The sequence below is a fragment of the Streptomyces albospinus genome (assembly GCF_014648695.1).
In the GTDB taxonomy this organism is placed as follows: Bacteria; Actinomycetota; Actinomycetes; order Streptomycetales; family Streptomycetaceae; genus Streptomyces; species Streptomyces albospinus.
Genome location: NZ_BMRP01000012.1, coordinates 78830 through 135236, shown reverse-complemented (window position 1 = coordinate 135236; position 56407 = coordinate 78830). Strand labels below are relative to the sequence as shown.

At 69.1% G+C, this 56407-nt stretch carries 49 protein-coding genes, 5 pseudogenes and 1 riboswitch (1 of these 55 only partly in view); of the genes and pseudogenes, 40 read left to right on the top strand and 14 right to left on the bottom strand.

Annotated features, from left to right (window positions below; genetic code table 11):
* From IEZ17_RS18505 to IEZ17_RS18495, 3 genes are all read left to right on the top strand, one after another.
* Positions 1–292 carry the 3' portion of a LysR family transcriptional regulator gene (locus IEZ17_RS18505; RefSeq protein ID WP_189301488.1) on the top strand. 623 nt of this gene lie to the left of the window's left edge, so the window shows 292 of its 915 coding nt (coding positions 624–915); the start codon falls outside the window, past its left edge; it ends in the stop codon at positions 290–292.
* 250 nt (positions 293–542) lie between these two features.
* Positions 543–1373: a carbon-nitrogen hydrolase family protein gene (locus IEZ17_RS18500; protein ID WP_189301486.1), complete on the top strand. Its 831-nt coding sequence runs from the start codon at positions 543–545 to the stop codon at positions 1371–1373.
* Between the two features lie 258 nt (positions 1374–1631).
* Positions 1632–3338: a flavin monoamine oxidase family protein gene (locus IEZ17_RS18495; RefSeq protein ID WP_189301484.1), complete on the top strand. Its 1707-nt coding sequence runs from the start codon at positions 1632–1634 to the stop codon at positions 3336–3338.
* 188 nt (positions 3339–3526) lie between these two features.
* Here the strand turns inward: IEZ17_RS18495 and IEZ17_RS18490 are convergent, their stop codons facing one another.
* Positions 3527–4180, bottom strand: a complete 654-nt coding sequence (locus IEZ17_RS18490) for a DUF5995 family protein (RefSeq protein ID WP_189301649.1) — start codon at positions 4178–4180, stop codon at positions 3527–3529.
* Between the two features lie 415 nt (positions 4181–4595).
* Here IEZ17_RS18490 and IEZ17_RS42505 point away from each other — a divergent pair.
* A pseudogene (locus tag IEZ17_RS42505) lies at positions 4596–4871 on the top strand (phospholipase A2); the annotation flags it as partial.
* A 106-nt stretch (positions 4872–4977) separates the two neighbouring features.
* Here IEZ17_RS42505 and IEZ17_RS18480 read toward each other — a convergent pair.
* Complete coding sequence (locus IEZ17_RS18480) at positions 4978–6387, bottom strand: uracil-xanthine permease family protein (RefSeq protein WP_189301647.1); 1410 nt, start codon at positions 6385–6387, stop codon at positions 4978–4980.
* Between the two features lie 143 nt (positions 6388–6530).
* Here IEZ17_RS18480 and IEZ17_RS18475 point away from each other — a divergent pair, with 143 nt between their 5' ends.
* A complete protein-coding gene (locus IEZ17_RS18475; protein ID WP_189301480.1) occupies positions 6531–7016 on the top strand; it encodes an acyl-CoA thioesterase in 486 nt (161 codons plus the stop codon).
* 261 nt (positions 7017–7277) lie between these two features.
* Here the strand turns inward: IEZ17_RS18475 and IEZ17_RS44480 are convergent.
* Together IEZ17_RS44480 and IEZ17_RS18465 are read right to left on the bottom strand one after the other, a co-directional pair.
* A pseudogene (locus IEZ17_RS44480) lies at positions 7278–7673 on the bottom strand (MFS transporter); the annotation flags it as partial.
* Positions 7674–7779: 106 nt separating this feature from the next.
* A complete protein-coding gene (locus tag IEZ17_RS18465; RefSeq protein ID WP_189301478.1) occupies positions 7780–8547 on the bottom strand; it encodes an SDR family oxidoreductase in 768 nt (255 codons plus the stop codon).
* A 178-nt stretch (positions 8548–8725) separates the two neighbouring features.
* Positions 8726–8856: riboswitch (FMN riboswitch) on the top strand.
* A gap of 184 nt (positions 8857–9040) precedes the next feature.
* Between IEZ17_RS18465 and ribD the strand changes: the two genes are divergently transcribed.
* From ribD to IEZ17_RS18415, 10 genes are all read left to right on the top strand, one after another.
* Complete coding sequence (gene ribD / locus IEZ17_RS18460; RefSeq protein ID WP_373299867.1) at positions 9041–10135, top strand: bifunctional diaminohydroxyphosphoribosylaminopyrimidine deaminase/5-amino-6-(5-phosphoribosylamino)uracil reductase RibD; 1095 nt, start codon at positions 9041–9043, stop codon at positions 10133–10135.
* Between the two features lies 1 nt (position 10136).
* Complete coding sequence (locus tag IEZ17_RS18455; protein ID WP_189301474.1) at positions 10137–10772, top strand: riboflavin synthase; 636 nt, start codon at positions 10137–10139, stop codon at positions 10770–10772.
* Positions 10769–11425, top strand: coding sequence for a nicotinamide mononucleotide transporter family protein (locus IEZ17_RS18450; protein WP_189301471.1), 657 nt, complete (start codon positions 10769–10771; stop codon positions 11423–11425). Before IEZ17_RS18455 ends, IEZ17_RS18450 begins: the two co-directional genes overlap by 4 nt.
* Complete coding sequence (locus tag IEZ17_RS18445; protein ID WP_189301470.1) at positions 11422–12708, top strand: bifunctional 3,4-dihydroxy-2-butanone-4-phosphate synthase/GTP cyclohydrolase II; 1287 nt, start codon at positions 11422–11424, stop codon at positions 12706–12708. The genes IEZ17_RS18450 and IEZ17_RS18445 overlap by 4 nt, the downstream gene beginning before the upstream one ends.
* 47 nt (positions 12709–12755) lie before the next feature.
* Complete coding sequence (ribH, locus tag IEZ17_RS18440) at positions 12756–13241, top strand: 6,7-dimethyl-8-ribityllumazine synthase (RefSeq protein WP_189301468.1); 486 nt, start codon at positions 12756–12758, stop codon at positions 13239–13241.
* Between the two features lie 129 nt (positions 13242–13370).
* Positions 13371–13643: a phosphoribosyl-ATP diphosphatase gene (locus IEZ17_RS18435; RefSeq protein WP_046929067.1), complete on the top strand. Its 273-nt coding sequence runs from the start codon at positions 13371–13373 to the stop codon at positions 13641–13643.
* A gap of 53 nt (positions 13644–13696) precedes the next feature.
* Positions 13697–14545, top strand: coding sequence for an ATP phosphoribosyltransferase (gene hisG / locus IEZ17_RS18430; protein ID WP_189301466.1), 849 nt, complete (start codon positions 13697–13699; stop codon positions 14543–14545).
* A 45-nt stretch (positions 14546–14590) separates the two neighbouring features.
* A complete protein-coding gene (locus IEZ17_RS18425; protein ID WP_189301464.1) occupies positions 14591–15061 on the top strand; it encodes a PH domain-containing protein in 471 nt (156 codons plus the stop codon).
* 174 nt (positions 15062–15235) lie between these two features.
* Entirely contained in the window at positions 15236–16594 is a 1359-nt protein-coding gene (locus tag IEZ17_RS18420) for a hemolysin family protein (RefSeq protein WP_189301462.1), read from the top strand.
* Entirely contained in the window at positions 16591–17715 is a 1125-nt protein-coding gene (locus IEZ17_RS18415; RefSeq protein ID WP_189301460.1) for a hemolysin family protein, read from the top strand. The genes IEZ17_RS18420 and IEZ17_RS18415 overlap by 4 nt, the downstream gene beginning before the upstream one ends.
* A gap of 55 nt (positions 17716–17770) precedes the next feature.
* Here the strand turns inward: IEZ17_RS18415 and IEZ17_RS18410 are convergent, their stop codons facing one another.
* Both IEZ17_RS18410 and IEZ17_RS18405 read right to left on the bottom strand, forming a co-directional pair.
* Positions 17771–19672 carry an AAA family ATPase gene (locus tag IEZ17_RS18410; RefSeq protein ID WP_189301458.1) on the bottom strand — a complete coding sequence of 634 codons (1902 nt, stop codon included), beginning with the start codon at positions 19670–19672 and terminating at the stop codon, positions 17771–17773.
* A 498-nt stretch (positions 19673–20170) separates the two neighbouring features.
* Entirely contained in the window at positions 20171–20755 is a 585-nt protein-coding gene (locus tag IEZ17_RS18405; protein WP_189301456.1) for a uridine kinase family protein, read from the bottom strand.
* Between the two features lie 177 nt (positions 20756–20932).
* On the opposite strand from IEZ17_RS18405, the gene IEZ17_RS18400 reads away from it, so the two are divergent.
* A complete protein-coding gene (locus tag IEZ17_RS18400) occupies positions 20933–22327 on the top strand; it encodes a C39 family peptidase (protein ID WP_189301454.1) in 1395 nt (464 codons plus the stop codon).
* Here the strand turns inward: IEZ17_RS18400 and IEZ17_RS18395 are convergent.
* Entirely contained in the window at positions 22275–23435 is a 1161-nt protein-coding gene (locus IEZ17_RS18395; RefSeq protein ID WP_189301453.1) for a tyrosine-type recombinase/integrase, read from the bottom strand. The genes IEZ17_RS18400 and IEZ17_RS18395 overlap by 53 nt on opposite strands.
* A gap of 575 nt (positions 23436–24010) precedes the next feature.
* Between IEZ17_RS18395 and IEZ17_RS18390 the strand changes: the two are divergent.
* From IEZ17_RS18390 to IEZ17_RS18375, 4 genes and pseudogenes are all read left to right on the top strand, one after another.
* Positions 24011–24221 (top strand): annotated as a pseudogene (locus tag IEZ17_RS18390) (IS256 family transposase); the annotation flags it as partial.
* A 59-nt stretch (positions 24222–24280) separates the two neighbouring features.
* Positions 24281–25417 carry an ABC-three component system protein gene (locus IEZ17_RS18385; protein ID WP_229852375.1) on the top strand — a complete coding sequence of 379 codons (1137 nt, stop codon included), beginning with the start codon at positions 24281–24283 and terminating at the stop codon, positions 25415–25417.
* Entirely contained in the window at positions 25414–25866 is a 453-nt protein-coding gene (locus tag IEZ17_RS18380; RefSeq protein ID WP_189301449.1) for an ABC-three component system middle component 2, read from the top strand. Before IEZ17_RS18385 ends, IEZ17_RS18380 begins: the two co-directional genes overlap by 4 nt.
* Entirely contained in the window at positions 25847–27691 is a 1845-nt protein-coding gene (locus IEZ17_RS18375; protein ID WP_229852374.1) for a coiled-coil domain-containing protein, read from the top strand. Before IEZ17_RS18380 ends, IEZ17_RS18375 begins: the two co-directional genes overlap by 20 nt.
* A 362-nt stretch (positions 27692–28053) precedes the next feature.
* Here the strand turns inward: IEZ17_RS18375 and IEZ17_RS44475 are convergent, their stop codons facing one another.
* From IEZ17_RS44475 to IEZ17_RS18350, 5 genes are all read right to left on the bottom strand, one after another.
* Complete coding sequence (locus IEZ17_RS44475; RefSeq protein WP_189301447.1) at positions 28054–28626, bottom strand: 4Fe-4S cluster-binding domain-containing protein; 573 nt, start codon at positions 28624–28626, stop codon at positions 28054–28056.
* 34 nt (positions 28627–28660) lie between these two features.
* Entirely contained in the window at positions 28661–29095 is a 435-nt protein-coding gene (locus tag IEZ17_RS18365) for an NUDIX hydrolase (protein WP_189301445.1), read from the bottom strand.
* Between the two features lie 306 nt (positions 29096–29401).
* Positions 29402–30313, bottom strand: a complete 912-nt coding sequence (locus tag IEZ17_RS18360) for an FAD-dependent oxidoreductase (protein ID WP_189301443.1) — start codon at positions 30311–30313, stop codon at positions 29402–29404.
* Positions 30314–30317: 4 nt separating this feature from the next.
* A complete protein-coding gene (locus tag IEZ17_RS18355) occupies positions 30318–30860 on the bottom strand; it encodes a cysteine hydrolase family protein (protein WP_373299861.1) in 543 nt (180 codons plus the stop codon).
* 44 nt (positions 30861–30904) lie between these two features.
* Positions 30905–32032, bottom strand: coding sequence for a helix-turn-helix domain-containing protein (locus tag IEZ17_RS18350; RefSeq protein WP_189301641.1), 1128 nt, complete (start codon positions 32030–32032; stop codon positions 30905–30907).
* A 226-nt stretch (positions 32033–32258) separates the two neighbouring features.
* On the opposite strand from IEZ17_RS18350, the gene IEZ17_RS18345 reads away from it, so the two are divergent.
* From IEZ17_RS18345 to IEZ17_RS18260, 19 genes and pseudogenes are all read left to right on the top strand, one after another.
* Complete coding sequence (locus IEZ17_RS18345; protein WP_189301440.1) at positions 32259–32729, top strand: NUDIX hydrolase; 471 nt, start codon at positions 32259–32261, stop codon at positions 32727–32729.
* A gap of 6 nt (positions 32730–32735) precedes the next feature.
* Entirely contained in the window at positions 32736–33395 is a 660-nt protein-coding gene (locus tag IEZ17_RS18340) for a hypothetical protein (protein WP_189301438.1), read from the top strand.
* Entirely contained in the window at positions 33392–35191 is a 1800-nt protein-coding gene (locus IEZ17_RS18335; protein ID WP_189301436.1) for a DUF4254 domain-containing protein, read from the top strand. The genes IEZ17_RS18340 and IEZ17_RS18335 overlap by 4 nt, the downstream gene beginning before the upstream one ends.
* Before the next feature lie 56 nt (positions 35192–35247).
* Positions 35248–35826, top strand: a complete 579-nt coding sequence (locus IEZ17_RS18330; RefSeq protein WP_189301435.1) for a phosphoribosyltransferase — start codon at positions 35248–35250, stop codon at positions 35824–35826.
* A complete protein-coding gene (locus IEZ17_RS18325; RefSeq protein ID WP_189301433.1) occupies positions 35823–36971 on the top strand; it encodes a glycosyltransferase family 9 protein in 1149 nt (382 codons plus the stop codon). Before IEZ17_RS18330 ends, IEZ17_RS18325 begins: the two co-directional genes overlap by 4 nt.
* A complete protein-coding gene (locus tag IEZ17_RS18320) occupies positions 36971–38107 on the top strand; it encodes a hypothetical protein (protein WP_189301431.1) in 1137 nt (378 codons plus the stop codon). Before IEZ17_RS18325 ends, IEZ17_RS18320 begins: the two co-directional genes overlap by 1 nt.
* Positions 38092–38853, top strand: coding sequence for an SDR family NAD(P)-dependent oxidoreductase (locus tag IEZ17_RS18315; protein ID WP_189301430.1), 762 nt, complete (start codon positions 38092–38094; stop codon positions 38851–38853). Before IEZ17_RS18320 ends, IEZ17_RS18315 begins: the two co-directional genes overlap by 16 nt.
* Entirely contained in the window at positions 38846–39409 is a 564-nt protein-coding gene (locus IEZ17_RS18310) for a histidine phosphatase family protein (RefSeq protein WP_189301428.1), read from the top strand. Before IEZ17_RS18315 ends, IEZ17_RS18310 begins: the two co-directional genes overlap by 8 nt.
* Positions 39410–40106: 697 nt before the next feature.
* On the top strand, positions 40107–41012 hold the full coding sequence (locus IEZ17_RS18305) for an aminoglycoside phosphotransferase family protein (RefSeq protein WP_194505903.1): 906 nt from the start codon (positions 40107–40109) through the stop codon (positions 41010–41012).
* 293 nt (positions 41013–41305) lie between these two features.
* On the top strand, positions 41306–42316 hold the full coding sequence (locus tag IEZ17_RS18300; protein WP_189301424.1) for a glycosyltransferase: 1011 nt from the start codon (positions 41306–41308) through the stop codon (positions 42314–42316).
* Positions 42300–44099: pseudogene (locus tag IEZ17_RS18295) on the top strand (glycoside hydrolase family 15 protein); the annotation flags it as partial. The gene IEZ17_RS18300 and the pseudogene IEZ17_RS18295, both read left to right, overlap by 17 nt.
* A gap of 52 nt (positions 44100–44151) precedes the next feature.
* Positions 44152–45165 carry a hypothetical protein gene (locus tag IEZ17_RS18290; RefSeq protein WP_189301421.1) on the top strand — a complete coding sequence of 338 codons (1014 nt, stop codon included), beginning with the start codon at positions 44152–44154 and terminating at the stop codon, positions 45163–45165.
* Positions 45166–45343: 178 nt separating this feature from the next.
* Positions 45344–46774, top strand: coding sequence for an amino acid permease (locus tag IEZ17_RS18285; protein ID WP_189301639.1), 1431 nt, complete (start codon positions 45344–45346; stop codon positions 46772–46774).
* Positions 46774–48192, top strand: coding sequence for a glutamine synthetase family protein (locus IEZ17_RS18280; protein WP_189301419.1), 1419 nt, complete (start codon positions 46774–46776; stop codon positions 48190–48192). Before IEZ17_RS18285 ends, IEZ17_RS18280 begins: the two co-directional genes overlap by 1 nt.
* A 947-nt stretch (positions 48193–49139) precedes the next feature.
* Positions 49140–51011 carry an ABC transporter ATP-binding protein gene (locus tag IEZ17_RS18275; protein ID WP_189301418.1) on the top strand — a complete coding sequence of 624 codons (1872 nt, stop codon included), beginning with the start codon at positions 49140–49142 and terminating at the stop codon, positions 51009–51011.
* A 278-nt stretch (positions 51012–51289) separates the two neighbouring features.
* Positions 51290–51489: pseudogene (locus IEZ17_RS42480) on the top strand (site-specific integrase); the annotation flags it as partial.
* A gap of 116 nt (positions 51490–51605) precedes the next feature.
* Entirely contained in the window at positions 51606–52121 is a 516-nt protein-coding gene (locus tag IEZ17_RS42475; RefSeq protein WP_229852371.1) for a hypothetical protein, read from the top strand.
* A gap of 189 nt (positions 52122–52310) precedes the next feature.
* Entirely contained in the window at positions 52311–52685 is a 375-nt protein-coding gene (locus tag IEZ17_RS18265; RefSeq protein WP_189301416.1) for a hypothetical protein, read from the top strand.
* Between the two features lie 94 nt (positions 52686–52779).
* Positions 52780–52977, top strand: coding sequence for a hypothetical protein (locus IEZ17_RS18260; protein ID WP_189301414.1), 198 nt, complete (start codon positions 52780–52782; stop codon positions 52975–52977).
* Positions 52978–53172: 195 nt separating this feature from the next.
* Here the strand turns inward: IEZ17_RS18260 and IEZ17_RS18255 are convergent, their stop codons facing one another.
* Positions 53173–53586: a PPOX class F420-dependent oxidoreductase gene (locus IEZ17_RS18255; RefSeq protein ID WP_189301412.1), complete on the bottom strand. Its 414-nt coding sequence runs from the start codon at positions 53584–53586 to the stop codon at positions 53173–53175.
* Between the two features lie 247 nt (positions 53587–53833).
* Between IEZ17_RS18255 and IEZ17_RS18250 the strand changes: the two genes are divergently transcribed.
* A complete protein-coding gene (locus tag IEZ17_RS18250) occupies positions 53834–54601 on the top strand; it encodes a hypothetical protein (protein WP_189301410.1) in 768 nt (255 codons plus the stop codon).
* Between the two features lie 159 nt (positions 54602–54760).
* Here the strand turns inward: IEZ17_RS18250 and IEZ17_RS18245 are convergent, their stop codons facing one another.
* Positions 54761–56134: a helix-turn-helix transcriptional regulator gene (locus tag IEZ17_RS18245; RefSeq protein ID WP_189301408.1), complete on the bottom strand. Its 1374-nt coding sequence runs from the start codon at positions 56132–56134 to the stop codon at positions 54761–54763.
* Between the last annotated feature and the right edge of the window lie 273 nt (positions 56135–56407).

The following is a 56407-nucleotide window of genomic DNA, read 5'->3' as shown; positions in this document are numbered from 1 at the left end:
CCCGATCGACACCGCGCTGGCCGAACTCGGCCTGCGCCGGCGGGTGATCGCCACCGTCCCGACCTTCGCGGCCTCGCTGCTGACGGTGCGGGACAGCGATGCGGTGGGCCTGTCGTTGGAGCGGATGGCCGCAGCGACGGTCCGCGGGCTGGGTTTGCACACCCTGCCGATCCCGCTCGCGCTGCCGCCGATGTCGATGACGATGGCCTGGCACCCGCGGCAGGACGCCGACGCCGGGCATGTGTGGCTGCGTGGACTGGTCCGGAGCACGGTGGCCGCGGTGGTCGGCTGAGTGGTGCGGCCGGTGCGTCGCGCGTACGCGGACCGCGGACCGCCACCCCGGCGCGGCGAGCCGCCCCCGCTGCCGGGGCTGCCCCGCCCCGGCCCCACCTGCGCGGACGCCCGGCGCAACGAATCGCCGGGCAAGCCCTTGAACGCGCAACGAATCGTTCGTCGGCGCGCAACGGTGGCGCCTTGTCCGGGATCGGCGGCGGCCCGTACCGTCATTGCGTCCCGCCCGAACCGTCCCGCCGAGGGGTCCCATGCCGCCGCTGCACACCGCCCTGCTCCAGAGTTCGGGACGGCCCGGCGACGTTGCGCACAACCTGCGGCTGCTGGACGAAGCGGCCCGTGAGGCAGCCGCGACCGGCGCCGGGCTGCTCGCCTGCCCCGAGCTGTTCCTCACCGGCTATGCCATCGGCGGCGATGTCCACCGCCTCGCCGAGACCGCCGACGGCGCCGGTGCCCGGGCCGTCGCCGGTATCGCCGCCGCCCACGGCATCGCGGTCCTCTACGGCTACCCGGAGCGCGCCCCCGAGAGCGGGGACGACGGCGCGGGCGACGGCAGGGCCGTGGTCTACAACTCGGCGCAGCTGATCGGGCCGGACGGCGCCCGGCTCGCGAACTACCGCAAGACCCATCTCTTCGGCTGCTTCGAGCGCGAATGGTTCACGCCGGGCGACCGGCCCGTCGTCCAGGCCGAGTTGGCCGGAGTCCGGATCGGCCTGCTGATCTGCTACGACGTGGAATTCCCGGAGAACGTCCGGGCGCACGCGCTGGCCGGTACGGACCTGCTGCTGGTGCCGACCGCGCAGATGCACCCCTTCCAGTTCGTCGCCGAGTCCGTCGTCCCGGTGCGCGCCTTCGAGAGCCAGATGTACGTCGCGTATGTCAACCGGGTCGGCGAGGAGGGCGAGTTCGAGTTCGTCGGGCTCAGCTGCCTGGCCGGACCGGACGGTGTCGTACGGACCCGCGCCGGGCGCTCCGAGCAACTGGTGCAGGCCGCCGTCGACCCGGACTTCCTGAAGGCGTCGCGGGAGCACAACCCCTATCTGCACGACCGGCGGCCCGAGCTGTACGGCCACCTGGCGTGACCCCCGCCGACGCGACCGGACCCCGCAGGTGAACCGCCCCCCGGCGTGACCGGAGCGCCACCGTACTCCGACCGCCGACCCGACGTGACCTGCCCTGATGTGACCTGCCCCTGATGTGACCTGATCCGCCCCCGCCGCACGACGGGGCGCGGGCCGGCCCCGGCCTGCCCCGCCGCACCGCCCCCGGCCCTCGTACCCCGCCGAGCCCCGCTCCGGCCTGCCCCGATACACCGCCCCGCCCGCAAGGAGTCCGCCCCGATGACGTCCACGGTGCCCACCGCCGCCCACCACGCGGATGCCCAGCCGCCGATCACCATGTTCGGCCCGGACTTCCCGTACGCCTACGACGACTTCCTGGCGCACCCCGCGGGCCTGGGCCAGGTCCCCGCCACCGAGCACGGCAAGGAGGTCGCGGTCATCGGCGGCGGCCTCTCCGGCATCATCACCGCCTACGAGCTGATGAAGATGGGCCTCAAGCCCGTCGTCTACGAGGCGGACCGGATAGGCGGCCGGCTGCGCACCGTCGGCTTCGAGGGCTGCGACCCGGGCCTGACCGCCGAGATGGGCGCGATGCGCTTCCCGCCGAGCTCCACCGCGCTCCAGCACTACATCGACCTGGTGGGCCTGGAGACCAGGCCGTTCCCCAACCCGCTGGCCCCCGACACCCCGTCGACGGTCGTCGACCTCAAGGGCGAGTCGCACTACGCGCGCACCGTCGCGGACCTGCCCGAGGTCTACACCCAGGTCATGGACGCCTGGAACGCCTGCCTGGAGGAGGGCGCGGACTTCTCCGACATGAACCGGGCGCTGCGCGAGCGCGACGTCCCGCGGATCCGGGAGATCTGGTCCCGGCTCGTCGAGAAGCTCGACAACCAGACCTTCTACGGATTCCTCTGCGACTCCACCGCCTTCCGCTCCTTCCGGCACCGGGAGATCTTCGGCCAGGTCGGGTTCGGCACCGGCGGCTGGGACACCGACTTCCCCAACTCCATCCTGGAGATCCTGCGCGTCGTCTACACCGAGGCCGACGACCACCACCGGGGCATCGTGGGCGGCAGCCAGCAGCTTCCGCTGCGCCTGTGGGAGCGCGAGCCCGAGAAGATCGTGTACTGGGCGCCGGGCACCTCGCTCGCCACGCTGCACGACGGCGCGCCCCGCCCGGCCGTGACCCGGCTCCACCGCACCGCGGGCAACCGCGTCACGGTGACCGACGCCGCCGGCGACATCCGCACCTACGAGGCCGCGGTCTTCACCGCGCAGTCCTGGATGCTGTTGAGCAAGATCGCCTGCGACGACGCGCTGTTCCCGATCGACCACTGGACGGCGATGGAGCGGACCCACTACATGGAGTCCAGCAAGCTCTTCGTGCCCGTGGACCGGCCGTTCTGGCTGGACAAGGCCGTCGACGAGAACGGCGAGCCCACCGACCGGGACGTGATGAGCATGACGCTCACCGACCGGATGACCCGGGGCACCTACCTCCTGGACGACGGGCCGGACCGGCCGGCCGTCATCTGCCTCTCGTACACGTGGTGCGACGACAGCCTCAAGTGGCTGCCGCTGAACGCCAACGAGCGCATGGAGGTCATGCTGAAGTCGCTGTCGGAGATCTATCCGAACGTCGACATCCGCAAGCACATCATCGGCAACCCGGTCACCGTCTCCTGGGAGAACGAGCCCTACTTCATGGGCGCGTTCAAGGCCAACCTCCCCGGCCACTACCGCTACCAGCGGCGTCTGTTCACCCACTTCATGCAGGACCTGCTCCCCGAGGACAAGCGCGGCATCTTCCTGGCCGGCGACGACATCTCCTGGACCGCGGGCTGGGCCGAGGGCGCCGTGCAGACCGCGCTGAACGCGGTGTGGGGCGTGATGCACCACTTCGGCGGCGCCACGGACGCGGCCAACCCTGGCCCGGGCGACGTCTACGACGAGATCGCCCCGATCGAGCTCCCCGAGGACTGACCGGTCCGGTTGCCGGAGGCCGGCCGCGCGGATCCGGGCGTGCAGTCCGGCGGCGCGGTCGGCCCTTTCGCCGCCGCCCCGGCGGCGGACCTGGAGATCGAGCAGCACCTCGCGGGCGCCGCCGTGCTGTCCCCCCGGCGGTGCGGCGGAATGACGCCGCCCAGGGTGTCCCGTGCCCGGTGGCGGGGTCAGTTCAGCGGCGTCAGCAGGCACCGGCCGATCAGGCCGACGCTCGCGTCCAGGCGCTCGGCCAGCTCCTCGGCCATCTCCGGCAGCCGGCGGACGCCCCACAGCATCCGGGCCGCGGCCCAGGCGCCGTCCCGGGCCATCTCCAGGCTCCAGGAGCCGATCAGATGCGTGAGCGGATCGGCGATGTCGAGCACGTCGGGGCCGGGCATCAGGGTCTCCCGGATGCCCTCCTCCAGGCCGGTCAGAACGGTGCCGATCCGGTCGAAGTCGCCTTCCAGGGCGGGCGGTTCGCAGCCGAGCGCCTGGCAGGTGTCCAGGACGGCGAGCGCGAGATCGTGGCCGATGTGCGCATTGATGCCGGCCAGCGCGAACTGCAGCGGGCGGACCCCGGGATGCCGCCGCAGCTGGAAGAGCGGGCGCCAGCAGGCCGGCGGGCGCAGCCCCGTGGCGTCCGCGTCCACGGCGGTGAAGTAGCGGCGGGCGAAGTGGATGTCCAGTTCACCGGTGGCTTCCGGGTCCTCGAAGGCGCCACCCCCCACGCGCTGCGCGACCGCCTCGGTGACGGTCAGATAGACCCGGTTGAACACCGCCACCCCGTCCTCCGGGGGCAGCGATGCGTCCAGGGCGCGCAGCCGCGCCAGGACATCGGCCACGCCTGCCGTTGTCGCGGGGCCGGCGCCGTCGGGGGGCCGTGCGGCGGGGCTCTCCGCGGTGCGCCGCGGGCCCTTTCCGCCGTGCTGCTGAATCGTCGTCATCTGCTCAGCGTGACATCGGGATGCCCCCGAATATGCCGCCGACCGCGGCCTGTTGACCGGATCGGAGTAATAATCAGCGCGCCGTCCTGAGGCCCTTCCCGCGCGTTCCCGGGGCGCGTGACGACGTTTGTCACGTACTTCCGACGGGCCGCCCCGGAAGCCAATGCCCTTTGCGAAACCCATTTCCGTTCGGCGTCCCAGGAATCACCGCGGTGAACGCGGCGCACAATTCCGCAAGTTGACCCATTTCCCCGAGATTGTCCGCCGCGTCGGCCGACCCGCTCCTGGCGGCGACCGCGCCGGTGACGGCCGCTGGCCGGCCGCCCGGAACCGTCGGGCGAAAGGGGCCGCCTATGGATTCGACTGGTCCACCGACTATTGCACCAGGCTCCCCGACAACCCCTTCGGATTTCCTTTCAAGACCTCCTGTGCGCGGCAGGACTTCGGATACCGCAGCGACAAGGAGGCGGGCACCTTCGCCGTCGACGAACCGCGCGTGGACCGTGCGCTGTACGAGGATTTCGAGCGGGTCTGCGCGGTCTGCTCCGGTGCGAGGAAGAGCTCCTGCAACGCGCTGGCGTGGACCTGATGGCGAGGCGGTCGGGAAGTTCGGCGCAAGCGGGCGGTAGGCGGTTCCGGCGGCGCGGAATGCGGGATGTCCCACGTCCGCGCCACCGGATCGCCCGAGGGGTGCGTCAGTGCCGCTCGTCCGGCCGTGCGTCCCGCTCGTCGGCCGGCCGGTCGTACGCCGAGGTGCCCTCGTCCAGCAGGGGGCGCTGCTCCTTGAGGTGGGCGGGGGCCAGGACGCGCAGTACGTGGTAGCCGGAGAGCACCACGATCGTGCCCAGGGCGATGCCGCCCAGCTGGAAGTCGGCGCTGATGCGCAGGTCGACCCCGCCGACGCCGATGATGATGCCCGCGGCGACCGGTACGAGGTTGAGCGGATTGCGGAGGTCCACCTTGTTGTGCACCCAGATCTGGGCGCCGAGCAGGCCGATCATCCCGTACAGGATGACGGTGATACCGCCCAGCACCCCGCCGGGGATCGCGGCCACCACCGCGCCGAACTTGGGGCACAGGCCGAAGAGGAGCGCGAAGCCGGCCGCCGCCCAGTAGGCCGCGGTGGAGTAGACCCGGGTCGCCGCCATCACGCCGATGTTCTCGGAGTAGGTGGTGTTGGGCGGGCCGCCGAGCGCCGTGGAGAGCACCGAGGCGGCGCCGTCCGCGGAGATCGCGGTGCCGAGCTTGTCGTCCAGCGGGTCGCCGGTCATCTCGCCGACCGCCTTGACGTGTCCGGCGTTCTCCGCGACCAGCGCGATCACCACCGGCAGCGCGACAAGGATCGCCGACCACTGGAAGGCGGGCCCGTGGAAGGACGGCAGCCCGATCCAGTCCGCCTTGCCGACCGCCGAGAAGTCGAGCCGCCAGTGGTCGACGACCTTGCCGGCGCCGTTGACGGAATGGATCATTCCGAAGGCCCGGTCGAAGATCCAGGAGATGGCGTAGCCGAAGACCAGCCCGAGGAAGATCGCGATCCGCGACCAGAAGCCGCGCAGGCACACCACCGCGAGCCCGGTGGCCAGCATCGTCAGCAGCGCCACCCACTGGTCCTGCGGCCAGTACGTACTCGCCGTCACCGGCGCCAGGTTGAAGCCGATCAGCATGACGACGGCGCCGGTGACCACCGGCGGCATCGCGGCATGGATGATGCGCGCGCCGAACCGCTGGACCGCCAGGCCGATGAGGAACAGCACCACACCGACCACCAGGACCGCGCCGGTGACCGTCGCGCTGGTGCCGCCCTGCGCCCGGATGACGGCCGCGACGCCCACGAAGGAGAGCGAGCAGCCCAGATAGGAGGGCACCCGGCCGCGGGTGGCCAGCAGGAAGATGACGGTGGCGACACCGGACATCATGATGGCGAGGTTGGGGTCCAGGCCCATCAGCACCGGGGCGACGAAGCTCGCGCCGAACATCGCGACGACATGCTGTGCGCCGAGGCCCGCCGTCCGCGGCCACGACAGCCGCTCGTCCGGTCCGACCACCGCTCCGGGGGCCGGGTTGCGCCCGTCGCCGTGTACGGTCCAGCGCACACCGAGGCCCATGACTGCTCCAGTCTTCATGAGGTGTTCACAGGGGGACGGAAAGCATTCTAAGCAGCCGCTTACGATGGCTCGGGCTCATCACAGCAGCCCCACCGGTGCCACGCGTACCGGTCACCGCACCAGGAAAACCAGGAGCATCAGCAGTGAGCGTCGAACCCCTCCAGGCCGCCGACCCCGTCCCCTACGGGCAACTGGTCCCCGTCACGGTCCACTTCGACGACCTCGACGCGCTCGGCATGCTCCACAACTCCCGCTACCCGCTGCTGGTCGAGCGGGCCTGGGCCGAGTACTGGCACGGCTTCGGCTTCGGGTTCGACGGCGACTGGGCCGCCGCCGGCGACATGTGCAACGTGATCAAGGAGATGCGGGTCTCCTACGAGCGGCCGGTCACCAGCGCCGGCCGCTTCGCCGCGCACCTGTGGGTCGAGCGCCTGGGCCGTACCGGGCTCACCTACGGCTTCCGGATCTGCGACGCCGACGGGACCGGGACCTACGCACACGGCCACCGGGTGCTCGTCCGCGTCGACGCCGGGACGCTGCGCCCCACCCCCTGGTCGGACCGGGCCCGCGCGATCGCCGCGGACCTGCTCAAGCCGGAGACGGCGGGCGCGGCGGCGGACGCCGCCTGACGCGCGGCGGTCAGGACCGCTCCAGATCGCCGGTCACGGCCGCCGCGCCCCCGGACGCGGTACCGGACGGGACCCGCAGCACCCGGGCGCCCACGACCAGGCCGAAGGCCAGCGCCGTGACCAGCATGAAGGAGACGGTCAGCGAGGTCGCCTGGGCGATGCGCCGACGGCACCGGCCCGAACCGCGCCACCACCGTGTCGCCGGCCAGCCGGGCGGCGGCCATCGTGCAGGCGAAGGCGGTGGTGGAGGCGGCGGCCAGGCCCGCGTCGGTGCCTGGCGACGTCCGCCATGCCCGAGCTCGCGCCGTAGGCCAGCAGCGCCAGGCACAGCACGTGGACATCGGGGGAGAGGGCGGGCAGGAGCAGGGACAGAGTCCAGCAGGCGAGCAGTCCGCGGAGCGCGGTGCGGGCGCCGAAGCGGTGGCTGATCCGGCCCGCGAGCGGCATCGCCAACGAGGCGCCGATCGCGGGAAAGGCCAGGGCCAGGCCGAGTTGGCCGGGGGAGATGCCGGTGTGGTCCTGGATCCAGGGGATGCGGGTGGCGAAGTTTCCGGTGGCCGCGCCGTGCACGAGGAACACCGCGGCGACGGACCGGCGTGCGCGGCGCAGAACGGGGTGGGGGCGGGGGATGACGTCGGGAGCGCCGTTGTCAGCCATGGGCGGTAAATTATCGGGAACCCCGCCTGACAACACGGGAATCGGGTCGGCCACCGACTCCCCCAGTTCAAAGGCACTTTGGCGGCAGGACGCGGCTCCCGACCGTTCAGCGGGCCACCCGCTCCGCCAGGAATTCCGCATAGGTCCGCCGCCCGTCCGCGTGGTCCGGTGCGAGGTTCGCGCCCCGCCGCAGCGCCGCCATGCTCGCGCCGGGCAGCGGTAGCGGGAGCAGCAGCCGGTGCCGTCCGCCCGCCGCGAGGGTCAGGCGGGCCAGGTCCCGGAACTCCAGCGCCTCGGGCCCGCCCATGTCCGGCACCCGCCCGGCCGGCGCGCCGAGCGCCAACTCGGCCAGCCGGTCCGCCACTTCGCCCACGTCGACGGGCTGGATGCGGACCCCCGCCGGCACCGGCAGCACCGGTGACTTGGCGAGCGCCTTGACGATCCTGAGCACCAGGTGGTGGAACTGCGTCGTCCGCAGCACCGTCCAGCCGACGCCGGACTCCTCGATCAGCCGCTCCACCGCGAGCTTGGTGCGGTAGTAGCCGAGCGGGATCCGGTCCACGCCGACGATCGAGATGTACACGAGGTGCCGGATGCCCGCCCGCCGCGCCGCCTCGACCAGCCGCTCCGCCGCCTCCTCGTCGCCGCCCGTGGGGGCCGTGGCGCAGTGCACGACGGCGTCCACGCCGGCCACCGCGTCCGCCAGGCCGGTGCCGTCGCGCAGATCGACGGCGTACGACCGCAGCTGCGGGCGCGCGGTGCCCGTATGGGGCCGCCGGCTGAGCGACCGTACGTCGTGGCCGTCGCGGAGCAGCCGGTCGACCAGGGCGTGTCCGAGCGTGCCCGTGCCGCCGGTGACCAGAATTGTCGCCATCGCGGATCAGTCCTTGGGGTGGGAGGCGGGAAATCAGAGGGATACCGGCCTAATGACGGAACATCGGTGGCGGCTGCGACAGGCGACGCGCCGGGGTCTGTGAGGCAGCCCACAGGGCTTCGCTCGCATGGGTCACGATCAGCCGTGGCACACTGAGCGTGTACTGACATAAGAGCAGCAGCGCACTCCGGGGTCGGTGTAATTCCGAACCGGCGGTAACAGTCCGCGACCCGTCCGCAGCCAGCGGCCGGTTGAGCAGGTGAAATTCCTGCACCGACGGTGAAAGTCCGGATGGGAGGCAGTGCGCGGCGGGCGAGCTTCGGTACACCGCCGTCGGCGGCGCGTCCGGCCATGTTCCGGGCGAGCCCTCTTTTCCGGCCTCGGTGTCCCCGTGGCTCTGTTTCCGCTTCTGTCGTCCAGACAGCCCCGGAGTCCGTGCCCTGAGAGGCAGGAGGACCCGGTGGCCACCGCAGCCCCCGTAGAGACTGCGGCGATGCGCCGAGCCATCGAGCTCGCCGCCCGCGGCCTCGGGCGCACCAGCCCCAACCCGGTCGTCGGCTGTGTCGTCCTGGACTCCGAGGGCCGTACGGCGGGCGAGGGCTGGCACGAGCGGGCCGGCGGGCCGCACGCCGAGGTCCACGCGCTGCGTGCCGCGGGCGAACGGGCCCGGGGCGGCACCGCGCTGGTCACCCTGGAGCCCTGCAACCACACCGGGCGTACGGGACCGTGCGCCCGGGCGCTGATCGAGGCCGGTGTCGCCCGGGTCGTCTACGCCGTCGCCGACCCGAACCCGACCGCCACCGGCGGTGCCCTGGCCCTGGCCGAGGCCGGGATCGACGTCGAGGGCGGACTGCTCGCCGACGAGGCCGCGGCCGGCAACGAAGCGTGGCTGACGTCGGTGCTGCGCGGCCGGCCGTTCGTGCTGTGGAAGTACGCCGCCACCCTGGACGGCCGGATCGCCGCCGCCGACGGCACCAGCCGCTGGATCTCCTCGCCCGAGTCGCGGGCCGATGTGCACCGGCTGCGGGCCGCCGCGGACGCGGTGATCGTCGGCTCCGGCACCGCCCGCGCCGACGATCCGCAGCTCGGCGTGCGGATCGCCGGGCTGTCCGACGACGAGATCAGCCAGCCGCTGCGGGTGGTGGTGGACTCCGGCGCAACCGCCGTCAAGGCCGGCGCCCGCGTCCTGGACGGCACCGCGCCCACCCTGATCGCGGTCGCCGAGGACGCCGACGCGGCCCACCTCGAAGGGCTCGCCCCGATCGTGCGGCTGCCGCGCGCCGCCGAGGGGCGCGGCCTGCACATCCCCGCACTGCTCCAGGCCCTGCACGCACGCGATGTGCGCTCCGTACTGCTCGAAGGCGGGCCCACGCTCGCCGGGGCCTTCCTCGCCGCCGGGGCCGTCGACAAGGTCGTCGGCTATCTCGCGCCGGTGCTGCTGGGCGCCGGCCCGGCCGCCGTCGGCGACGCCGGAATCACCACCATCGCCCAGGCGTTGCGCCTCGATGTGACCGACACCGCCCGGCTCGGCCCCGACCTGCGCATCACCGCCACCCCCATTCGCCACTCCCGTCCCGAGGAGAACTGAAGTGTTCACCGGAATCGTCGAAGAACTGGGTGAGGTCGCCGCCATCGAGGACCTCGGTGACGCCGCCCGCTTCCGGCTCCGCGGCCCCGTCGTCACCGAAGGCGCGAAGCACGGTGACTCGATCGCCGTCAACGGCGTCTGCCTGACCGTCGTGGACACCGAAGGCGGGGAGTTCACCGCCGACGTGATGGCCGAGACCCTCAAGCGCTCCAGCCTCGGCGCGCTGACCACCGGCTCGCGGGTCAACCTGGAGCGCCCGATGGCGCTCGGCGGCCGGCTCGGCGGACACCTCGTCCAGGGCCATGTCGACGGCACCGGCACGATCGTCGAGCGCACCCCCGGCGAACACTGGGAGCTGGTGAAGGTCGCGCTGCCCGCCCAACTCGCCCGCTATGTCGTCGAGAAGGGCTCCATCACGGTCGACGGCGTCAGCCTCACCGTCGTCGAGGCCGCCGACGACTACTTCACCATCAGCCTCATCCCCACCACCCTCGCCCTGACCACCCTCGGCATCAAGCAGTCCGGCGACCCCGTCAATCTGGAGGTCGACGTGCTCGCCAAGTACGTGGAGCGGCTGCTCGGCCGGGGCTCCCAGGACACCGACGACCTCGCGGAGATCAAGGAGATGGACCGGTGAGCGTCCTGGACTGGCTGAACGGCCCCGCCTTCACGGCCTTCGGACAGCACGTCATCTGGTCCGACATGATCGGCAACACCATCGGCCTGGCCGCCCTGGCGCTCGGCTGGCGGCGCTCCATATGGACCTGGCCCGCCCAGTTCCTCTCCGGTGTCATCCTCGTCGCCGCCTACGCCTCCGCCCACCTCAGCGGCGGCGTCGGCAAGCAACTGCTGGTCATCGTGGTGGCGCTGTGGGGCTGGCGCCAGTGGCAGCGCGGCCGGCAGCAGGCGCAGGACGGCTCCGTCGCCGTGCGGTTCGCCGGCCGGCGCGAGCGCGGACTGCTGATCGGCGGGACGGCCCTGGGCACCGCGGCCGTCGGCGGCCTGTTCACCCTGATCCCCCAGCTGTCCTGGAACCCCTGGCCGGACGCCTACATCTTCGTCGGCACGCTCGCCGCGATGGTCGCGCAGGCCCGCGGTCTGGTCGAGTTCTGGTTCGCCTGGCTGCTGGTCGACGTCGTCGGCGTCCCGCTCGCCTTCAGCAGCGGGCTCGCCTTCTCCGGCCTTGTCTACGTCGTCTACCTCGCCCTCGTCGTGTGGGGCATGCGCGACTGGTGGCTGCGCTCGCGGAGCGCGGATGCCGGTCCTGTACTGGAAGGAGTTGCGGCATGACCGCATTGCAGAGCTGGTACGACGAGACCGAGGACGCATTGGTGCTGGATCCCGTGGAGCGCGCGATCGCGGACATCGCCGCCGGCCGGCCGGTCGTCGTGGTGGACGACGAGGACCGGGAGAACGAGGGCGACCTGATCGTCGCGGCGGAGATGGCCACCCCGGAGATCGTCGCGTTCATGATGAGCGAATGCCGCGGACTGATCTGCGCCCCGATGGAGGGCGCCGAGCTGGACCGGCTGGAACTCCCGCAGATGGTCGACCAGAACACCGAGTCGATGCGGACCGCGTTCACCGTCTCCGTCGACGCGTCCGCCGCGCACGGCGTCAGCACCGGCATCTCCGCCGCCGACCGCGCCACCACCCTGCGGCTGCTCGCCTCCGGTGCGGCGGTGCCCGGCGACTTCGTACGGCCCGGCCACATCTTCCCGCTGCGGGCCCGGCCCGGCGGCGTACTGGTCCGCAACGGCCACACCGAGGCGGGGGTCGACCTCGCGCGGCTGGCCGGACTGCGCCCGGCCGCCGCCATCGTGGAGATCGCCGGCGAGGACGGCACCATGCTGCGGCTGCCCGAGCTGGTCCCGTTCGCCCGCAAGCACGGGCTGGCGATCATCTCCATCGAGGACCTGATCGCCTACCGCCGGTCGTCCGAACCCACCGTCCGCCGCGAGGCGGAGACCCGACTGCCCACCGCCCACGGCGAGTTCACCGCATACGGCTACCGCTCCGCGGTCGACGGCGTCGAGCACATCGCGCTGGTCGCCGGCAATCTGGGCGACGGCGAGGACGTCCTGGTCCGGGTCCACTCCGAGTGCCTGACCGGCGACATCTTCCACTCGCTCCGCTGCGACTGCGGCCCCCAGCTGGACGCGTCGCTCCAGCGGATCTCCGAGGCCGGCCGCGGTGTGGTCATCTACCTCCGCGGCCACGAAGGACGCGGCATCGGGCTGCTGTCCAAGCTGCGCGCCTACGAGCTCCAGGAGCGCGGCCGGGACACCCTCGACGCCAATCTGGAGCTCGGGCTGCCCGCCGACTCGCGGGACTACGGCGCCGGCGCGCAGATGCTCCGGGACCTCGGCGTGCGCTCGCTGCGCCTGATGACCAACAACCCCGAGAAGACCGCCGCGCTGGTCCGGCACGGCCTCAAGGTCACCGGCCGCGAGCCGATGCCCGTCCAGGCCGGCGAGCACAACCTGCGGTATCTGCGCACCAAGCGCGACCGCATGGGGCACGACCTGCCCTGGCTCGATGCCTCCGGTACGAGCACCTGCGGCAACCAGTAACCCCCCCGTCAGCCAGATTCAGCACCATCACCCGTACGAGGAGAACCGTGAGCGGCAAGGGCGCACCCGAACTGACCGTGAAGAACTGTGGCGACCTGCGGGTGGCCGTGATCGCCGCGCAGTGGCACGAGCAGATCATGGACGGCCTCGTGGACGGCGCGCTGCGCGCCCTCACCGAGCTGGGCATCGACGAGCCGACGCTGCTGCGGGTGCCCGGCGCCTTCGAGCTGCCGGTGGTGGCCAAGGTCCTGGCCGGCCGCGGCTATGACGCGGTGGTCGCCCTCGGCGTGGTCATCAAGGGCGGTACCCCGCACTTCGACTATGTGTGCCAGGGCGTCACCCAGGGCCTGACCCAGGTCGCGGTGGACACCGGCGTACCGGTCGGCTTCGGCGTGCTGACCTGCGACACCGAGCAGCAGGCGCTGGACCGCGCGGGCCTGCCGGGATCCACCGAGGACAAGGGCCACGAAGCGGTCACCGCCGCGGTCGCCACCGCCGCCACCCTGCGCACCGTCTCGGAGCCCTGGCGCTGAGCGCCCGCCCCTCTCCCACCACCACCCTTCATACGAGGCGCTGCGCGCCGCCCGCCCGTCTCCCACCACCACCCTTCATACGAGGCGCTGCGCGCCGCTGTGACTGCACCGCGTAGGGTAGGCAACATCATGTCCAAGAAGACGTTCGAGGAGCTCTTCGCCGAGCTCCAGCAGAAGGCCGCCACCGGCGACCCCGCCACCTCCCGCACCGCCGAGCTGGTGCAGGCCGGTGTCCATACGATCGGCAAGAAGGTCGTCGAGGAGGCCGCCGAGGTGTGGATGGCCGCGGAGTACGAATCCGACGAGGCCGCCGCCGAGGAGATCTCCCAGCTCCTCTACCACCTCCAGGTGATGATGGTCGCCAAGGGCATCTCCCTCGACGACGTCTACGCCCACCTCTGATCCCGCCCCCGTTCCGCCGCCAACTCCCTTTAGCTGCAAAGGAATTCGCTCTCATGCTGCGCATCGCTGTCCCCAACAAGGGTTCACTGTCCGAGCCTGCGTCGGCGATGCTGCATGAGGCCGGCTACCGCCAGCGCAAGGACCGCAGGGAACTGGTCCTGGTCGACGCGGAGAACGAGGTCGAGTTCTTCTTCCTGCGCCCCCGCGACATCGCCGTGTACGTCGGTTCCGGCAGGCTCGACATCGGCATCACCGGCCGCGACCTGCTGCTGGACTCCGGTTCGCCGGCCGAGGAGATCCTCCAGCTCGGCTTCGCCGGCTCGACGTTCCGCTACGCCACCCGCCCCGGCACCGCCAAGGACGTCCGCGAGTTCGGCGGCATGACCATCGCCACGTCCTTCTCGGGCCTGGTGACCCGGCACCTTGCCGACAACGGCGTGGACGCCTCCGTCGTGCACCTCGACGGTGCCGTCGAGACCGCCATCCAGCTCGGCGTCGCCGAGATCATCGCCGATGTCGTCGAGACCGGCACCACCCTGCGCAACGCCGGCCTGGAGATCATCGGCGAGCCGATCCTCACGTCCGAGGCCGTGGTCATCCGCGGCACCGGCGCGCCGGACGACGACCCGAAGGTGCGCCAGTTCCTCCGTCGTATGCAGGGCGTTCTGGTGGCCCGCCGGTACGTGATGATGGATTACGACATCCGGGTCGAGCAGGTCGAGAAGGCCGTCGCGCTCACCCCCGGACTGGAGTCGCCGACCGTCTCCCCGCTGCACCACGAGGGCTGGGTCGCGGTCCGCTCGATGGTCCCGTCCAAGGACGCCCAGCGCATCATGGACGAGCTCTACGACCTCGGCGCCCGCGCGATCCTGACCACCGGCATCCACGCCTGCCGGCTCTGACATACCGCCGCCGGTACCCTCACGCCCCCTGACGGAAGACGACACGTGTCCGCGCCCGCGTCCCCCGCTGCCTCCCTCCCCGGCCTCCCGGTGACCTTCCGGCCGGCCCGCACCCGGGCCGTCCTGTACGCCGTCGGCATCGCCCAGCTCGTCGCCCTCGTGGTGATCGCGCTGCTGCTGCCGAAGCTGAGCGGCGGCGAGCGGATGAGCTTCGTCGCGGTCGGCGCCCTGGTGGCCGCCGTCCTCCTGCTGCTCGCCCGCCCCAAGGTGGTCGCGCGGCAGGAGGGCATCACCGTCGTCAACCTCACCACCACGCGCGAACTGGCCTGGGCCCAGGTGGTGCGCGTCAACCTCCGGGCCGGCGACCCATGGGTCCATCTGGACCTCGCCGACGGCACCAGCCTGCCCGCGATGGGAATCCAGCCCGGTATCGCGAAGGACCAGGCCATCCGCGACGCCCGCGCGCTGCGCGATCTCGCCGAGAGCCATGGTGCCGTCGACCACACGGCCGGGTGAGCCTGCCCTAACGCGGGCCCCGCTGTTTACTCTGTTCTCCGGAGTGCGCCCCGCACCCCGCCCCTCAGTGGGACCACGACAACCCGAGGAGTGACTCCCTCCGGCAATGGACGGATCGTCCTGTAGTACCTGCGCCGCCCCTCCCCATCCCCCGCATACGACGGAGGCGGCGGCATGACCGGCCCCTTGCTCCTGCTCGCGGCGGCACTCGCGCTGATCTTGGCCAACGGCTTCTTCGTGGCCGCGGAGTTCGGCCTCGTCACCGTCGAGAAGGCGGACGCCGAACGGGCCGCGGCCGGCGGCGACCGCCGCGCCGGCACCGTCGTCTCCGCGCTCCGCGAACTCTCCTTCCAGCTCTCCGGCACCCAACTGGGCATCACCATCACCTCGTTGGTGGTCGGTATGCTCGCCGAGCCCGCGCTGGCCCGGCTCCTGTCAGGACCGCTGCTCGCTACCGGCCTGCCCACGGGAGCGGTCCCCGGCATCGCGGTCGTCATCGGCATGCTGCTGGCCTCCGCCGTCCAGATGGTCGTCGGCGAGCTGGTGCCCAAGAACTGGGCGGTCTCCAAGCCGCTCCAGGTGGCCCGCTTCGTCGCCGGCCCGCAGGATGCCTTCTCCCGCTTCTTCCGGCCGGTGATCACCCTGCTGAACACCGTCGCCAACCGCCTGGTCCGCGCCCTGGGAGTGGAGCCCACCGACGAGCTGGCCTCCGCCCGCACCCCCGGCGAACTGGTCTCGCTGGCCCGGCACTCCGCCCGGGCCGGCGCCATCGAGCAGGACACCGCCGATCTGTTCGTGCGCACCCTCTCGCTCGGCGACCTCACCGCGGAGAACGTGATGACCCCCCGCGTACGGGTCAGCGCCCTCCAGGCGACCGCGACCGCCGAGGACGTCGTCAACCTCACCCGCGCCACCGGGCTCTCCCGCTTTCCCGTCTACCGCACCCGGCTGGACGAGATCGTCGGCATGGTCCACCTCAAGGACGCGCTCGCCGTCCCGGCCGAGGACCGGCTGCGCACCCCGGCGCTCCGGATAGCGGTGCCGCCGCTGCTGGTGCCCGAGACGCTCCCGGTGCAGCCGCTGCTGGAACGGCTGCGCAGCGAGCAGCCGATCGCGGTGGTGGTCGACGAGTACGGCGGCACCGCCGGTGTGGTGACCCTGGAGGACATCATCGAGGAACTCGTCGGCGAGGTCCGCGACGAGCACGACCGGGTGGACCTGCCCGAACTGGGCCAGGCCCCGGCCGAGGACGGCCGCCCCACGTGGGACGCCGACGGCGGCTGCCGGGTCGACACCCTGCGGCGGATCGGTCTGGAGGCCCCGGAGGGCCCGTACGAGACGGTGGCGGGGCTGGTCGCGCACATACTGGGCCGGATCCCGGCGCCCGGCGACACCGCGGAGCTCGACGGCTGGCGGCTGCGGGTGCGGCTGGTCTCGCACCACCGCGCCGAGCGGATAAGGCTGGTCCGGACGGCGCCCGCCGCCGAGAAGCCCCGGGAGCCCGTCGCGGCCGGTGCGGAGGTGGCCCGATGACCGTGGCCCAGCTCCTCTTCGCGGTGCTCCTGGTGCTCGCCAACGGCTTCTTCGTCGGGGCCGAGTTCGCCCTGGTGTCGGTACGCCGCAGCCAGATCGAGCCGCTGGCCACCCTGGGCTCCAAGCGGGCCCGCCAGGTGCTCCACGGCCTGGAGAACCTGCCGCAGATGATGGCCGCCGCCCAGTTCGGCATCACCGTCTGCTCCCTGACCCTCGGCGCGGTCGCCGAACCGACCGTCGCCCACCTCCTGGAGCCGGTCTTCGCGGCCGTCCGGCTGCCCCAGGCGCTGATCCATCCGCTCGGCTACGTCATCGCCCTCGCGCTCGTGGTCTTCCTCCACCTGGTCATCGGCGAGATGGTTCCCAAGAACCTGGCCATGGCCGCGCCCGAGAAGACCGCCCTGTGGTTCAGCCCGGGGCTGGTCGCCTTCGCCCGGCTGTGCCGCCCGGTCACCGCCCTGCTCGGCGCGCTGGCCCACGGGGTGCTGCGGCTCTTCCGGGTCGAGCCCAAGGACGAGGTCGAGGCGGTCTTCACCAGCGAGCAGCTGACCCATCTCGTCGAGGACTCCGGGCAGGCCGGCCTGCTGGACCCCGTCGAACAGGAGCGGCTGTCCGACGCGTTGGAGCTCGGCAGCCGTCCCGTCACGGACGTCCTCCTCGACCGGGCCGGGCTGATCACCGTCGACGTGACCGTGACGCCCCGTCAGGTGGAGGAGCTGACCGTGCGGACCGGATTCTCCCGCTTCCCGGTGTGCGCGCCCGGCGGCACGTACATGGGCTATCTGCACGTCAAGGACGTGCTCGACCTGGAGGAGCGGGACCGGGCGGTGCCGCAGCGCATCTGGCACCCGATGACCACCCTCCGCGCCGAACTGCCCCTGGACGACGCGCTGACCGCGATGCGCCGGGCCGCCTCCCATCTGGCGGCGGTGGCCGATCCGGCCGGGCGGGTGCTCGGCCTGGTGGCGCTGGAGGACGTCCTGGAGATGCTGGTCGGCGAGGTGCGCGATCCGGCCCACCGGACCGAGCCGGCGGCCGGCGCGGCACCGCGCCACGAGCGGGTGGGCGAACCGCGCGAGGGCTCGCCGCGGCCGGCGGAGGATCCGGCGCTGGCCGGCTGACCGGCCACCGGGCGTGCGCCGGCCGCCGTTTCGGCCCGGCGCGCGCCCCGCCGCTCTACAGGTCCAGCCCCTTCGGCGGTGCCTGCGGGCCCGGTCCGCGGCCGGACAGCACCTCGCCGTACGCCTGCATCAGGTCCGGCAGCCGGAGGGTGGCGAGGTCGTCGCGGGTCGGGGTGCCCAGCCAGGTGGACAGCCGCAGATCGCGGTAGGCGCAGCTCTTCTCGTAGAGGGTGCGCAGAAAGCGGCCGTTGCCCAGCTCGTCGATCCAGCCCTGCTCGACGACATGGCCGTTGATGCTGCACAGCTCGTCGCGGGCCTCCTCGTCCCAGCGGTCGCCGTTCTCCGCGGCCAGCACCTCGCCGATCCTGGTCAGTTCCAGCGGCCGGTAGCTGGGGAAGTCGACGCGGCTGGTGAACCGGGACGACAGGCCGGGGTTGGCGGCCAGCAGCCGGTCCATGCCCTCGGGGTAGCCGGCGAGGATGACCACCAGCCGGTCGCGGTTGTCCTCGGCGCGCTTGAGCAGTACCTGAAGCGCCTCGTCGCCGTACGCGTCGCCCTTGCTGTAGCCGGAGTTGGACAGGCTGTACGCCTCGTCGACGAAGAGCACGCCGCCCAGCGCCGAGTCGATCAGCTCGTTGGCCTTGACCGCGGTCTGGCCCAGGAACTCGCCGACCAGATCGGCCCGTTGGGCCTCCACGAGATGGTCGCCGCCGAGCAGCCCCAGCGCGTAGAAGACCCGGCCCAGTATCCGGGCCACGGTCGTCTTGCCGGTGCCCGAGGGACCGGAGAAGACGAAGTGCCGCTTCGGGGGCGCCACCGGCAGTCCCTGGCTCGCCCGCAGCCGCGCCATCCGCAACTGCGCCGACAGCGCCCGCACCTGCCGCTTGACCGGCTCCATGCCGACCATCCGCTCCAGCTCGGCCAGCGCCCGCTCCAGCAGGACCGGGTCGGCGGGTCCGGCGGGCAGCCGCTCCGCGCCGCGCCGCCCCGGCACCGCGGACTTGGCCCGGGCCGCGGTCTCGCCCCCGGTCAGCCCGCCGGCCCGCTGGCCCTCCGGCCCGTCCGCCTCGCCGGCCACCAGCAGCTCACGGCCGTCGACCGGATCGAGCGGGGCCAGCGGATCGAGGTCGCCGGCAGCCTCCTGGGCCGGGCCCGAGGCGGAGACCGCCGCGAGATCGGCGCCCTCGTCCAGCCCGTCCGCCTCCGCTATGGCGGCCAGCCGTGCCGCGGTGTCCATGAACGTGGGGTCGACCCGGTGCACCGCTCGGTAGAGGGGGAGCGCGGCGGCGCTGCGGCCGGTGCCCTCATGGGCGCGGGCGAGCCAGTAGCGCAGCTCCTTGCGCTGCGGCTGCTCGCTGCGGCAGCGCATCAGCGCCGCGGACAGCAGCGGTTCGGCCTGCCCGTACATCTCCAGCCGCACCCGCGCCATGCCGCCGAACAGCCCGGCCTCGATGCCCAGCACCGGATCGCCGAGCAGCGGCTCGGTGTGCCGTACGAGCTGGTCCCAGTCCTTGACGAGGTAGGCGCGGCAGGCGTGCAGAAAGCGGACCTGGGGGTCGGTGTCCACCGGCGGGCAGCCGGCCAGCGCCTGGTCCAGCTCGGCGACATGGCGGCCGTCGAGCCAGTGGGAGGCGTGCGCCAGCAGCAGGTCGCGGCCGGTCTCCAGCACCGGTTGGACCCACCAGCCCAGCCAGTACCAGGAGTTGAGGGTGCGTCGGTGGCGGGCGCGCTGTTCACCGAAGCGGTGGCGGTGCTGGTGCATCCGCAGCAGGGCCATGGAGGTGTCGGCGCGCAGCGCGTGCAGTCCGAGCCAGGCGTCGGCCATCGTCGGATCGAGCCGTACCGCGGCCCGGAACTCCTCCTCGGCCTGGGGGTAGGCGCCCACGGTGTAGGCGTCGACCGCGCGCAGCCAGGCGAGTTCGGCCGGGGCGGGCGAACCCTGAGTGCCGACATCCATCCCGTCCCCCCACAAAACGTCCCCCCGTGGTGTACCACCGGACGTGTGCCGGGCCGTGGGCCCAGGACCAGTCCGGCCCTGGCCGAACCGGCTTACGGTGGGCGGGAGTTGCCGTCACCGCGCAGCTCGGTGCGGATCCTGCGGTGGCACAGACTCGCATCGTACCTGCGCTGTCGGTGCAGGTCGTAGAGGGCCGCACGGGGCAGAAGTGGGGGCGCGGAAGGGGGCGCATCGGCGTGAAGGATGCGGTGACCCAGGGTGAGGGAGGCGCCGCGCCGCGACGGCGGCGGGATGTGGTTTTGCACAGGACGAAGCCCCCGATCACGGGGGAACAACCGGGGGCTTCGCGTTTGTGGGCGGTCCGTTGAACCGCACATTGAGAACGTAAGTCCTGTACGCCCCCCAGGTCAAGCCGAGTTGGCGCACTCGGCGGGTCCCGGTCGGCAATGTTCGGCGTGTCAGCCATGGTCGGCTACACAGGGTGAAATCCGGGCCCGGTCATGGCGTCCCGGACGGCCCCACGAGTAGCTCGTATCCCAACTGCCCCTGGTGCACCAGCAGATCGGCGTACGGGCGCGAAGCGTCCGCCGCGAAGTGCGCCCGCTCCGCCGGGATCCAGCCATCCCAGAACGCGGACAGCCCCGGGCCGTCGCGGAGTTGGCCCCTTTCCCATGAATGCTCGCTCGCCAGTTCCATCCACAGCAGGCACGCCAGATACGGCCGCAGCGTCCGCCGGCCGGCGCCCACGCCCTCCACCAGGACCACCGGAGCCGGTGGCAGCTCCCGTTCCTCGGTGAACTCCCGGTGCACCCAGTCGTAGACCCCGTAGTGCGCCGGCTCGCCCCGGGACAGCGGTGTCAGCAGCTGCTCGCGGAACCGGTCGCTCCAGGCGAACAGCTCGTCATGCGTCGCCAGGTCGTCGGTGTGCACCACCGGCGCCCCGCCCAGGGCCTCGGCCAGCCGGCCGGCGAAGGTGGTCTTGCCGGACCCGGCGTGCCCGTCCACCGCGATCAGCCGCACCGGCCCGCAGGACGGCGGGAGGGTGTGCAGCCGGGCGGCGAGCGAGGTCAGCGCGGGGTCCATGCCCTCAGCGTACGTCAGTGGTCCACACCAATATTCGTGCCGCGACGCGCGCCGGACCGGCTTCCGAAGGCCGTGCGGAACGGGAATAGTTGACCCCTGCTGACATGCACGTGCCCGAACGCCGCTCTGTACCGAACGCCGCCCATCGCTCGTACGCATCCGACTGGGGGACCTCACATGACCAGCTCCGCGCCCCGGCGCACCGTCCTGGCCGCCGCGCTCGCCGCCGCGGCGGGCGCCGCCGCCCCCTTGGCGCGGGCCGCCTTCGAGCCCGGCCCGGCGACCCCGACCGCCGCCACCACGCCCGGCACCGCTGCCCCGCACCGACCGAAGAGCCTCGTGGACTATCACTCCTGGACCACCGCAGCCGACTGGACCCAGGGCCGCATCGAGGGCACCATCGTCTGGCCCGGTCCCCGCCCCGGCGTCCGGATCGGCCATGCCGCCGGCACCGCCGACTACCACGATCCGCACACCGGCAAGGCCGCCACCTGGGAATACGCCACCTGGACCGGGCCGGTGCACCGCCTCACGGTCCCCGCGACCGAGGTCGTCGCCTCGTGGAACGCGCACACCCCGGCCGGGACGTGGATCGCCGTGGAACTGCGCGGCGCCTACAGCGACGGCGGCCACACGCCGTGGTACGTGATGGGCCGCTGGACGGCGGGCGACGGCGAGGCCGACATCCGGCGCACCTCCGTCGACGACCAGAAGGACGGCAAGAGCAGCATCTCCACCGACACCTTCGCCATCGACACCCCGTCGAGCGGTCTGCGGCTGGTCTCGTACCAGCTCCGGCTCACCCTCTACCGCAAGCCCGGCACCCCGCTCACCCCTACCGTCTGGCGGCTGGGCGCGATGGGCTCGGACATCCCCGACCGCTTCGACGTACCGGCGTCCAGGCCCGGCACCGTCGGCCGCGAGCTGTCCGTCCCGCGCTACTCGCAGGAGATCCACAAGGGCCAGTACCCCGAGTACGACAACGGGGGAGAGGCATGGTGCAGTCCCACCTCCTCGGAGATGATCATCGAGTACTGGGGCCGCAGGCCCACCCGCGAGCAGCTCGCCTGGGTCGACCCCGCCTACGCCGACCCCCAGGTCTGCCACGCCGCCCGCCACACCTTCGACTACCAGTACAAGGGCTGCGGCAACTGGCCCTTCAACGCCGCCTACGCCGCCACCTACCGCGACATGCAGTCCGTCGTCACCCGCCTGGCCTCCCTCAACGACATCGAGCGGCTGGTCCACGCGGGCATCCCGGTCATCACCTCCCAGTCCTTCCTGAAGACCGAACTCGACGGCGCCGGCTACGGCACCGCCGGCCACCTGATGACCGTCATCGGCTTCACCCAGCACGGCGACGTCATCGCCAACGACCCGGCGTCCCCGGACGACCCGGCCGTCCGCCGCGTCTACAAGCGGCGGCAGTTCGAGAACATCTGGCTGCGGACCAAGCGATACGACGCAAAAGGCCAGGTCAAGAGCGGTAGCGGAGGCGTGTGCTACCTCTACTTCCCGGCTAAGCCAGCACCAACTCAGCACCGGGTACTCGCGGAGCTGGGAATCCGCTGAGCATGTGCACCCCGAAGGTGGCCTCGATGACCTGACGGCAGCGGTCACTGCCGTCGAGGGTGAGGTGGCCGTACTGGTCCACCGTGATCTTGATGGAGCTGTGCCCCATCCAGCGCGACACCTCGTGGATGGGCACGCCGTTGCTCAGGGTCACGGTGGCCCACTTGCGACGGAGGTCGTGCGGGTTGTAGTCGCGAAGGCCGAGGCGTTTGAGGGCGCGGTCCCAGGATTTACGGAACAGGTCGGGGTAGATCATGCCTCCGGCCTGATTCCGAATGGGCAGCTTTTCGGCGAGCGGTTCCAGGGTGGCGGGCGCCGGTATATCGCGCCATTCGCCTTCTTTCCGATGCTTCAAGGGGGCGTAGAGGGCAACGTACTTACCTGAGGAGTTTTTGATCCGCACAACCTGTCGTCGGCAACGCAACATGCCTTCGGAGATGTCCTCTGGAAAGACTCCCAGCGACTCTCCGATACGCAATCCACAGCACGCCATGAGCCACACAGCAGGCTCCAGACGTGGACCGATCTCTTTGGCCAAGGCTGCAATCTCATCGAAGCGGGGAAGCGTCCTCTCATCCACTTGCATGCTGGGGTTGGCAGGCTTCTCGGCCTGCTTGACCGGATTCTCGCGGATCCTCTTGTGGCGAACCGCGTGAGAGAACATGCCCGACAGAGCAATGCGGCGCGAATCTATGGTGTTGGGCATCGCGCCCTGCCGGCGCCAGAGGGCGTACAGCTCCTCCACGTCAGCCGCAGTGACCTGGGAGATGGTTTTCTTCCCCAGCTGCGGGAGGACGTGAAGGCGCATGATGCGCTCGTAGGACTCCTCCGTGCCCGCCGCCATGGGCTTCAGAGCGAGCCAGTCAGCCGCATAGCGTCGCACCGACACCTTGCCAGCAGAAGGATCGACGTAGCTGTTCTCCCGCTTGTCGTTCTCCATCTTGGTAGCGAAATCCACCGCGTCCTTCTTGCGGTCGAATGACTTCTCACGCTGCCGAGCGCTACGCCCCCCGGGCTCCCGGTACCGTACGAGCCATCGCTTGCCGGGCGCACCAACACCTTTGTCCACTACCGTCGCCAAATCCGCGCCAATCCGTCCGAGCGTCACCGACGGGTCCTCCCGTCAGGGTGTGTTGTTGTAGCTCGGAATTCCGGCCGTGCCAAATGCAGACTCTCATTGATGATTTGGCTACGCGGCAACTCAGGAGGGATGATTGAGTTGCCCCGGTGCGCGATCTTCTGCAGTTCCCGCCCTTCCTGATCGGTCAGTCTGCGCACACGCACAGGCTCGGCCGCCCCACCTCCAGCGGTTGGAGCGGCCGTCGCTACTTATCCAACCGCTCCAACCGCCAACCCAGCGAACCTATGCGGTCACAACGGCCGTCTCTGATGGCTCTTGGAAGGTGTCGCGGAGCCAGTTGACGACGGCTGCAACGGCCAGGGTGGGTTGAAGCGGTAGCCACATTTGATCCCCCTACGGATGTCAAGCGTCAGTTGGTGGGGGTGGCACTGGGCTTCTGGGCGGGACGATCGTCTGGTAGATCTCTCGTGCGACGTAGCGTTTGCGGCAGCGGATGGCTTCGCGACGTCTCTTTCCCTCGCTGGTGCGCCGCTCCACGTAGTCACGGGCGCGGGTGTCCCAGCGGAGGCGGGCAGGACGATGGTGTAGAGAGCGGAGTCGGAGTTACCCGGCCGACTGAGCAGTGGAATGCCGCCTTCCATGACCCCCACCTTTCCGACCGTGGCTACGTCGACGTCTGGGCCGGCGGGGTCCACCCCAAGGTGCGGCTCGGCCAGGCGCACTCCTGTCCCGGTCCTGCTCGGCGCCCGCCTGGACGGAACCGAAGAGCTGATCGCGCTGGCCGAGCGCCTGCAAGAGTCCACCGACTCCTATTGATTTGGTGATGGCCTTTTCGTGAACGATCTGCCAGTGGTACCTCTAGTGGGTCCATCGTGGAAGGTGACGACGGCATTCAGGGGGAGACGTTGGATCCGAGGCAGACGCCGCAGGGGGCAGGGAGCCGGGCGGGTGACCCGCCGCTAATTCTCAACTACCCAACGGCGATGCAGTTTCCGGCTATGCCGTCGCCTGAGAAACTAGTCTTCACCTACGATCCTGACGAGTTCGAGAAGTTCGTCGAGGAGTGGGTGCCCGCGCTGGACAGCCTGTATGTACGGGTGGAACGCCAGGGAGGCGCTGGTGACCACGGCATCGACGTGGCTGCATTCCTCACCCGCCAGGGCTTGGAGGGCCCGTGGCACAACTACCAGTGCAAGCGCTACAAGGGAACGTTGGCGTGGAGCATCGCCGCGGGTGAGATTCGGAAGATGTTCGCGGGCGTGGTCACCGGCCAGTTCATCGTGCCGGAGCAGTACACCTTCGTCGCGCCGTCCATCGGACCCAGCCTGCAGCAGGCTCTGCAACGCCCGGACCGTACCCGCAAGGAGTTCGTGGAGTCGCTGCGCGGGACCACGGACAAGGTCATCACAGATCTAGATCCGTCGTTGAGACGCGAGGTCGAGGAGCTGGCGGCGGATACGTCGTTCGAGATCTTTCAGACCGTCAACATGAAGCAGATGCTTGCACAGCACAAGACTACCGACTTCTGGGTGAAGCGATTCCCGCCGGAGTCCCCTCCTCGCCCGCCGGTCATGGAACCGCCCGAGAAGCCGGAGCCGCGCGAGGCCCGCTACGTGCAGCAGCTCCTTGAGGTCTACGCCGAGCGCTGGCCCGGTGATGCCAGCACTGTTACCCAGGTTGCGCAGCATCGCACGGCTGGTCCGCACTTGCGCCACCAGCGTCAAGCGTTCTTCAGCGCCGAGTCTCTGCGCCGCTTCGGGGAGGAGGCCTACCCTGCGGGTCATTTCGAAGCCATCGTCAAGGACGTATACGACGCCGTGGTCGATGTAGCGAGGGATGACCACCCCACGGGGTGGAAACGCCTACAGGCCGTCACCTCGCAGGCGATCAGCGCCGGGCTGACGCAGACAATTTTCGCTCAGCACGTGAGGACTCTGGACCGCACCGGGGTATGTCATCACCTGGCTAACGAGGACGAGCTCACGTGGTGTGAGGGAGAAGGGACATGAAACCGCTGAACAGCCCGCTGGAGATCGGTGTGCGGGCACTGGTGCTGCTCTCGGAGAGCCATCCCGATGCACTGGACCTGGCCCAGCTCGCGCTCTTAGACCATGCCGTGTTGCATAGCGAAGAGTTCGACGGACCGCCCAGCCTGCACCCGGACCTGCCGGCTCGCTCGGGAGAGCTCGGTCTGAAGCGCACAGTCCTCGAACAGGCACTTCTGGTGCTCATCCGCGCCGGCCTGGCCGAACTCGAAGCTGACGGGACCGGCCTGGTCTATCGGGCCACGGAGCGCGGCCCGGCCTTCGTAGACATTCTTGAGGCCCCGTACGTCCTGCGGCTCCGCGAGCGCGCCGAGTGGGCCGTCCACCAATGGGCACCGGACACCGACGTACGCGGCACTACCCGGTCCCTGTTAGCGGCTCATCCTTCTTCCTGTGAGGGCCATCGTGGGTAGTCTCCAGTTGGTCCACCTCACTTACGCCGGCTCTGGCAAGCCATTAGCGCAAATCGTCTTCGGCCCCGAGCTGACTACCATCTACGGCGCCTCCGACACCGGGAAGACCTTCATCGTCAGGTCTGTCGAGTACATGCTCGGCGGCGCCAAGCTGACCATGATTCCGGAGGCCGAGGGGTACACCCAGCTCCTGCTCGGGCTGCTGCTGCCCGACGGCAGCCCGCTGACCCTCGTCCGGCGCCCCGGCACCAACTCCACGCACCTGCACTACGAGGACCTCCGCGACCTGGTTCACCGCCCGCCGGACACCACCGTGACCTCCGTGCATAACGCCCGCAGCAAGAACAGTCTCTCAGTCCACCTGATGCGCGCTATGGGTCTAGGCGAGGTCCGCATCCGCAAGAACGAAGCCGGCGGTACCCGCTCCTTGGCGCTGACCGATCTGGCACACCTGTCTGTGGTTACGGAGGACCGCATGATCGCCATGTCCTCCCCGGTCATACGCACCGGTGCCGCCAGCACCCGCACCGCAGAGACGTCGGTCATGCGATTCCTCCTGACCGGGGAAGGAGACCCTTCCGTCGACACCGGGCCCAACGCGGGACAGCGGCGTGTGAACAGGGGGCAGATCAACCTTTTAGACCAGCTCGTGATCGACTTGTACGCGAAGCTTGAGTCGGACGAATCTGAGCGCGACCTTAGGGACCGGCTGGCACGGGTCAAAACCGCGATCGATGCGCAGAGCACTGCACTGCGCTCGGCCGACGAGGCTCACCGCGAAGCGGTACGCGAGCGCATGACGCACGCACGCCAACTTGCCGGGCTGGACGAGCGGCTGGCCGAGGTCAGCGATCTGCTGGGACGTTTTAGGCTGCTGGAGGACCAGTACCGCTCCGATCTGGAGCGTTTGGTCATGGTCAACGAGGCCGGCAGCATCCTCGGCTACTTCCGCGTCGGAACCTGTGTCTTCTGTGGAGCGGATCCCGAGCATCAGCACCCCGGCCACAGTCAGCAGGAGTCCACTCAGCTCCACATCGCAGTGCAGGCGGAGGCCGCGAAGACGACTGCCCTGCTCACCGACCTCCTGCCGACTATCGCCGACCTTGCCCGCGAACAAGAAGAGACCTCCCGGACCTGGCGGGCCGTCAAGGGCGACCTGGAGGCGCTGGATGAACGCATTGGCGAAGCCGAGGGCCAGATCGCACCGCTCAGGGAAGGCCTTCAAGAACTGTTGGACGCACGATCTGCAATCGAGCGGGGGCTGGAACTGCATTCGCGGATCGCGGAACTTGAGGATAAGCGCTCTCGCCTCGACGGGGAGGGAGCGGTGCCGGCTACCCGGCCTGCGGAGTACATCGCCGCCAGGGTCGTTAACGACTTCGACTCAGTGCTCCAACGCACCCTGAGTAGCTGGGAAGTGCCGGCAGTCGACAACTCCGGGTACGACCAGTTCAACGCGGAAATCCGGGCAGGGGGTCGCCCGCGTGAGGGTCGTGGCAAGGGAGTGCGATCCGTACTGCATTCGGCCTTCACCACCTCTCTGGCTCGCTTCTGCATCGAACGAGACCTCCCCCATCTTGGCTTTGTGGTCCTGGACTCCCCCGTAGTCACCTACCGGCAGCCGGTGAAGAGCACCCCAGAGGACCCCGATCTACCCGACGTGCGCATCACATCCACCGTCGTGGACCGCTTTTACGAGGACATGCTCGCCTTCCCCGGCCAGGCTGTGATCATCGAGAACGGCGATCCGCCCCTCGGTGTCCTCTCCGAGGCCACCACCTACCATTTCACCGCCGCCGAGGGCCGCCCTGGTTTCCTCCCGTGAACGCCGTCGATTCCACGAGGGTCGGTTGGACCTCACGGCGCTCCAGGAGCGAACCCGGCGGTGTCGCCGGGGCGCGGCCGAGGCTTCTCATGCGGTGCCAGCCCACCCAGTGGTGTTTGACCTCTTGGAGGCCGGCGGGCAGGTGCTGTTCGCGGCCTCCGGCTCCGGACTGGCTGCTGGAGCTGGGGATCGGCGCAAGGTCGCTGCCTGCGGGGCAACAGACTGGGAATGGGCTCTCAGCGATGGGTCTCAAACAGGGAAATACGTTGCTGCAACATTCGTGGTCCGCAGTTCGTTGTCAGAGCAACTTTTGCGTGATCGGAATACATCACGGCTACACGCAAAGCTGCACGAGGGATGACCTACGAAGAGCTGTTGGCGCTGCCAGCCGCGTCGACGTCGACACAGCCAACAAGGCGCTGACGATTGGCCGCAGCATGGGATATGCCTTGGCAAAGCGCAGCGAGTACCCGGTCGCGGTCCTCAGGCTTGGGAACGCCTACCGCGTGGTGACAGCGGAGTTGCATCGGGTCCTCGGGATCCAGACGGAGGAGAGCGTCGCATCCTCCGTGTAGCTGGTACCTCGAGGAGCCGCTCGAACATGTCCTCGCCCTCGTCGTGCCACGGGTGGCGAGTGCGCGCAGGACGTCGGCGAGGTGGTCGCGGCCGGCGGCCAGCGGCTCACCGCCGTGAAGCTCCATGGTGAGCGGACGCCCCTGGAAGAGCTCGGAGAGCCGACGAGCTTGGCCGGCATCGATCCGTGCTCCTCCTGGGGCCTCCTTGCGTTTCTCATAGCAGTACAGGCAGTCGACGTCGCAGGTCTCATCGCGTAACTTCAAGATCACTGATACGGCACTGTCGGTATCCTCGGCGTCCAAGCCGCGGTACATCTGGGCGATCGGATCACGCTCGTGCTCTTCGGTGGTGCGGTGCATCGGCTGCCTCCCGGGTGCCGTGACCGGACGGGGATCAGTCGTACAGGCGTCCCAGGAGCGCGCCCTGGCCGGACTGGAGGATGTGGGCGGCCTCCAGCGGAATCCAGAAGCACTCGAAGTGCGTGGGTTCCTGCTCCCCGTCGTGGTCCTCCTGGCTCATCCACCGCTCTGGAGTGGGCTCGGTCAGCTCCAGGTGGAAGACGTGACGGCGCTGGAGTTCGAACCGGTAGGGGCTGATGTCGTACTCGGCCTCGCCGAGCTTCCGCACGATCTTGAAGTCCTTCAGACCAGTCTCTTCGCGGGCCTCCCGCAGCGCCGCCGCATCCGGCGTCTCGCCCTCATGGATGCTGCCGGCCGGGACCTGGATCCCGACCTCCTCGTAGTTGTATTCGGTGTGCCGGAACACCAGCAGCTTCCCGTCGCGCACGACGTAGCACAGCACCTTGTCCTTGGTGACCTTCTCGGGCACGGGAGCACCCCTCATTCATTCATCGGAACCGGGCACCCACCCGGCGGTGCCCTGGGCCAGGGCAGGGCGTGAAAGGGCGTGCACCCCTGGTGGCGCTCGGCCGACGCCGGCCAAGCGACCCTTGAGTCTAGGCCGGGCGATCAGGCGTCACGACGGCGCGAAAAATCGTGTAAATGGTCTGCGGGATCGGTGAGATGGGGCGGCGCCGGTGTGTGCATCCACGGCGGGTCGGCATCGCCCCTTCTCGCCGGCGCCGACAGCGGTGCGGCACCGGATTCGACGCACAATTCGCCCTGACTCCAGCCGTCACGAATTCCGAGTGGCGTAGTAGGCCCGCAAGGCGGCTTCGCTGCCGGAGCCCATGGCAGTCGCGATCCGCTGAAATTGGGACGAGCGCAGGTCGCCAGCGATGATGATGCGGGGATGCTGGTCAGAGGGTGGGCAGTAGCCTGCGGTGTCACGGACGAGATCGCCTGGAGGGGCGATCGGAGCGCTGCCGATACTGAGGAACGCGACGTCGGCCTCGACAGTGCTCCGCTCTCCGTCCCGGCCGAGCGCCTCAGCCGTGATCACAGGCCCTTCTGGCGTGCGTAGGAGCAGGTGATCGATACGCAGGAGGGTCACGCGAGGGTCGTCGCGGATCTCCTCGACCTTGTATTCATCGCTTGCGGGGTACGCCACGAGCAGGCGGGTGTTGGTGTCCGGATAGGCCCGCAAGAACGTCCCGATCGGGCGATCGCCACCGAGGACGAGCAGCGTGCGGCCCTCGGCATGGTGCGGTTCGGCCTGCCACAGAGGCGGCAGGGTGAGGTTCGGCGGTGCGGTTATCCAATCAGCATCGCGGGGCTGGAGTGCTCCCACGCCGGTGGCCAGGACTGCGTGTGGGGCGGTCAGACGGGCACCCGTCTCCAGGGTGACGGCGACGTGGTCGTCGAACGCGCGTAGCTCGGTGGCACGGTGGCCGAGTTCGATGCGGCAGCGGTCGGTGCTGTTCAGGTCCGCTGAGATGGAGTGGGCAAGTTCGGGGCCGTTGGTGTAGCCGCCGAGGACATTGTTCAGAGCCGTGATGCGGTAGAGGTTTCGGCAGAGGCCATCCGGTTCGATGAGCACTGAGCGCATGCCCACGCTCGCGGCCATGTGAGCAGCAGCGCAGCCAGCCGGGCCCCCTCCGATAACGATCAAGTCGGTATCACTGGTACGAGATGGTGTGGAAGCCATGGGGCTATTCCAGCACCACGGCACTACAAGGTGCTGAGAGTTCTCTCATCACGTCGGCGCTGGTGGTCAGCTGTCGTGGTCCGATAAGTCGGCGTGCCACAAGCAAGCCTGCCTCGTGCACTTCCGGTCCGGCGTCGCTTGCGCAGGCGTCGGTGACAATCTTGGGCGCGTAGCCGTGCTCGAAGGCGTCCGCGGCGGACTTCAGGACGCAACTTTCGGTGGCTACGCCGCAGAACAGCAGGTCGGTCCAGCCTGCTTTCCGGACCAGTTCGGTGGCTTCCGGCGTGAACAGCGTGTAGCCGGCCTTGTCGATGGTCGCGTACGCGCCGGCGGCTTGGCCGGCAAGCTCCTGGACGATGTCGGTTTCAGGGGGCCCCTGCAGTCGGCTCCACTGGAAGAACCGTTCGTACGGGCTTCCGGGGTGGTTGAAATAGCGGGTGAAGATGACCGGCCTGCCTGCGTCGGCCCAGCGGGTCACCAGGTCTTGGACGGCGGGGACGACATGGTGGCTGTGGTGGTTCACGAAGCCGTTCTGCAGGTCGATCACGACCAGCGCTGCTCTACTGGGGTCCATACGTGGTCCCTGCCTTCTCAGTTGGCGCTTTCGCGCAGCGCGTCCTGTGCGGCGCGGAGTCGTTCGGTCAGGCCGCTGGTGTTGATGATGGCCTCGCGCATGAGGCAGTGCTGCGCGGTCTCCTGGGCGCGTGCCGTGCTGAGCCGGGAGTAGGCGGCTCGAAGGAAGCGCCAGCCGTAGCTTTCGGGCATGGATGGATCCTGCCCCTCCTCGACCAGTTGCTGAACCTGGTGAGTGAAACACCACAGTGCCTGGACGGTCAGTTCACAGTCGACCAGTTCATCGACGGTGAGGCTGCGTTCCTGTGAAATCGACGCGTAGGAGACTCCGGACCAGCCCGCGTATCCGGTGGAGACTCCGCGTACGCCGAAGGAGACGATATCGGGGTGATCAAAGCCCGTGGCCAGGAGCGCCTTTTCCACCGAGCCTTCCAAGGGCGCGGGGCCGTCTGGCGCCCCACGGTCGACAAGCACCGATGGTGTGGACAGCAGGCGCAGAGCGGTGTCGTACTCGTTGCCGGTCCATGGGCTGGAGGCCAGCCAGTAGAGGGAGAGGACGTACTGCGGGCTCGGCCCGAGGGGGTGATTCGCGTCCAGCAGTTCGCGGATCGTCGCCCTCGCCCACGTGAGATCGGAGGCGTAAGAGCGGTAACGCCACACTGCCAGTTCGGTAAGGGTGGCCGGTTCCCGGGGCTGGACCAGGTGGAACACGGCGACACCGCAGGCGAAGACGTGGAGGGTGCACATCGGTGCTTCCGGGTGCTCCACGCGGGTCGAAGATGACTCCATCCAGCCGGCTGCTGCATCCTGCGTCATGTGGGCGCGTAGCCGCTGTGCGTGGTCGATGCCGATGAAAACAGGTAGGAACTTGTGGGAGTCGACCTGAATCCCTGCAGTGCCTGACGGGCTCTGGGCATGCCCGCCGAGGGCTTCCGCGAACCGTGACTTCTCCTCGTCCGAGGCGCGTGCGAGGACGGTATCGAGAACGGCCTGCGAGGCCGAGCGCGGGAAGTAGAGCTCTCCGCCGGCCTCCCACTTCGAGACGCCGCGGTGACTGACTCCTAGGTATTCGGCGAAGTCACGGATGCTCATGCGCTTGGCTTCACGAAGCAACCGGGCCTCTCGCCCGGACCATCGCTGCACCATGACCACTGCCAGTCCCCCTGTCCGTTGTCCGAGTGTCAGCGCCGAACGCGCAGGCTGGCGAGAGGTGTTCGGCGTTGGTACGGCGTTGGTGCAGCAGTTGTGCATCCCGCTCCCGGTCCAGCGTGCTCCATGCTGGAGCGCCAGGCGGAGAGCAACACCCCTCCCAGGAGTCCACCCGTTCAGGGGGGCCGCTGGCCAAGTAACACTACTCAAAGGAGTAATTGGCATGGCAGAGATCGTCAAGCGGAACGCCCGGGCAATCCTCCTCGACGGTGATGAGCTGGTCCTGATCAAGCGCACCAAGCCGGGCAAGGAACCGTACTGGGTGTCGGTTGGCGGCGGGGTCGAGGAGGAAGACCCGACCATCGAGGACGCCCTGCACCGCGAGGTGTTCGAGGAACTCGGCGGCAAGTTGGACCGCGCCGAACTCGTCCACCTGATTACCGACGACCTTGCGGACGGTGGCATCGGCGTCCAGCACATCTTCGCGGCCCGCCTGGCATCCATGAACCTTTCTGCTCGAACGGGGACGGAGTTCTCCAAGCCGGAACGTGGCGAATACGAGGTCGTCCGGGTGCCGTTCACCGCCGAGGCGGTTCGCGGACTGAAGCTGATGCCGCCGGAGCTGTCCGAGTTCATCTCCGCCAACACCGAGGCGATCACCTCTGTCCTCGACACTCCGATCCGCAAGGTGTGAGCGCCGATGCAGAGCGTGCCGAACTTCGTCAGCCTCAACGGGCCTGACAACGTCGGTAAGACGACGCAGTTGCGGCGCTTGGCCGACTTCTGGAGCGGTTTCCAACCGCTGGGCGCGGTCCACGAACACGACCCGGAGCCGTGGGCCAAGGTGGCCGCTAACGACTACGCCACGTGGTGGTTCGAGACGTCCACGACGATGGAGCTGACCACGATGCTGCTGGCCGGCCATGCCATGCGGGCCGCTGCTCGCGAAACCGGCCGGACGGGTCTGCTTGACCGGGGCCTTCCCATGCTCCTGGCCGTGGCTGCCGCAACCTGTGTGGTCAAGGACCGTCTGACGGTACGGGAGGCATTGGGTACCGTGGCCGGCATTGCCCGGGCACGGTCCACCCCGGTGGAAACCTCCGTTCTTCTCCTGCCGGCGCGTGATCCCGACCGCAGCTATGCGATCACCAGTGCCCGTGAAGGCCGTTCCTGGACCGGGATCTATCCCGCCTATCAAATGGCGCTGCACTCGGTACTGCTCCGCCAAGCAGACAACGGCGTGTACTCGGCGGTCGTGGACTGCCAGGACCGCTCCACAGACGACGTCTATGCCGAGGTGCTCGGCTGCGTCAGCGCCCACCTGCCAGTTACCTCTTTGGAGGACGGGAGCCCCCGATGACCCAGAACTCCCCACCCCTGGTCCTTCCGCCGGGGCTTTCCCGAGCCACCGCCACGCTGTCGGAGAAGGACTGGCGGCGTCTCGACGATGCGGTGACACGACTCCACACCGTCAACGCGAACCTGTGGAACGCCGAGGACCGGGTGCGCGACGCGCGCCTGACCGCCGTCCAGGTCGCCGACTGCAAGCGGGAAATCGACCAGCTCAACGCCGAGCGCAACGCTCTGGCCGAACGGGCAGACGAAGTCCTCGGGACGTTGGCGGACGAAGGCCGCGCTGATGCGCCGCTGCACACCGAGACGCTCGCCTCCGTCGTGGACCGGCTGTCGGTGCTGACCCTGCGGATATGGCACAACGAACGCATCTCGGCGCGCGATGAACTTGCTCGGCGCCGCGTCCCTGCGCTCCTCCAGCAGCGCGAGGAGATGTCCGCCGCTCTCGACACACTCGTCGCCGACGTCATATGTGGTCGCAAGCGCCTTCCCGCGCCGGCCCGCTACAAGCTCTACGGATGCGACGACTTCGAGGTACCCGACATCAAGCCCAGCCGTCACCTTGGCAGCGTCATCGCCTTCGGCGGTTTGAGCGAGTGCGGCAAAAGCACCAGCGCTGAGTTCGTCCGGCAGACCTGTGGAGCCCAGCGCTTGAAGATCGGCTTTCTCCTTCGCCAGGCGGCCCATCGTCAGGGCCTCGCGGACCCCTACGCACTGTCCGCGCGACGCCAGGCCGAGATGCTCCTGGGTGAGCTGAACCGCTTCGCGGACGCGCACGTGGACACACGACTGTTCACGATCGAGTCCGTCCACGACAACGCTTCGATCACCGAGCTCAAGCAGCTCATGGGCGACAAGCTGCAGATCGTCTACCTGGACGCCGCGTTCGCCGTGCGGGTAGCGCGATCCGGAATGCCGGCCCAGGCCGTCGCTGCCAAGGACGAGATCAAGATGAGCCGCGGCGCACACCAGGTCGCCGCCGTGGCCGACCACGTGATGGACAACTCCGGCAGCGTCGCCGCTCTGCGCGCCCGACTCCTGCGGATAGCTGCTCCCGCGGGCCCAGGCGCACTTCGCATCGCCACCGCGTACGGCCTGGGTCTGTCCGCGCCGGTGGCGGCGGCCACGTCCGACTTCGTCGACGCCCTTCGCGCCAACGGCCCGGCCGTGCAGCTGGTGGCCTTGACGGGAAGCCCCGGCGAGGGAACCTGGATCGCCGGCTGGTCGGACTTGGACCTGCTGGTGGTCGCCGAACACGACGTCACCGACAGGATCACCGAAGCCCTGGAACGCTACCGGGCTGCGCTGGGCGATGCGGCTGCTCTCGGGCTCACTCTCGTCACACCCGGCGAGCTGACCGCGCGGCGGCTCACGCCGCGCCTGGCCTTTTCGCTGTACCAGCTTCAGCAAGGACAGCCCGTTCTTCACTACGCACCTGATCTGGAGCTTCCGTCCATCACGCAGGACGAACTCGCTCTGGCCGCTGTCCGCGAACTCCCTCAGGTGATGCTCACCATGCGGCGGCTGCGCACCGACGCCTGCCCCGAGACGCTGCGGCAGCTGTACAAGCACCTTGTGCTGGCCTGCCGTCTCCTCCTTCGCGAGCACAATCAGTGGGAGAACGGTCCCGACCGCATCCTCACCGCTGCCTCCCGGCTGCCCGAGCTGCCTGGCCTCTCTGTACCGCCCCTGGCGGAGGTATCCGCCGCCTGGCGCGAGGGCCGCAGCGAGCAGGCCCTGGGGGCTGTCATCCCGGCAGTCGACCAGCTTCTGACCTGGTACGCCGTGCAGCTCGCGGCCTGACGAGCCACTGCCTGCCAGTTTCGTCCACCTTCCACCTCGCCCACAGGGAATTTGCCGTGCCCGAAACTCTGGCCGCACCGCCTTTCACTGCCCGCATCGTCGAACGACTGGGTGTCAGTCCGACCAGCCGACGCGAACGCGTCATCCACTCCTTGGACGGCCTCGAAGCTCCCGTCACCCCCCAAAACCTCGCCACCACTGGCGCCTGCCTGTGGCAGCGCGTCCAGCACCACGTCGCCGAAGAACTCGGCCCCGTGGACTTCCTTCTCGGCCTGGACGCCGGTGGCATCCTGCCCACCGTCTCCTTGGCCGCCGCCGCACAGCTCCCCTACAAGATCGCCTGGAAGCTGCACCTCCCGCTCGACGGCGCGGTCCGTTTCAGCGAACCCCACGCGATGCGTACCGACGTCTTTGCCTACGGCATCACACCGGGGCAGCGGATCATCCTTGTGGACGACGAGGTCACCACCGGCAGGACACTGGCCAACCTCACCCAGGCCCTCCGAGAGGCGGGAGCCATTCCACTGGCTGCAACCTGCCTCGTGGAGGACACCACGCGCGGGGCCCGCCGCCTGCTCAACGAGGATCTCGGCCTCCCGCTGATCGCCCTCACCACGATCGAGGCAGAAGCGTGAAGGTCCTCTCCGCTGGGATCCATTTCCACCCTGGCTCTCCCAGCATCCCCACCACTGCCGTCCACACCACGCCCCTCGGATACGACCGCGACGACCTCCCGGTCGGTGCACCCCTTCCCCTCCCCGCCTCGGTCGAACTCACCGACCGCCTCAGCCAGTGCGGTGACATCGAGGTGGCCTTCCACGGGAAGCTCGGCGATACCCTCCTCGCCCTCTCTGCCGTCCGCGCCCTGACCGAATGGATCGGCCTGCACTCCGATCCACCCACAGTCCGGGCAACCGGCCCGCACGCCGAACTGATCTCTCGCTGCGGCCTGGTCACTCAGAACCCGGCCACCCCGCCCCACGGCCATCGTGTTGTCATCGGCGACCGGCTGGGAATCGAGGCCCGTCAGGCGGAGGCTGCGACGGCCCTGGTCTGCGATCCCGCCGCGCCACCTTGCTGGTCATCGGGCGGACGGGCGCACCCGGACCTGCCCGCACGCCACTACCTGGCACTGGAACGCCGCCTCGGCGTCCGATTACCCGGCAGTGCTCCCTTCTCCCCAACGCTCACCTACCGGTCAAGCGGCCTGGTGGAACAACTGCGGACCGCAGGCTGGCTCAGCGGGCTGACCATCGCCGCCATCACCGCTACCAGCTGGCCCGAGCGCAAGGACTACACGGTGCAACGCTTCATCGAGGTAGCCGAACGCATCGCCCACGCGCGGGGAACACCCACTCAGCTGCTGCTCATCGGCGGCCAGAACGGTGGTATTCACGCCGCCGCTGAAAGCCCCGCCCACTGCGTCCAGGTCCTGCGTCTTGACGGGGTGTCTGCCGTTCACCTTGCCGATTTGTTCCCACACTGCGACCTGGTCGTCGGCAACGACACTGGTCTCACCCACCTCGCCGGACTGGCGCGCAGATCAGACGGCGCCGGCCCGCCAGTCATCGGGCTCTATGCCCGGCACAGTCACAGCAAATGGCGCACCGGCCAGCCCCACCACCACGCCGTCGCCACCGCCCTCTCCGACCGCATGCACCAGGGCGACCTGTGCCCCGTACGCGACGGCCTCTCCGCGAATGCGGACAGGCACATGGAGGCCATCACACCCGCCTCGCTCGCCCAGCTCTGTTCCGACCTACTCGATGGGAGCAGGTGATGACCGGACCAACGCACCTGAGGATCGGCCCGCTGCGCCGTTTCACCCGCAACCTGCTTCTCCCCGTCGACTTCTTCGACCAGCACCTGCTCGTGAAGTACACCCGTAACCCGTCCGAAGCCCGCGACGAGATCCGCGGCCACGCCCGCCTTGGCCAGCACTACCGCGTACCCGCTCTCCGCGCCCGCCTACGGGTGCCGGGCGGATACGTGCTCACGTACGAACGGCTCCCCATCGGTCCTGACCGCGGACTCCTGCTCGACCTCCTCAATGCGCACGAACCCAGCAGCGAACTCCATGCCTACATGCGCCAGCTCACCGCTGCCTACCGCGACGCCATCCTCACCACCGCGCAGCGCGCCGACCAAGCCCAGGTCGTGCGCAAGCTGTACTGGGATCGCGCCGCGCCGGGGGGCCGTCTTGACGCCTACTACCGCGGACGGGACTTCCCCGTCGCCGCCGGCATCGTCGACGTCCCGGTCTCCCGCCTCGGCACGTACGTGTTGAACATCAACGGCCAGCGGCTCCACCTCGACTGGGCCGCCACGCTCCGTCGGCTTCACGACCACTTCGCCGAGCCTGAACCTGTCTGGGCGGCTCTCACCCAGGGGGATCCGACCGACGTCAACCTCGCCCACCCCCTGGCCTGGCTCGACTATGACACCGCCGGCCTCAACAGCATCCCGGGCGAGTTCGCGAACTTCTTGTGGTACGCCTCCGCCCTCGGTGGCTGGCTGGTCCCCACCTACAACCCGGCCGCCTTCGCCGACCACCGAGCCACTTTCGATCACATCGTGGCCAACACCCCTCAGCTCCTGCGAGCCACCGTCGACCGCACCACGAACACGGTCCACATCGACTACGCGTGGCGCCTCTCAGCACCGCGGCGAACTGCCATCAACGCCTACTGGGAGCGCCTGGTGCTGCCAGTTGCCGAACGGCTTTGGGCCGGCACGAACCTGGCCGACCTGCTCCGCCCCTACGTCGCCATGCGGATCCTCGCCGTCTACAACCTGGCCGAGTTGGCCCCCGAAGACCGGCTCGTGCTCCTGGCCCGGCTGGCAGAGGCCATGAGCCCCTCCTTCGACCCCGTCGCCTACTTCTCCCCGCTGGAGTCCCCATGCCCGGCCCTTTGAACGGGCGCACGGCCCTCGTCACGGGAGCCACCGGCGGCATCGGCACCGCCATCGCCCAACGTCTCTCCGCTCAGGGCGCCGCCGTCATCGTGGCCCACCATGGCGACCAGCCAGCCGCCACCCACATCGTCGAACGAATGGCTCGAAGGGGAGGCACCGTCCTTCCCCTGGAAGCCGACCTCCGTGATCCCGAAGCCGTCCGATGGCTCTGCCGACAGGCCAGCGAACAGCTTGGGACGATCGATGTCCTCGTCAGCAACGCCGGCGCCTACCCCCGCATACCGTGGGCGGAGACGACCCCCAACAGCTGGCAGAACGCGCTGGACACCAACCTCACCAGCCACTACCTCCTCGCCCACGAGCTGACACCCGGCATGACCGCCGGTGGGTGGGGACGAATCGTCACGATCGGCTCTGTCCTTGCTGCAGCAGGCCGCCGTGACCTGAGCGGCTACATCAGCGCCAAGGCCGGCCTCGAAGGGCTCACCCGCGCCCTCGCCCGCGAACTCGGCGCCTCCGGCATCACCGCCAACTGCGTGGCGCCCGGTTCCATCCGCGTTGCTGCCGAGGACTCCGTCGTCCCCGACCCGGCCGCCATGACCGCACGGCAGCTGGCCCGTCAGTGCATCCCACGCAGGGGCCGTCCAGAGGACGTTGCCGCAGCCGTCGCCTTCCTCGCCACCGACGACGCAGGCTTTATCACCGGCCAGACCCTTCGCATCGACGGGGGCTGGATCCTTGGCTGACATCTGGCTCATGCGCCACGGCGCCTACGAAGGCCATCGCCCCGGACACCACGCCCCGTACAACGCAGCGCTGACCGAGGAAGGACACGAGCAGGTACGACACGCCCTGCCTCTGCCGGACAACATCACCGGCATCGTCACCAGCCCCGTCCCCCGAGCCCGCCAAACTGCCGACCTCGTCGCACGCCTCACCGGACTGCCGATCGTCGACACGTCCAGGCTGCTGGCGGAGTGGCGTGCCCCGAGCAGCGTCCTCGGTCGCACCTCCGATGCCTGCCCACCCGACTACCAGTCGTGGCGAAACCGCCGACTCACCGAACCGTCGCTCCGTTTCGAGGACGCGGAGAGCCTTGCCGAACTCCACACCCGTGCAGCTCGCTGCGCCTGCTTCCTACGGCGCACTGCGCACCTCCACGGTTCCCTCCTTGCCGTGTCCCACAAGCTGATCCTCGGCGTGCTCACCCACCTCCGCGAAGGCCCCACCGCCTTCGGCACTGCGGCTGTCGCCCCCTGGAACTTCGCCGAAATCCGCCGCTTCATCAGCGCGAATATGTGATGTGCCATGCCTTCGACCACGTTCTCGTCAAGTTCCTCGGCCACTGGAAGCAGCACCACCTATCCGTGGTGGCATCAACTCGACGAGTGGCCCCATCCGAAGCCACTTCCCGATCGAGATTGGGCAACGCTTTCCCTCCGTCCTTCGACAGGGCTGGCAGCCTTGGAAGCGCTGGTCCCAGCCGGCGCGGCCGTCGGTCCGGTGCTTCTGTGCCAGTGGCACCGGTGGCTCCACGTACCAGTGGAGCCGGAGGCCAGGGGGAGTTTTTTGGGCGAGCGCCTGGGGGTGAAGGGGCGAGAGCTGTCCTGCCCGTACGACGACCAGCGCATTCACCGTGGTGGATGCCGACCTTTCCGGCTTTGGCTCCTCCCGCAAGATCCCCACGTTGTCACCGACTTCTGGACCCTTGCCGCGCAGCTGGATGCGCTGCGCGCTTCAAGGCCGCGCCCTGTAGCCGCAGCTGCCTGACCGGCCTCGGACTCGCTCCGCCCCCGTCCGCTCCGGCGCGAACGCGGACCACCTGTTCGAACCGCCTTTCCGAGAAAGTCCTCATGAGCCGTCACCTCACGATCGGCACGTACCTCACGTTGGAGCACGATCACGACGTGCTCCGCCGACTGCGTGCTCCCGATACCGCGCAAGCCCATATTTGGCATGCACCGACCAAGTGCTCTCCTGCGGAGGCGGGGTGGGCATCGTGACCAAGATTCCTCCTCCCTCGCAGCGGTCGACGATTCCTGGCTGCGTGCTCGATTGGGCTTCGTGCGTGCTCGGCGCGGTCACGGGTGTGCTGGACGCCTCACGGGGCCGCACGAACTCCAAGGTGTGGGAGCTGACCTGTGCGGACGGCACGCGGTTTTTCCTGAAGATTGCGTCGACGAAAGCCTCCTACGACCGCGAAGTCCACGCTTACAGATTCGCGGTACCGGCTCTCGGTCCCGGTCGCGCTCCACGGCTCCAGGCGGCTAATCCCGGTGAGCTGGCGATGCTCCTGACCGCAGTGCCCGGCGAGACGGTGGCACCGGCCGTGCTCGATATGAACGACCTCATCCGGGTGCACCGCCAAGCGGGCTACCTGCTGCGTGAGCTTCATGACATGCTGGTCGCCCCCCGGGCGGCGGTGGATGTGCTGGCAGAGGTGCGTGCACGGACGGCATCCGCGGGCCAGGGCGTAGCTGCGGCCGGTGCCCTCCTCTCGCATGCCGAGCAGGAGATGGTGCTTCGCCTGGTCAGGGAGCTGCCCCAGCTGGAGGCGTGCCCTACGGCATTCGTCCATGGTGACGCGCGGGAACTCAACTTCTTGTGGGATGGGCCCAGCGGGTGCGCTGCTCTGCTCGATTTCGGGCAGGCGCGGCCTGCGGTGGCCGTCGACGATTTCGTGCATCTGGCTGTCGGCCCGTGGATGCAATCTCCGCGGCTTCGGCGAATGTTCTTCAGCGGATATGGGCGTGAGCTGACGGGGCCGGAGCGAAAGGTGCTGCCGGCCCTGGCCGCGGTGGATGCTGTCGACGGCCTGCTCCAGGGCGTCCGTTGTCGTGAGCCCGATGTCGCCGAACGTGCCCGCACCACCTTGAAGTTGCTGGTGGACGGAGTGCGCTGGTGAGCATGACTAGCGCAGCCTCCCGTCGCACCCCCGACCCGCGCCAGCTCTGGCAGCCCCCGCAGCGCCCTGCGGCATCCGCGATCACGCTTCCCCGACCCAGCCAGGGCGGATGGGTAGCCGCTTGTGGTCGCCGGAGTGTGCTGGTGGTCTGTTTGGCCTGGCAGATGAATGCGGCCTCAGGCTCCGTGAAGGCCGCCGCAGCCCTGGCCGTCGGGTTGGTGGGTGCCGGACACAGGGCAGTGATCGTCACCGCGGCCCCGCCCATGCCAGGCCCCAGGCTTGAGGGGGTGGTCGTGGAGCAGATCGATTTGCCCGTCAGCCTGCCTTGCCCTCCAGACACACTCCGGGAAGCAATCAGCGTCGGTGCGTGGGGCCTTCAGCGTCAGCTGCGCTCACTGATCGAACGGCACAACGCCGACACGGTGCTGTGCACCGACGCGCTGTGGGGCCTGGGCCGGCTGCGCATGAACCTCCCCGACGGGGTCTGCCGGGTGCTGACGGTGGAACGACTGCCCGACGACCGCGACGCGATAGCTCTGACACAGGCCGATATCGTCCTGGCGCCGACGGCAGCGGTCCTCGACGCGGCGCACCAACGTGGCTGGGACACATCGATGTGGGGTGTGCTCCCTCACGCCCTCCTCCACGAACCGCCCGAACCGAATCCCGTCAGTGTGCTGGGCCGACTGCAATCCGGGGACCTCCGGATTCTGAGCGCGGTAGGGGACACCTCCAACGGCATTGTTGCCCTGCTGCGAGCGGCACGGCACCAGGGGACCACCGTCAGCTCGTGCGTGATGCGCGTCGCGGCAGCAACGCACTACCTGCAGTCAGGACCAGCCGGCATCGTCCTGGCGGAGACCTGTCGGCGCCAGGTGGATCTGGCGGCGCACATGAGCTGGTCCGGAGCGCTGCCGTGGCATGCCGTGCCCGCCTGGCTCTCGGGGGCCGCGATCGTGATCACGCCGTCCACCGGCTCACTGGGGATGGTGGCTCTTGAGGCCATGGCCGTGGGAGTCCCCGTCATCGGATACCGGTGCGGAAATCTGCCATCCCTCATCGGCGCAGCGCAGCGAGAACGGGCGTTGCTTACCGAACCACAACACGGGCCCCGCGCCTTGCTGAAACTCGCCCGCGCTCTCCTCGCGTCTCCCCGCGCCTACTGCGAGGCCGCGCAGGCCGCTTACGAACAATCCCGCCTGTTCACCAAAGGCCGTGTCACCCAGCGGTTCCTTGCTGCCGTACCTGCCCGCGGAACGCTCCCGCACGACGATCGGACACCAACCCATGTCCATGCCCATTGAGGATTACGCGCTCATCGGCGATATGCAGACGGCCGCTCTGGTGCGCCGGGACGGCACGGTCGACTGGCTGTGCCTGCCTCGCTTCGACTCGCCGGCGGTTTTCACGGCGCTGCTCGGCACCGAGGAACACGGCTGCTGGTCCATCGGCCCGGCCCATGCTCCCGGCGCCAGCCCCCGACCTGTTGACCGCCGCCGCTATCGAGGCGACAGCTTGGTGTTGGAATCCGAGTGGGACACACCACATGGCACAGTCCGGGTGATCGACTTCATGCCGCCGCGCGACGGCGCACCCCAGGTGATCCGCATCGTGGAGGGGATCAGCGGGCGCGTCCCGATGCGCTCGCAGCTGCGGATGCGGTTCGCCTACGGCAAGGTCGTGCCTTGGGTCCACTCGGTCGACGGCCGGACCGTCGCGCTTGCCGGCCCCGACTCCGTGTGGCTGGACACCCCTGCAAGTGCGACCGCCCGCCACGGAACAGTGGTCTCCGAGTTCGCCGTTTCGCCTGGCGAGCGGATCGCCTTCACGATCAGCTGGGAGCCCTCGCACCACCAGCCGCCGGCCGTGGCGGACCCGGAGGGGTCGCTGGAGGCCACCGAGGAGTTCTGGCGCGAGTGGGTCGAGCACTGCACGTACCACGGCCCCTACCGCGACGCCGTGGTCCGTTCACTGATCACGCTGAAGGCGCTGACGTACGCGCCGACCGGCGGGATCGTGGCGGCGCCGACGACCTCGCTGCCGGAGTGCATCGGCGGTGTTCGTAATTGGGACTACCGCTTCACCTGGCTGCGGGACGCGGCGATCACCCTGTCCGCCCTTCTGCGCACCGGATACCGCGAGGAGGCGTGGGCCTGGCGGGAGTGGCTGCTGCGGGCGGTGGCCGGCGACCCGGACAACCTGCAGATCATGTACGGCATCGCCGGTGAGCGGGAGCTGGGCGAGAACGAGCTCAACTGGCTTCCCGGGTACGAGAACTCCCGCCCGGTGCGGGTCGGCAACGGCGCCGCCGGCCAGCTCCAGCTGGACGTCTACGGCGAGGTCATCGAGGTGCTGCACGTCGCACGCGCCTCCGGCCTTGCACTTGATGGCCACGCGGTCAGTCTGCAGCTGAAGCTGATCGCGTGGGTGGAGAAACACTGGGACCAGCCGGACGAGGGCATCTGGGAGGTTCGCGGACCACGCCGGCACTTCGTCCACTCCAAGGTGATGACCTGGGTCGCCGTCGACCGCACCGTCAAGCTGATCGAGTCCGGGGACGTCGACGGCCCGCTGGAGCGCTGGAAGGACCTGCGCGAGACGATCCACCGGGACGTCTGCGAGAAGGGTTACGACAAGGAGCGCAACACCTTCACCCAGTCCTACGGTTCGCAGGAGCTGGACGCCTCGCTGCTGCTGATCCCGCAGGTCGGGTTCCTGCCGCCGGACGACAAGCGCGTGATCGGCACGATCGAGGCGATCCAGCGGGAGCTGACCACCGAGGACGGCTTCGTGCTGCGCTACCCGACGGCCGGCCAGGGCGAACTGGGTGTGGACGGGCTGGAGGGCGAGGAGGGTGCCTTCCTGGCCTGCTCGTTCTGGCTCGCGGACGACCTGGCGATGATCGGCCGGGTTGACGAGGCCCGCAAGCTCTTCGAGCGGCTGCTCTCGCTCCGCAACGACCTCGGGCTGCTCGCGGAGGAGTGGGACCCCAAGGCCAAACGCCAGGTGGGCAACTTCCCGCAGGCGTTCAGCCATATCGGCCTGATCGAGGCAGCACTCAGGATATCGGCCGACAGGGCTCACGTCTCCGACGCAGGGATGAGGGCCGCGACGGCGCATGCTGGCGCCAGGGGTGCTGATGTATCCCGTATATGACCCCGCGGGCAGCGATGATGACCTGCGAGTGGCCCTGGTGGAGCTGCGAGCCGGACGGTGGTCGGCCACGCGAAACCTGTTGTCCGCCACGCGGTCTCTGGCGCTGAGGACGTCTAGGACTCAGGTCCTGGCGGTCGCCGCTGCCGGCAGCGACGTGATGGATGTGTGGCTGGCCGAGGAGTCGGACAGCTACGACGCCCAGGTCATGAGAGCCCGAGTCTTCGTGGAGCGCGCCTTGCGCGCCCACCGCCAACAACACCCCGCCGTATCCGAGTTCGAGACCCGTGGCCGACATGCAGCGCAGATGGCCGCACACCGGGCTCCGCACGACCCGGTCCCGTGGGTGTGCCTGCTGGCCCTCGCGCAGATCGATGTACATCAACAGCGACCGGAGCACCGTGTGCCGTCTAGCGAACCGATGCTGCCGCCGGGGCCGTGGCAGTTGCTGGGAGAGGTGCACCGGCGGGATCCGTTCAACCGGGAAGCATTCCACCGGATCCTGCAGGTCCTGCTCTCCCGGGACGCCCCAGCATCCGGAGGGCTGGCTGCCGTCTTCGACTTCGGACGGTGGGTGGCATCGTGGGCGCCGGCCGGATCGCCCCTGCTCCTGCTACCGGCATACGCTCAAGTCGAGCAGTGCCGCCAGCAGATGCAGCGCGGCAGGGTGCACCCGCTGTGGCGACGGCAGTGGGCTGAAGACCCACTGCGCTCCTACACCCGCAACGCCTTCCACCACTGGTTCAAGACCACGGACCCCTCTCTACGGTCTTTGACCGACCTGAGCCACCTTGCGTATGCACTGTGGGCCGGTCACCAGTTTGTCGAAGCGGCCCAGGTGTTCACCTCCATGGAGCCCTACGCGACCCGCGAACCGTGGTCCTCGGTGGAGGACCAGCTCTCGGGAGACGACACAGGTCAGGAGCTAATGCTGCGGGCCCGCCGGGAATCGCTGGCCTACGCACACAGGAAGGCTCCACGCGCCGGCCCTCGTCCGTGACTCTGCCGGACATCTCCATATCCCTCGACACGCACGTTCAGCCCATTGGCCCCTTTCTTCACTTCCTGGAGGTTTCGTGTTCCGCTTAGGTCAGCACCGCCGGTCGGATCGCTCCCGGCGCGCCCCGGACGACGCGTACTTGCGCGAACTGGGGTACGAGCCAGTGCTCACCCGCCGGATGGGTCCGTTCGGCAACTTCGCAATCAGCTTCTCCGTCATCTCGGTGCTCTCCGGCTGCATGACGCTGTACGGCTTCGGTCTGACCACCGGTGGCCCGGCGGTGATGATGTGGGGCTGGATCGCCGTAGGCGTGATGGTGATGTTCGTCGGCGCCGGACTGGCCGAGGTCACCTCCGCCTACCCGACATCCGGGGCCCTGTACTACCAGGCAGAGAAGCTCGGCGGCCGCAAATGGGGCTGGTACACCGGCTGGCTCAACCTGCTCGGACTGCTCGGCGCGATCGCCGGCATCGACTACGGAGCCGCACTGTTCACCGGCGCCTGGCTGAACCTGCAATTCGGCTTCGAGCCCACTTCGGGCAAGACCATGGTCATCTACCTGACCATCCTCACCCTGCACGCCACGTTGAACCTCTTCGGTGTCCGCCTGGTCAGCATCCTCAACAGCATCAGTGTCTGGTGGCACCTGGCCGGCGTCACCGTGATCGTCGGCGTCCTGGCCATCGTCCCCGCCCACCACCAGGAACCCGGCTTCGTCTTCGGCGAGTTCGTCAACCACACCGGCTGGTCCAGCCCCGTGTACGTGACGCTGATCGGCCTGCTGCTCGCGCAGTACACCTTCAGCGGCTACGACGCCTCCGCGCACCTGTCGGAGGAGACCACCAACGCCCAAGTCAGCGCCTCCCGCGGCATCATGCGGGCCATCGGCTGGTCGTGGGCGGCCGGCTTCCTCCTGCTGGCCGGCCTGACGTTCGCCATTCAGGACTACGCCGCGACCCGCGCCACCGCGACCGGAGTTCCGCCTGCCCAGATCTTCCTGGACGCCCTGGGGGTGTCTGGCGCGAAGGCTCTATTGCTGATCGTCATCGTCGCCCAGCTGTTCTGCGGCAACGCCGAGACGGCCGCCGCCTCCCGGATGGTGTTCGCGTTCAGCCGGGACGGCGCGCTGCCAGGCTCGGGCCTGTGGCGGCGGGTGCACGCCCGCACTGGTACGCCCCGCCACGCGGTGTGGCTGACCGTCGGCGCCGCGGCCCTGCTCGCCGTGCCGAGCCTGTACAGCCCGACCGCGTACGCGGCGATCACCAGCATCAACGTCATCGGCATCACCCCCGCCTACGCCATCCCCATCTACCTGCGCATCAAGCACCGCCACCGGTTCCGGCCCGGACCGTGGAACTTGGGCCGGTGGGGCGTGACGGTTGGCACCGTCGCCGTGGCCTGGGTGGCGTTCGTCACCGTCCTGTTCTGCCTGCCCCAGACCAGCCCGGTATCCGTCGCCACCTTCAACTACGCACCCTTCGCGTTGATCGCCGTGCTGTCGCTGGCCTGGCTGTGGTGGCGGGCCGCAGGCAAGCGCACCTACGACGTTCCCGCCCGCACCCTCGGCCTCGACCGCTCCTCCGACGGCTTCGACCAGGAGATCGTGTGATGTCCTCTGCCAACTCCGGCAACGGCTCCGATGCACCTCTCGCCACTCCTCCGGGACAGGGGCGCGCCGCGTCGGGCCATCTCACCCTCGAACAGCTGCACCACCTGATCGGCTCTGGACGGGTCGACACGGTGGTGCTGGCTGTCCCCGATCTGCAAGGCCGGCTGAAGGGCAAGCGCTACGGCGCGCGGCACTTCCTCGACCGCGTCGCCACGGGCGGGGCGGACTTGTGCGCCTACGTGCTAGCCACCGACGTCGACATGACCCCCGCGGACGGCTTCGCCCTGACCTCATGGGCCGCCGGCTATCAGGACCTGGCGGTCACCCCTGCCCTCACGACGCTCCGTCTCACGCCGTGGATGTCGAAGACTGCCCTGGTCCTCGGCGACGCCGTCGACCACGAGGGCAACCCCATCGAGGTGGCCCCGCGCCAGATGCTGCGTCGGCAGCTGGACCGCCTGGCCCGCCATGGCTTGGACGTCAAGGCGGGCCTGGAATGCGAGTTCGTGGTCTACCAGGGAACCCCCGAAGAGGCCGCCGAGTGCGGCTACCAGGGCCTGCGGCCTCTGGCCATGGGGAACCTGGACTACGCCCTGGACCACCCGCCAGCCGCAGACCGGTTCTTCCGCCGCCTACAAGCAGCCCTCGCTGGCGCCGGTCTTCCCGTCGAGGCGGTCAAAACGGAAAGCGCCCCTGGGCAGGTGGAGGTGACCTTCCCCTACGGCGAGGCCCTTGCCGCCTGCGACGGGCACCTTGCGTTCAAACACGCCGTCCGAGCCATCGGCGGCCGGTCAGGTCTCACCCCCACCTTCATGGCAGCCCCCACAACCGGCGTAGGCAGCGGCCTCCACCTGCACATCTCGCTGTGGAAGAACCGCACCAACGCGATCAACGGCGCCGACGGCGCCCTGTCCGCACTCGCTCGGCACGCCATCGCCGGACTGCTCGACGCTCTACCGCAGATGGCGGTGCTGTACGCGCCGAACATCAACTCCTATAAGCGCTACGTCCCCGACTCCTTCGCGCCCACCACCGCCAGCTGGGGCTACGACAACCGCACGTGCGCCATCCGCGTTGTCGGCCACGGCGAAGGCCGGCACCTGGAGGTCCGCGTCCCTGGGGCGGATGCCAACCCCTACCTCGCGCTCGCCGCTGCTGTCGCCGCCATCAACCACGGAGTCGACAACGCGCTCACCCCAGGACCGCCGGAGACAGGCAACGCCTACCGGGAAGGAGGCCCACCCCTCCCGAGCACGCTGAAGCAGGCACAGGTGGCCCTCCGCAACAGCTCCATCGTCCGCGACGCCCTCGGCCCCGACGCCGTCGCGCACTACGCCCACCTCGCCCAGCTGGAGATCTCCCACCACCAGCACATCGTCACCGACGCCGAACGCCACCGCTGGCTCACCCGCGCATGACCCCAAGGAGACTTCCGTGAAGAGCATCCTCGACGTCGCGAGGTGACCACCCTGCGATGACGCGCCACCCCAACTGCCCTGATTGCCTACACGCGGCACATATACACGGCCATACCTCGCCAGAGCCGCCAAAACCTGACCCGCCAATACGTGCCGCGACATTCATCCTCCTGCTCCTGGTCTTCATCGTGATCGCCAGTGGATGGATGGGCCTCATATGGCTCGTGACATAAGGACATCGGCTGGCCCTGATCAACTCATCGGGCACCGAACCCTTCGACAGCGAGCCGTTGCGCAGGCACGGCTGAAGTCTTTGCGGGCGCTTCTCCCCTCTGGCCAGCTGCTCCGTAGCAACCTCTCAGCGGAGCCAGAACAGCTCGGCCCCGGTACGCCGGATTGATCGCGCTCGCAACCCGCGCCCAGGCGGAGGTCACACCCCGTCAATCCCGTTGCCGCAATACCTCAATGGAGTGATTTGAGCTGTTCGAGCACCCGAAGCCACATACAGGCCCACAGTCGCACAGCCTGAGTCGGCAATGGGAACTCATGTTCACTATTTGCCCCCGAAGCGCCCGTTACGGGGGTGCGATCGAGCCCGTTCTTAGAGCACCTGTACTCATCAGCGACTCCCCTGGAGGAGCCATGCATCCCGTCGCCATCCCCGTGATGCCCCCTACCGATATCGAACAACGGCAGCCAGCCCCCCGCTTCTTGGAGCGCATTGTTGACGCTGCTGCCCGTAATGCCCGCCACTCATCACACCCGGATGCGGGGTGGGGGGCATGAGCGAACCCACCGATGCATCAGCCGACCGTGTCCCGGGGCCGCGCACCTCCCCTCAGCCGCCTCCGCCCGCGACGAAACCTGCCGGATGGCAGGGCGGACATGACGTCCCCCCTGGCGCCAAGCCGGGCACCGCGGCCGAAGCGACCGATCCGGGGGCGCAGATGCGGTACGTGGACCTGACCGGCAGCCGTGAGGCGGCCGGCCGGTCGATCCGGATGAGCGACATGGCCAGGCGCCTGCCGCAGTTGGTGCGCCGGTCGTTGGCTCTCGCCTGGCGCGTCGACCGGGCAGCGACCGTCGGTCTCCTGCTGTGCCAGGGGGTCGCCGGTGTGATGCAGGCCCTGGGCCTGGTCGCGATCAGCGGGACCCTTACCGCGCTGCTGACCAGCGGGGACGTTTACCACCGGCTTCTGCAGGCGTGGCCGTCGGTAGTCCTGCTCGCCGGCGCATCCGGCGTGCGAGCGCTCCTGGGAATCACCGTCAACTGGCTCTCCTCCCGGCTGGGCCCGCTGATGTCGCGCGAGGCCGAGCAGATGCTGCTGACGGGCTGCGCCGAGGTGGAGCTGTGCGCCTACGACGAGCCCGACTTCAACCGCGACCGCGAGGCCGCCGACCGCGGAGCACAGGTCACCGGGGACCTGATCGACGAGGGGCAGGACCTGATCGCCTCGACGGCCTCCTTCCTCGCCGGCGCCATCGTGCTGGCCGGGGTGCACTGGGTGCTCCTGCCACTTTTGGTGGCAGCCAGCCTGCCGCAGGCCCTGGCCCAGATCAGCGCCGCACGCGTGCGCTACCTGGCGAACCTCCGCAGCAACGGCGACAACCGGATGCTGTCGGTGCTGCGCTGGCACATCTACACCCGCGACGCCGCCGACCAGATCCGCGCCGGCACCATGGCCGGCTTCCTGTCCGGCCGGTACCGGCAGACGGTCGCCCGCATCAACCGCGAGGACCGCGCCGCAGCCGACAAGGGGGCGCGCATGTCCCTGGTTGGTGCGCTGTGCGGAGGGTTGGGCTCGGCCCTGGTGTGGGCGGCGGTCGTGTGGCTGCTGGCAACCAGCCGCATCAGCGTCGGGCACGCCGGTACGGCCGTCTTTGCCTTGCAGACGGTGGGGCAGTCGGTCCGCGGCCTGGTGGCCATCGGGGCGCGGGCGGTACGCACGGGTCTGTACATGGACGACTGGAGCGGATTCCTGGACAAGGCCGGGGGATACCGCATGCGCCGGGGCACGCACCGGCCCAAGCCGCCGGAGAAGATCGAGATCAAGGCCGTCTCCCACCGCTATGCGGGCAAGGACCACGACGCACTGTCCGATGTCTCGCTCACTCTGCGCCGTGGCGAGGTCACCGCCTTGGTCGGCTTCAACGGCTCGGGCAAGTCAACGCTGTCGAAGCTGGTCAGCGGCCTGTACCTGCCCACGGACGGCCAGGTGCTGTGGGACGGCACCCCTGCCGGCGACGCCGACCCACAGGCGCTGTGGCAGCAGGTGGCCCTGGTGCCACAGAACTACGCGCACTGGCCCCTGACCGTGCGCGAGAACGTCACCCTCGGGCAACCCTCGCCGCGCGGCGATGCGGCCGTGCATGAGGCGTGCGAGGCCGCCGGCGCCGACGAAGTCGTCGACAAGCTCGGCGCCGGGTTGGACACCCTCCTCGCCCGCGAGTGGCTCAACGGCGAGGAGCTGAGCGGTGGCCAGTGGCAACGCATCGCTCTCGCAAGGGCGTTCTTCAAAGAGGCGGGGCTGCTGGTCCTCGACGAGCCGACCGCAAACCTTGACCCGAGGGCGGAGTACCGGATTTTCCAGCGGCTTCGGGACCTGGCACGGGACCGGGTGGTGCTGCTGGTGACCCACCGCATCACCAACGTCGCCGTGGCCGACCGGATCGTGGTCCTCGACGAGGGCAGGATCGTGCAGGAAGGCACCTACCAACAGCTCTCCCAGCAACCGGGCCTGTTCCAGCAGTTGTTGTCCTACCAGGTCACCTCTGAGGAATCCCAGGGTGACGGCGAGCACCGCGGGGCACACAAATGAGCCGCTGCGGTGGGCCGGAGACGAAAGCCGGGTTTGGCGCCCGGGCGGAGATGGTTGCCCGGCTGTATGAGGAAGGGGCGCTGGACTCGGGCCTCCTGCGCGATGCCTGCTTTCCCTTTCCCGGGAGGAGCGGACGCCGCGGTGGGACCCGCTGGACCGGGCTGCGCCCGGTGGCCGCGACCGAGCTGCTCGGTGCGCTGTATGGCGGGGAGAGTGTGCTGATCCAGTACGACGGCGAACCCCTTCTCGGGCGTGTGCCCAATCCGCGGTCACGACCTGTGCGCGGACCGGGGACCGGTTGGGACCTGCACGTGTAGCGCCATTCCGCCCTCCCTGACCTCGGAGAGCAGGGATCCTCCCTGCTGATGGCCAAGTCCCGGCACAAGAAGCCGGAGAACGACCGCCGTTACTTCAAGCCTTCCCCGAAGCGATCTCTGAGCTGACCAGCCTGCTCGCCCCCGGCGACGCGCGCCGCTGACCCTGCTGCGCATGAAGCCGGACTGCGGCTGCACGCCTGCTTGCGCCGATGCAACTCTTGGATGGCATCCTTGGATTATTCCTTGAGTTCAACCCAAGGATTGCTACCTTGGCTTCATGTCAGGCAATGAGAAGCCTCGCCTCATCCCGACCGGCAAGTGCTGGTGCGGCTGCGGGAAGGACGTCGGCCTGGGCAAGTTCTTCGCCGCCGGCCACGACAAGGTCGCCGAAGCCGCGCTCATGGCCCTCAAGTACGACGGGTCCGTCGCACAACTGCTTCACGCCCACGGCTTCGGCTCGCACCATTCCGTCCGGCACGCTGCCGTCACCGATCCGGACTGCTCGTGGGAGAAGTGCGCTGACTGCAACTACAGCGGCGCCCCTGCCAGCATCGCCAACCACCGCAAGAAGGAGCATCCCGACCGGCATGTCCTCGCCCAGGCGATTCGCACCCTCGGCGGCACCTGGGATCCGCAGCGCGCCATCAAGGCTCTGGGCGAGCACGGTCACACGTGGGAAGACCAACGGGCAGCGGAGAAACGGGTCCGGCAGATCCTGCGCGACCTGTGCTCGAACGGGCTCATCGTCAAAACCGACCCTCAACAGGCTGTCTACGACCTCGTTCAGGAGTAGAGCTGGGGACACGATGGTCCCCAACAGACACAGATTGCCTGACGCTACGGCGGCCGCCGGGCCACTCCTTGAGGACCTGAAGCTCTTGACTGAAAGGGTGTCAAGGTCTTCGCGGTCCGTTCGCAGACCAAAGTGGAGAACATTGCCATTTCGGGTCGCGGCGTACCTGGTCGCCTCTACAGTTGCGTCATGGAGTTCAACTCGGGCGAATCGATCTGGGAACTGATGCTGACGAAGCGTCCCTCCGACACGCACTTCTCGCAGTCGAGCACTCCGGGCGGAAAGAGCCCGCTGGTGCGGGATGACGACGACAACAAGCTCGACACGCACGCCGTGCTGTTCGACGGGGACAAGGCGGTCCTGGGGATCCTCGCCGCGGGAGTCGTGGTGACGGCGGCTGCGGTGAAGGCCGCGCCGCACGTCAAGAGCGGGCTGATCAGCCTAAAGTCGAAGCTGCGCCGCCGGGCGGAGGAGACCACCGAAGCAGAGGTCCCCATTCCCCTCACGGTCGTTGCGGAGGTCGAGCCAGAGCAGCCTGACCCCCCTCGACTGCGCGCTGTCTGACCGTCAGGCCAGGGCGCGGCGCGAGCCCAGGTAGACCCGCATCACGAACCGTCCAGCACCCTTGTGGTCCCACATCACTGCGACTGGCGCGGTGATGTGGGCCGCCGCACTCCCGCGCCAAGGCATTGGCCCCAGCCCGTACGTCTTCGGAGCGGTCCTCGGCGTCCTGGGCGAGGTAGCGAGAGGACTCGTCACCGAGGGCGTCGACGAGCCGGTGCAGCAGGGCGGCCCGGCGGTCCCGGCGGTCGAGGTAGTCCAGGCGGTTGTCGCGGTGGAGCTGGGGGCGTTGTAGTGCTCGGCGTCGTTGAACAGTCCCACCAGTTCCACGGCCAGCAGCCTGTCTGTCCCGGTTCGACGGTGCTCACGACCGCTTTCCGGCGAGCGCGGCCAGGCGCTCCATCTCGTCCACGCCGTCGTTGCAGCACTGCCCGCAGACAGGGAATTCTGCGCTCTGCGGTGGGCTACCAGGACTTCGCTGGTGTAGAGGTCACCAGCCCGGTGGTTTCGCCGTGCCCATTGCCTTGGCCACCCTGATCTCGATGACCACGCGTTCAGGGTTGACCCGTGGCTGCTTGTACCGCTGGGCGTAGCGCGCTTCGGCGTCTGCGACCGATTGCGGGTCGTCTTTGATGACGGCGGTGCCCTCCAGCGTCGACCAGCGGCGCCCCTCGGCCTGGCTGACCGCGACGGTGACGTCCGGCCCAGCGGCGAGAACGTTGCGAACCTTTTTGCTGGTGCGGCTGCTGATGACTCGGGCGATGCGAGTCTCCGCGTCGTACGTCACTCCGACCGGGACGAGGTGAGGGGTGCCGTCGGGCCGCGGAGTACTGAGGAAGCAGATGCGGCGTTCCTGCCAGAAATCCAGCTCGGTGTCGGACTGTGAAGGAGGTGGTGCTGCCATAGGGCCATCTTGCCTGGCAGCTGCCCAGGCGGTTGACGACGGGCAGTGTGCGGGGCTTCAGGTGGCGCTGCTCGGTGCGATCGTCGCCGCCACCGGGTGCCAAATGTGACTTTTCGTGCAAAGTGGATATATGGGTGCCTCGGGTGTCAGGGAGGCGGGCGACGTAGCGGAGCGCTTGCACCAGCGGTCTAGAGAAAGTGACTTCAGGTGTCCACCAGTCACCGTGTGTGAGTATCGAGCTGGGTCGATGACGTCGGCGCAGCGCACAGATGCCGCTCGGGCGGTCCTGGATGCGGTGGTTGGTCGTATAGGTCCGCCGACGCTGTACGGCGGAGACGCCTATGGCCCAAACATTCGCTGGCGGACGGATGAGCGGACACTGCTGTTGGATCATGGAGTGGGGGGCCTGCAGTTGGCCGTGCGTCGTACGGCGGCGTTGGAGCGGGAGGAGTACGCCTGCTTCGAGCGCGGCGTGGGCGACGGCGCTGAGCAGGTGTCGTACGCCAGCAGCCTGCCGTATCTGTGGCAGCTCTACCGCTCCGGTCCCGGCAGCCCGCCGAAGGTATTCCCTGCGGGCTACGTAGCTCCGGACTGGGAGCGACTGGAGGAGGCGCTGGAGAGCCTGCTGCGCGCGTGGGGCGAGCAGCTGCCGGCGCAGGTCGGGGACGATGCGGCCGCGTTCAATATCGTCAACCGGGCCAACAATGACCGTGTTGTGGGGCTCCTCTGTGGACGTACGGACGGTCTGACGGTGCTTGTCGACGACCGTGGCTTGCCCGGTGGGGGCACTCCTCCAGAAGAGATGGAGGCTCGGGGCTGGCAGGTGCCTCTCATGGGATGGTGGGAAGCGAATTTCGCAGAGCCAGGGTGGGGGAGTGCCGCGGCAGCGGCACAGATGGCGGTCGCCGAGTTGCGCTTGCGTGGAGCGCGCTCCCCCAGAGACCTCGGCCTGGACGATGTCAGCTGCGCGGACCGAGGACTGCTGACCCTGCCTGGCTTGGGCATAGGCAACTGAGGGCGGCCGTCGGCCGACACCGGCCAAGGCCTTCGAGGCCACGTACGGCAGCCAGCTGTCGCTCCCGAAACCTGGAGGATCCTCGCGGCTTGCCCCGCTCGTGCGGCCGGTTTCCTCGCCCCGACCGCGGGTCCTCCACCAAGTTCGCGGCGTCCGTTACTAGATCTCGTCGACCGGGTGCCACGTGTAGGGAACCTGGTCGCGGTTGGCTTCCCACTCGTCGCGGTGGACCTCTTCCAGCACCTCAATGCGCCGGCGCAGCTGCGCGGTCATCTCCTGGATGCGCTGTACCGCGTCGTGGGAGTCGATGGGCAGCAGGGCGCGAGTGAGCAGCTTGTACTCCTCGGAGGCGCCCTTGACGTGGATTGCCTGCGGCATGCGGACGATGACGGTGTACGGGTTGACCTCGGCGACGTCCCAGCGGCCGTCGTCCTGCCGCGTGGCCCAGATGACGGTGCGGGTCGAAGGGCCATAGGTCAGCCGGCAGCCATGTCCCATCAGTTCGCTGAGGATGGGCAGGGCGACGGCACCCTCGCCGGCGTACGTCGCGGCTTCGGCGGCAGTGGCGACGCTGATCTGTCCGGGGAGCTGGCCGTTCGATCGGCGTGCCAGTTCCCCGCTCTCCGGGGCCTGGGCGGACATCTCTGCGGCCTGCGTCTTGGAGCTCTCGGGGTGCAGCCAGGTCATGATGACCATGCGGCAGTCCGGCAAGGCCGCCGGGAAGAGCGTCTGAGACTCCAGCTCGACGATCTCGAAATTGTGGGTGGGCAGGGACACCCGGTAGTAGAAGGCTTCCCGCGCCTCGGTGACATCGCAGCGCTCTTCCCACAGCCGCCGAAGGTACGCATCGGCGTTGATGATCTCTGCGACGAGAGCGCCGATTTCGGCATCCTGCGGGTGCTGGAGTACGGAGAAGCGCAGCATCGCCAGCCACTCGATGGCGTGCTTGTTCCAGTCCACGAAGACCGTTTTCGCCTCGTCGCTGAGCAGCGACCATCGCATCAGGTTGGCGCCGGGATCCATGACCCACGGGCACCAGGTCTTCATGGGGTCGTTGTACCCGACGATGTTCCACTTCGAGTCGAGCAGCCAGGCCGGATTTGCCTGTTGGTCGAGCAGGGCCTGTACGGCACGGCGGGTTGGCGTATCGAACGCCGGCGCCGGACCAGCAGCGACTGCACCACCCATGCTGTAGAGGAGCAGGGCCTGAAGCTCGTCGCGCCCGAGGGTGAACAGCTTTCCGATGGCCTCGCACTGCTCGCGGCTCAACCGCGTCGTGGCGCCGGTTTCCAGATCGCGGTACCAGCGCACAGAGCGGGCACACACGTCGGCGACGTCCTGCTGGGTGATCTGTCGACCAAGCCGTTCACTGGCCACCGCTCTCCAGGCCCGCAGAAGACCGGCGAGACCCATCAGCTGCGCTGGGACGAGCGGTCGGGTGCCTTCCCGGCCAGCCTGCTTTCCATCCTGTTTACCGGAGAGCGGCTCGTTGCCGCCCTGCTCGGGTCCGCTTTCAGCGGTTCCCCCGCCCATCGCATCCTCCGTGCTTTGTTGCCTGCGCCAGGGCCACCGCTTCCCTCTCCGGGACATGGAAAAGGTGGAGGCCATCGGCCGCCCCCTCCCCTGGGTTCCGTACATCAACGATAAGGGAACTCGAATTCGATCTTGCCGACCTTTCATGATCGATGAGATCGGAATTGTGGGCCAGGCCACACTTGAAACAGAAGATCATTTCAGTGCTCCACTTTGCGGCCCCGGGTAAGGCGACACCTACGGTCGCGATTCGGGCATATTGGGCGGCAATTT

What these genes read in the sequence shown, in the direction of transcription:
- IEZ17_RS18410 (WP_189301458.1), bottom strand. Translation starts at nt 19,672, where the DNA reads ATGGATGTCGGCACTCAGGGTTCGCCCGCCCCGGCCGAACTCGCCTGG.
- IEZ17_RS18360 (WP_189301443.1), bottom strand. Translation starts at nt 30,313, where the DNA reads ATGGCTTCCACACCATCTCGTACCAGTGATACCGACTTGATCGTTATC.
- IEZ17_RS18285 (WP_189301639.1), top strand. Translation starts at nt 45,344, where the DNA reads ATGGGTCCGTTCGGCAACTTCGCAATCAGCTTCTCCGTCATCTCGGTG.
- IEZ17_RS18275 (WP_189301418.1), top strand. Translation starts at nt 49,140, where the DNA reads ATGCGGTACGTGGACCTGACCGGCAGCCGTGAGGCGGCCGGCCGGTCG.
- IEZ17_RS18260 (WP_189301414.1), top strand. Translation starts at nt 52,780, where the DNA reads ATGTGGGCCGCCGCACTCCCGCGCCAAGGCATTGGCCCCAGCCCGTAC.
- IEZ17_RS18320 (WP_189301431.1), top strand. Translation starts at nt 36,971, where the DNA reads ATGACCGGACCAACGCACCTGAGGATCGGCCCGCTGCGCCGTTTCACC.
- IEZ17_RS18290 (WP_189301421.1), top strand. Translation starts at nt 44,152, where the DNA reads ATGTATCCCGTATATGACCCCGCGGGCAGCGATGATGACCTGCGAGTG.
- IEZ17_RS44475 (WP_189301447.1), bottom strand. Translation starts at nt 28,626, where the DNA reads ATGCACCGCACCACCGAAGAGCACGAGCGTGATCCGATCGCCCAGATG.
- IEZ17_RS18245 (WP_189301408.1), bottom strand. Translation starts at nt 56,134, where the DNA reads ATGGGCGGGGGAACCGCTGAAAGCGGACCCGAGCAGGGCGGCAACGAG.
- IEZ17_RS18405 (WP_189301456.1), bottom strand. Translation starts at nt 20,755, where the DNA reads ATGGACCCCGCGCTGACCTCGCTCGCCGCCCGGCTGCACACCCTCCCG.
- IEZ17_RS18250 (WP_189301410.1), top strand. Translation starts at nt 53,834, where the DNA reads ATGACGTCGGCGCAGCGCACAGATGCCGCTCGGGCGGTCCTGGATGCG.
- IEZ17_RS18315 (WP_189301430.1), top strand. Translation starts at nt 38,092, where the DNA reads ATGCCCGGCCCTTTGAACGGGCGCACGGCCCTCGTCACGGGAGCCACC.
- IEZ17_RS18435 (WP_046929067.1), top strand. Translation starts at nt 13,371, where the DNA reads ATGTCCAAGAAGACGTTCGAGGAGCTCTTCGCCGAGCTCCAGCAGAAG.
- IEZ17_RS18340 (WP_189301438.1), top strand. Translation starts at nt 32,736, where the DNA reads ATGCAGAGCGTGCCGAACTTCGTCAGCCTCAACGGGCCTGACAACGTC.
- IEZ17_RS18335 (WP_189301436.1), top strand. Translation starts at nt 33,392, where the DNA reads ATGACCCAGAACTCCCCACCCCTGGTCCTTCCGCCGGGGCTTTCCCGA.
- hisG (WP_189301466.1), top strand. Translation starts at nt 13,697, where the DNA reads ATGCTGCGCATCGCTGTCCCCAACAAGGGTTCACTGTCCGAGCCTGCG.
- IEZ17_RS18400 (WP_189301454.1), top strand. Translation starts at nt 20,933, where the DNA reads ATGACCAGCTCCGCGCCCCGGCGCACCGTCCTGGCCGCCGCGCTCGCC.
- IEZ17_RS42475 (WP_229852371.1), top strand. Translation starts at nt 51,606, where the DNA reads ATGTCAGGCAATGAGAAGCCTCGCCTCATCCCGACCGGCAAGTGCTGG.
- ribD (WP_373299867.1), top strand. Translation starts at nt 9,041, where the DNA reads ATGCGCCGAGCCATCGAGCTCGCCGCCCGCGGCCTCGGGCGCACCAGC.
- IEZ17_RS18480 (WP_189301647.1), bottom strand. Translation starts at nt 6,387, where the DNA reads ATGGGCCTCGGTGTGCGCTGGACCGTACACGGCGACGGGCGCAACCCG.
- IEZ17_RS18280 (WP_189301419.1), top strand. Translation starts at nt 46,774, where the DNA reads ATGTCCTCTGCCAACTCCGGCAACGGCTCCGATGCACCTCTCGCCACT.
- IEZ17_RS18350 (WP_189301641.1), bottom strand. Translation starts at nt 32,032, where the DNA reads ATGGTGCAGCGATGGTCCGGGCGAGAGGCCCGGTTGCTTCGTGAAGCC.
- IEZ17_RS18265 (WP_189301416.1), top strand. Translation starts at nt 52,311, where the DNA reads ATGGAGTTCAACTCGGGCGAATCGATCTGGGAACTGATGCTGACGAAG.
- IEZ17_RS18465 (WP_189301478.1), bottom strand. Translation starts at nt 8,547, where the DNA reads ATGGCGACAATTCTGGTCACCGGCGGCACGGGCACGCTCGGACACGCC.
- IEZ17_RS18500 (WP_189301486.1), top strand. Translation starts at nt 543, where the DNA reads ATGCCGCCGCTGCACACCGCCCTGCTCCAGAGTTCGGGACGGCCCGGC.
- IEZ17_RS18495 (WP_189301484.1), top strand. Translation starts at nt 1,632, where the DNA reads ATGACGTCCACGGTGCCCACCGCCGCCCACCACGCGGATGCCCAGCCG.
- IEZ17_RS18380 (WP_189301449.1), top strand. Translation starts at nt 25,414, where the DNA reads ATGAAACCGCTGAACAGCCCGCTGGAGATCGGTGTGCGGGCACTGGTG.
- IEZ17_RS18255 (WP_189301412.1), bottom strand. Translation starts at nt 53,586, where the DNA reads ATGGCAGCACCACCTCCTTCACAGTCCGACACCGAGCTGGATTTCTGG.
- IEZ17_RS18345 (WP_189301440.1), top strand. Translation starts at nt 32,259, where the DNA reads ATGGCAGAGATCGTCAAGCGGAACGCCCGGGCAATCCTCCTCGACGGT.
- IEZ17_RS18420 (WP_189301462.1), top strand. Translation starts at nt 15,236, where the DNA reads ATGACCGGCCCCTTGCTCCTGCTCGCGGCGGCACTCGCGCTGATCTTG.
- IEZ17_RS18415 (WP_189301460.1), top strand. Translation starts at nt 16,591, where the DNA reads ATGACCGTGGCCCAGCTCCTCTTCGCGGTGCTCCTGGTGCTCGCCAAC.
- IEZ17_RS18445 (WP_189301470.1), top strand. Translation starts at nt 11,422, where the DNA reads ATGACCGCATTGCAGAGCTGGTACGACGAGACCGAGGACGCATTGGTG.